Origin of the sequence: Nocardioides aromaticivorans, from assembly GCF_013408525.1 — a bacterium.
Lineage (GTDB): Bacteria > Actinomycetota > Actinomycetes > Propionibacteriales > Nocardioidaceae > Nocardioides > Nocardioides aromaticivorans.
On the sequence record NZ_JACBZM010000001.1, the window covers coordinates 4,866,979 to 4,922,889 of the forward strand.

The following is a 55,911-nucleotide window of genomic DNA, read 5'->3' on the forward strand; positions in this document are numbered from 1 at the left end:
GTCATCGCCGGGGCGACGGTGATCGAGTCACCGGTGTGCACGCCCATCGGGTCGAAGTTCTCGATCGAGCAGATGATGACGACGTTGTCGGCCTTGTCGCGCATCACCTCCAGCTCGTACTCCTTCCACCCGATGATCGACTCCTCGATCAGCACCTCGGTGGTCGGGGAGGCGGACAGACCGGCGCCGGCGATGCGGTGCATGTCCGCCTCGTCGTAGGCGATGCCCGAGCCGAGGCCGCCCATCGTGAAGGACGGGCGTACGACGATCGGGAAGCCCAGCTCGCCGGCGGCCTTCTCGACCTCCTCCATCGAGTGGCACACGAAGCTGCGGGCGACCTCGCCGCCCACCTTCTCGACGATCGCGTTGAACAGCTCGCGGTTCTCGCCGCGGTGGATCGCCTCGAAGCTGGCGCCGATCATCTCGACGCCGTACTTCTCCAGGACGCCGCTCTCGTGCGCCGCGATGGCGGCGTTGAGGGCGGTCTGGCCACCGAGGGTCGGCAGGATCGCGTCGGGGCGCTCCTTGGCGATGACCTTCTCGACGAACTCCGGGGTGATCGGCTCGACGTAGGTCGCGTCGGCGAACTCCGGGTCGGTCATGATCGTCGCCGGGTTGGAGTTGATCAGGATGACCCGCAGGCCCTCCTCCTTGAGCACCCGGCAGGCCTGGGTGCCCGAGTAGTCGAACTCGCACGCCTGGCCGATGACGATCGGCCCGGAGCCGATGACCAGGACCGACTTGATGTCTTCACGCTTCGGCATCAGGCCTTCTCCTCCAGAAGCTGCACGAACCGGTCGAAGAGGTACGCCGCGTCGTGCGGGCCGGCGGCGGCCTCGGGGTGGTACTGGACGGAGAAGCTCTTGAGCGCACCGGACCCGTCGCGGAGCTCGAGGCCCTCGACGACGTCGTCGTTCAGGCACACGTGGCTGACCGTCGCGACGCCGTACGGCGTCTCGGTCGCCGTGTCGCGCGGGGCGTCGACGGCGAAGCCGTGGTTGTGCGCGGTGACCTCCACCTTGCGGGTGGTCAGGTCCATCACCGGCTGGTTGATGCCCCGGTGGCCGTACTTCAGCTTGTAGGTGCCGAAGCCGAGCGCCCGGCCGAAGAGCTGGTTGCCGAAGCAGATGCCGAAGTACGGCAGGTCGCGGCCCAGCGCCTCCTGGAGCAGCTCGACCTGGCCGGTCGTCGCGGCCGGGTCGCCGGGGCCGTTGGAGAAGAACAGGCCGTCGGGCTGCACGGCCAGCACGTCGTCGATCGACGCCGTGGCGGGCAGCACGTGCACCTCGATGCCCCGCTCGCTCATCCGGTAGGGGGTCATGTCCTTGATGCCGAGGTCGAGGGCGGCGACGGTGAACCGCTTCTCGCCCTGGGCCTCGACGACATAGGTCTCGCTGGTGGAGACCGCCTCGGAGAGGTTGGCGCCGGTCATCTCGGCGGACGCCTTGACCTTCTCCAGCAGCTTCGCCGGGTCGGTCTCGACCGTGGAGATCCCGACGCGCATGGCGCCGCTCTCACGCAGGTGGCGGGTCAGGGCACGGGTGTCGATGCCGGAGATCCCCACCACGCCCTGGGCCCTCAGCTCGTCGTCGAGCGAGCGCTGGGAGCGCCAGTTGCTCGGGACGCGCGCAGGGTCGCGGACGACGTACCCGGCGACCCAGATGCGCTTGGACTCCGGGTCCTCGTCGTTCATGCCGGTGTTGCCGACGTGCGGGGCGGTCATCACGACCACCTGGCGGTGGTACGACGGGTCGGTGAGCGTCTCCTGGTAGCCGGTCATGCCGGTGTTGAAGACCGCCTCGCCGAAGGTCTCGCCGGCGGCACCGTAGGCCTCACCGTGGAACGTGCGGCCGTCCTCGAGGACGAGGAGGGCGGGTTGGGCTGGGGCGGTCATGCGAGGGCTCCTTCCAGCACCGTGGGCGTGCCGCGCAGCAGCGTGGCGACCACCCGTCCGGTGAGCTTGCGGTCGTGCCAGGGGTTGTTGCGGCTCAGCGAGACGCTGGCCGCGCGGTCGACCACCACCTGGGCGGCGGGGTCGACGAGGGTCAGGTTGGCGGGCTCGCCGACGGCGATCGGGCGGCCGTGCCCCTCCAGGCCGGCGATGCGCGCCGGGCTCTCGCTCATCACGCGGGCCACGCCGGCCCAGTCGAGCTGGCCGCTCTCGACCATCACGGTGGTGATGACGGACAGCGCCGTCTCCAGCCCGAGCATGCCGAACGCCGCGTCGACGAAGGCGTGCTCCTTGTCGTGTCGTGCGTGCGGCGCGTGGTCGGTGGCGACGGCGTCGATCGTGCCGTCGGCGAGTGCGGCGCGCAGCGCCTCGACGTCCTCGGCCGGGCGCAGCGGCGGGTTGACCTTGAAGGTCGGGTCGTAGCTGCTGAGCAGGTCGGTGGTGAGCAGCAGGTGGTGCGGCGTGACCTCCGCGGTCACGTCGATCCCCTGCGCCTTGGCCCACCGGACCACCTCGACGCTGCCGGCGGTCGAGACGTGGGCGACGTGGACGCGGCTGCCGGTGTGCCGGGCGAGCATCACGTCGCGGGCGACGATGACCTCCTCGGCGATCCCGGGCCAGCCGGGCAGGCCCAGGCGGCCGGAGAGCTCGCCCTCGTGGCAGCACGCCGCAGGGCCGGCGAGCGCCGGGTCCTGGCTGTGCTGGCTGACCACACCACCGAACGCCTTGACGTACTCCAGCGCCCGGCGCATGACCCGCGCGTCGTGGACGCACTTGCCGTCGTCGGAGAAGACGCGGACCTTCGCGCGGCTGCGGGCCATCAGCCCGAGCTCGGCGAGCTCCTCGCCCGCCAGCCCCTTGGTGACCGCGCCGACCGGCTGGACGTCGACCAGGCCGGCCGCGCGGCCGAGGTCGAGGACCCGCTCGGCGGCCTCCGCGGTGTCGGTGACGGGGTTGGTGTTGGCCATCGCGAGGACCGCGGTGAAGCCTCCGACGGCCGCGGCGCGGGAGCCGGTCAGCACCGTCTCGGCGTCCTCACGACCCGGCTCGCGCAGGTGCGTGTGCAGGTCGACGAGGCCCGGCAGCAGGCGCAGGCCGTCGGCGTCGATGGTCCGCTCCGCCTTCGTCGAGACCGAGCCGATCTCGGCGATCACGCGGTCGGCGACGAGGACGTCGGCCGTCGTACCGTCGGGCAGGGTGGCGCCCTTGATCAAGGTGCTCATGCAGAAGTCTCCTCGCCGGCGAGCAGGTGGTAGAGGACGGACATCCGGACCGCGACGCCCGAGGACACCTGGTCGAGGACCAGGCTGTCGGCGGCGTCGGCGGCGTCCGGGGAGATCTCGAGGCCGCGGTTCATCGGACCGGGGTGCAGGATCGGCGTGCCGGGCTTCAGGAGCGCGAGACGGTCGCGGGTGAGGCCGTAGCCGATGGTGTACTCGCGGGCCGTGGGGAAGAAGCCGCCGCTCATCCGCTCGCGCTGCACGCGCAGCATCATCACCGCGTCGACCTCGGGCAGCACCGCGTCCAGGTCGTACGACGTCGCGAAGCCGGCCTCCTTCGACCAGTCCCCCACACCGGCCGGCATCAGCGTCGGCGGAGCCACCACGGTGACGCTCGCGCCGAGCTTGACCAGGCTCTTGACGTTGCTGCGGAACACCCGGCTGTGCGTGACGTCGCCGACGATCGCGACGTGCTTGCCCTCGAGCGTGCCGAGCTTGCGGGTCAGGGCGTAGCCGTCGAGCAGCGCCTGCGTCGGGTGCTCGTGGGTGCCGTCGCCGGCGTTGATGACGGGGACGTCGACCCAGCGGCTGATCTGCTCGGCGGCGCCGCTCGCGGAGTGGCGCACGACCAGGCCGTCGATGCCCATGGCCATCACGGTCAGCGCCGTGTCGCGCAGCGACTCGCCCTTGCTGGTGCTGCTCCCCTTGGCCGACAGGTTGATCACGTCGGCGGAGAGCCACTTGCCGGCGATCTCGAAGCTCGACCGGGTGCGGGTGGAGTCCTCGAAGAAGAGGTTGATCACCGTCCGCCCGCGCAGCGCGGGCAGCTTCTTCACCTCGCGCCTCTGCACGTCGTGCATCTCCGCGGCGGTGGTGAAGATCTGGTGGATGTCGGCGACCTCCAGGTCGTCGATGCTCAGCAGGTGCCGGTTCACTGGATGGTCACCTCGTCCTCCCCGTCGATCTCGCTCAGGCGCAGGCTGACGCGCTCGCTGCGCGCCGTGGGCAGGTTCTTGCCGACGTGGTCGGCGCGGATCGGGAGCTCGCGGTGGCCGCGGTCGACCAGCACGGCCAGCCGTACGACGGCGGGCCGGCCCAGGTCCGAGAGGGCGTCGAGCGCGGCGCGGATGGTGCGCCCGGAGTAGAGCACGTCGTCGACGAGCACGACGGTCTTGCCGTCGATGCCGCCGGCGGGCAGCTCGGTGCGGTGCGGGGCACGCGTGGGGTGCGAGCGCAGGTCGTCGCGGTACATGGTGACGTCGAGCGAGCCGGTCGCGACCGTCGTACCTTCGACGGTCGCGATGTTCGCGGCGATCCGGTGGGCCAGCGGCACCCCGCGGGTGTGCAGGCCGAGAAGCAGAAGATCCTCGGCGCCCTTGTTGCGCTCGAGGATCTCGTGGGAAATGCGGACCAACGCCCGGCTGATGTCGCCGGCGTCGAGGACGACGCGCCCCTGAGCGGGGGCCTGGTCGTGGGTAGGCATCAGTGTGCCTGACCTCCTTCTCCGCCTCACGGGACGGCTCCTTAAAGGATGTCTGAACGGGCTCCACCCTAGCGGTTGGAGGCCCTTCCGGCCGAACCGGGTCCGGTGTGCCGCGGACCACGCCGGCGCGCGGTCAGGCCGAGCGCAGGCGCTCCAGCAGCGGCCCGGCCGCCTCGTCCAGGAACTGCTGCTGGAACCGGTCGCCGACCTGGACGAGCGCCACGTCGGTGAAGCCTGCCTCCGGGAACGCCAGCACCGCCTCGGCGATCGCGTCGAGGTCGGGTCCGCACGGGATCTTGTCCGCGACGTCCTCGGGGCGCACGAACTGGCTCGCCGCCTCGAAGCCGGCGGGGGTCGGCAGGTCGGCGTTCACACCCCAACCCCCGCCGAACCAGCGGAACTGCTCGTGGGCGAGCTTCACCGCCTCGTCGCGGTCGGGCGCCCAGCAGATCGGGACCTGCCCGATGGCCCGGGCGGCCCGGCCGACCTGCGGTGCCCCGTCCGTCTGGTTCCACTGCTGCACGAGTGCGGCGTCCGGCTCGACAGCGACCAGGTGGTCGGCGCTCTCGGCGAGCGCCTCGATGGCGCGCGGTCCCCCGACGGCGACCCCGATCTCGACCGGCTTGTCCGGAAGGTCCCAGACGCGGGCCGACTCGACCTCGAAGTACTCCCCCTTGTGGTCGACCAGCTCACCGGTGTGCAGCGAGCGGATCACGTCGATCGCCTCGGCCAGCATCTCCAGGCGCGTCTCCACACCGGGCCACCCGGCGCCGACGACGTGCTCGTTCAGGCTCTCGCCGCTGCCCACGCCGAGCGTGAAGCGGTTGCCCGAGAGCACCGCCAGGGTCGCGGCCTTCTGGGCGACGACGGCGGGGTGGTAGCGCATCGTCGGGCAGGTCACGTAGGTCATCAGGTCGAGGTCGGTCGTCGCCTGGGCCACGGCCCCGAGGACGGTCCACGCGTACGGCGCGTGCCCCTGCTCCACCAGCCATGGCGAGTAGTGGTCGCTGCAGACCGCGAACTCGAAGCCCTTGTCCTCGGCCGCCTGGGCGTAGGCGACCAGCTCGCGCGGCCCGCTCTGCTCGGTCATCAAGGTGTAGCCGAAGGTGGTCATGGTGGCCCCGGTACCCGGTCGGGCGTCGTACCAACGGGGCGGGACGGCCCGGGCAGGACGAAGGGGCCCCGTGTCCCCGGAGCCCCTTCGCGCATGTCCTCGTCAGGCGGTCACTTGAAGGCGTCCTTCACCTTCTCGCCCGCCTGCTTGAGGTTGCCCTTGAGCTGGTCGCCCTTGCCTTCGGCTTCCAGGTCCTCGTCGTCGGTGGCCTTGCCGACCGACTCCTTGAGCTTGCCCGTCTTCTCCTCGGCGGCGTTGCTGATCTTGTCGTCGAGACCCATCGTGGGACCCCCTTCAGTCTCGCGCGGCGGGCTCCTTGCAGCCCGCACGGCCGTACTCCTGCACTACCCGGCCGCTGCGCGACGATCCGGTGGTCGTACCGGACGCTGTGGCTGTCGGGTCGGCGATCCCACGACCATTCCGTCCGGTACGACGGCTGCCGGGCCCCTACAACGCGGCGGCCATCCCCGCGCACGCCCGCAGCCACGCCCGTCGGGTCGCCGCCGACAGCTCGCCGTACGGGACCACCGACCCGGACACGAGCGCCGGGTCGTAGGGCACCCGGTAGACGCCGCGGGTGCGCTGCTCGTAGACCTGGGTCAGGTCGCGCGCGAGGCCCTCGTCGACCTTGGGGCTGGGGTCGGAGAGCACCGTCACCGTCTTGTACTTGAGGTTCTCGTAGCCGGCGTCCTGGAGGGCGTCGAGCATCCACAGCCCGCTGTAGCCGGTGTCCTCGCGCACGGTGCTGGTGACGACCAGGAGGTCGGCCGCCTCGGCCGCGGCCAGCCAGTTCTCGGCCCTCAGGTTGTTGCCGGTGTCCACCAGGATGATCCGGTAGAACCGCTCCAGCAGCGCGTGCACCTCCGCGAAGTCCTTCGCGTGGATGACGCCGGTGACGTCGGGACGCTCGTCCGAGGCCAGGACGTCGAAGTGCGCGTCGCCCTGCGAGCGGACGAAGGCACCGAGGTCGCCGATGCGCGACTGGTAGACGTCCTTGAACCGCTCGACGTCCTCGAGCAGCTCACGGGTCGTGTTGCGGTGGGCGCTCCGGGCACCGCGGATGCCGAGGGTTCCGCGCGTCTCGTTGTTGTCCCAGCCGATCACGCCGCCGCCGCGTACGGTGCCGAAGGTGTAGCCGGCGGCGAGCACGCCGGTCGTCTTGGCCGCGCCGCCCTTCGGGTTCACGAACGCGATCGTGCGCGGGCCGTCGAAGTCCTTCTGGATGAGCGCCCGGTCGGCCTCCCAGGCCCGCTCCTTCGCGCCCATGGCCGGCTTGACCAGGCCACCCGACCAGCGGCGTACCCGGCCCCGCCATCCCCACGTCGCCGGACCGGGCTGCTTGTCGTTGTCGCGGCGGTCGAGGAAGTCGGTGGCGCTCATGAAGCGCCGCGGCTCGACGTGGGCGGGCGCGGGCGGCGCGGGAGCCGCGGCAGGCGGGGCGCTCGGCGGGGCGCTCGGCGGAGCAGGCCGGTACGACGGCGGCGGGCCGGTCGGTGGCGCGGCCGTCGGTGGTGGCGCCGTCGGGCGGGCACCCGGATCGGGTCGCATCGCCGTGTGCTCGCCGATCGGCCCGGCGTGCGGGATCGGGTCCGTCAGCGGATCCACCGGTGCCCCGGCCCGAGCGGCCTCGAGCTGCTGCTCGCTGAAGGCCTCCAGCTCCGTGGTGGTGTAGAGGCGGTCCGAGGTGTTCTGCGGATCGGGCTCCGGCTGGGCAGGGTCGACATCGGTCTGACTCACGAGAACCTCCGAGATAGGCAGTCAGTCCCGACCAAACTACCCCGGCGCCCGGCCGTCGACGGGCGTGCCGTGCACAGCCCGTCGTCTCATCCGGTCATGTCAGGAGATGTCGCCCAGCGCCGTCTCGATCGCCCGGTGGAAGGTCGGGTAGGCGAAGTGCATCCCGCGCAGGGTCGCCAGCGGCACCTCCGCGTGGATCGCGGTGACCAGCATCCCGATGATCTCCCCGCCCGAGGGTCCGACGGCGGTCGCGCCCACGAGCACGTCACGGTCGAGGTCGGCGACCACCTTGATCACGCCCTCGTTGCCGACCTTGTGCAGCCAGCCACGGCTCGACTCCTGCAGCTTCGAGATGCCGACCCCGACGTTGAGGCCGGCGTCACGCGCCTGCTTCTCGGTCATCCCGACCGAGCCGACCTCCGGATCGGTGAAGGTCGCCCGGGACACCGCGCGATAGTCGGCCCACGGGCCGTCCTCCCCGGTCAGGTCCCGGATCGCCACGTTGGCCTGGTACATCGACATGTGCGTGAACGCACCCTTGCCCGTGATGTCGCCGATCGCCCACAGGCCGTCGACGCCGGCCACCCGCATCCGCTCGTCGACGTCGATCGCCCGGGCCGACGGGTCGCCGCCGACGGTGTCGAGGCCCACGTCCCCCAGGTTGGTACGACGACCGGCGGCCACCAGCAGGGCCTGGGCCGCGAGCGTCGTACCGTCCGCGAGGCCGATCGCGAACGCACCGTCGTGGCGCACGGAGCTGACCCCGACGCCGGCGCGCACGGAGATCCCCTCGGCCTCCAGGGCGGAGGCGACCACGGCGCTCGCCTCCGGCTCCTCGGGTCCGAGGATCCGCTCGAAGGCCTCGACGACGGTCACCTCGACGCCGAACCGCGAGAACGCCTGGGCCAGCTCGCAGCCGATCGCTCCCCCGCCCAGGACGACCAGGCTGGTCGGCAGCTCACGGAGGCGGACCGCGTCGCGGTTGGTCCAGTACGGCGTGTCGGCCAGCCCGTCGATCGGCGGGACCGCGGGCTCCGTTCCGGTGTTGAGCACCACCCCGCGTCGTACCGTCAGCTCGACGTCGCCGTCGTCGGTCGTGACCACGACCCGGCCGGGACCGGCGAGCCGGCCGGTGCCGCGCAGGAACCGGGCACCGGCATCCTCGAGCCGCTTGACCGCGACCGTGTCGTCCCAGTCGTCGGTCGCCTCGTCGCGGATCCGGTCCGCGACGGGGGTCCAGTCCGCGGTGACCTCGGTGCTCCCGCCGAGCGCGGGCACGCGCCGGGCCTCGGCGAGCGCGTCGGCCGCGCGGATCATCATCTTCGACGGGACGCACCCGAAGTAGGGACACTCGCCTCCGACGAGACGGCGGTCGACCCCGACCACGGAGAGCCCGGCCCGGGCCAGCGAGGCGGCGACGTGCTCGCCCCCCGGCCCGAGTCCGATGACGACGACATCCACCTCATCAGGCTGAGACATGTCGCCAGATTGGCACATCGGGCAAGCCGGCGGCCAGCATCAGGCATCGCTCAGACGAGCGTGGACTTGCTCCTCTGGATGGCGCCGAGGACCCCGTTGACGAAGGTCGGCGACTCGTCGGTCGACAGCTCCTGGACCAGGGCCATCGCCTCGGTCACCGCGACCGTGTCCGGCACGTCGTCGGCCCAGAGCATCTCCCAGACCCCGATCCGCAGCACGTTGCGGTCGACCGCGGGCATGCGGGCGAGGCTCCAGCCGGTGGAGAACTCGGTGAGGACCTCGTCGATCCGCTCCCGCCGCTCCGTCACGCCCTCGATGAGCGTGCGGGTGTAGGGGTTGCTCGGCGCCTCGCCCTCGGCGACGACGCGCGCGAGCGCCTCGACGCCCGTCTCGCCGCGCAGGTCGGCGGCGTACAGGACGTCGAGGGCACGCTTGCGGGCCTTGGTGCGGGCTCCCATCAGGGTGGCCACTCAGCCCTTCACACGGGAGAGGTACGAGCCGCCCTCGCGGGTGTCGACCTTGATCTTCTCGCCCTGCTCGATGAACAGCGGGACCTGGATCTCGGCGCCGGTCTCGAGCGTGGCCGGCTTGGTGCGGCCCGTGGCGGAGTCGCCGACGACGCCCGGCTCGGTGTAGGAGACGAGGAGCTCGACCGAGGCCGGCATCTCGATGAAGAGGACGCGGCCCTCGTTGGTGGCGATCACGACGTCCTGGTTCTCCAGGAGGAAGCCGGCGGCGGAGCCGACGATCTCCGGGGTGACCTCGATCTGGTCGTAGGTCTGGACGTCCATGAAGACGAAGTTCGTGCCGTCGTTGTAGAGGTACTGGAACGAGCGGCGGTCGACCGTGGCGGTCTCGACCTTGGTGCCGGCGTTGAAGGTCTTGTCGACGTTCTTGCCCGACTCGACGTGCTTGAGCTTGGTGCGGACGAAGGCCGGGCCCTTGCCGGGCTTCACGTGCTGGAACTCGACCACCTGCCAGAGCTGGCCCTCCAGGTTGAGCACCATGCCGTTCTTGAGGTCGTTCGTCGTTGCCATGCGTCAGCCTTCTTCGATGCAGATGTCAATGGGGTGCGGCCACCGCCGTCGAGACGTGGCACAGCGTCCGATCCTATCGACGGGCGCCAACGGCGGGAAATCTTCGATCAGCCGCGTAACACCCGCCCGGCCCGGCGTCATGAAGGTGTGTACGGCGACAACGGGTCGCCACGAGGGAGGACACCATGCGCAAGCTCACCCCCTACCGCGCCGCCGCGGCGGCGTTCGCGATCGTGCTCGCCACGCTCGGCGGTGCCTACGCCGTGAGCGCGGCCGGCGGCTCCGACGACCAGGACCAGAGCGTCGTCGAGGACTCCACGAGCGACAGCCCGGAGACCGACGCGACCGACGACGCGTCGGAGTCGCCGGAGGCCGAGGAGACCGACGAGACCGACGCCCCCGACGAGACCGAAGCCGACGACCCGGAGACCGACGACGCCGACGAGGCCGACGACCAGGACGAGAACGAGGGTCCCGACGACCACGGCGACCACCACGGCCGTGACCACGCCGAGGACGGCGACGACCAGGGCGAGGACGCCGACGACCACGGCGACCACCACGGCGACGACGCCGACCACGACGAGGACGGCGACCACCACGGCGACGAGTCCGAGGCCCCCGAGGTCGACGACGACTCCGGCCACGACGGCTCGGGCCACGACGGGTCCGACGACGCCACCGACGACGCGACCGACGACTCGGGCCACGACGGCTCGGGCCACGACGGATCCGACGACTGACCAGGACCGCCCGGGAGCGCGACAATGGCTCCCGGGCGATCACTCCCCACCCCTGACGAGAACGAATGCGCATGGACCGCACCCCTGACCTGAGCCTGCCGATCCCGGAGACGCCGGCCGACCCGGCCTTCATGGCCCAGCTGGCGCTCGAGGCGCGCGCCTCCGTCCCCGGGTCCGGTACGACGCCGGCCGTCGCCCCGCGCGGCTGGGCCGCTGCCGTCGCCGCGGCCGCCGCGGTCGCCGTGGTCGCGGGCGGCGCCGTGGCACTGACCGGGCTGGGGCGCGACGACGACACGGAGCCGTTGCCTGCGACGTCGATCACCCCCGGCGACGACGCGTCCACCACCGGCGGTGCGACGACCGGCGACGACGGTGACACCACCCGCCCGCCCGACGACGACGCGTCCGGTGCCGGCGCCGGCACGACCGTCCCCGGCCCGGGCACGGCCGGCGGCACCGGGGGCAGCACGGAAGGCGGCACGGAGGGCGGCACGGGCGGCGGGATGGACCACGGCCGCGGCGGCGGAGGCGACGACGCCACGCAGGACGGCGACCACCGCGGCTCCGACGACACGACCGACGACAGCCACGGCGGGCGGGGCGGTTCCGACGACGGCACGGACTCGCCCGAGGGCACCGACACGCCCGACAGCCCGGACTCGACCGACGACGGCGGCCACCACAGCGGCAGCGGCGGGGGCGACGGCTCGGGCGGGGGCAGCGACGACAGCGCGGACGGTCCCACCGGGGCCGCCTCGGCGGGGGCCTGAGACGGCGCCGCACGGTGGAGGACGAACTCATCACGCGGGCTCGGGACGGGGACCCCGACGCCTGGCGCGACCTCTACGAGAGCCTGACCGGCCGACTGCTGGTCTGGCTCGAGTCGCGTCCGTCCGGTGACGTGCTGACGGCCCCGGACGACCTGGTCGCGGAGACCTGGCTGGTGGCCGCCCGTTCGATCGCCGACTTCGAGGGCGACCGCGACGCCTTCGCCGGCTGGCTGTTCGGCATCGCCCGCAACCACGTCCGGGCGGCGCGTCGTCGTACCCTGCGGCGCGCGACGGCGCCCGTCGAGCCCGCCACCCTCGCCACCGTCATCCCGTTGCGTCCGCCGACCGAGCCGGGCTTCGCCGAGGAGGTGTCGGGTGCCGACTGGACCCGGCGGGCGCTGCTGTCACTGCCCGCGCGCGAGCGGGAGGTGCTCACCTGCACCGAGGTCGCCGGGTTGAGCAACCAGCAGACGGCGATCGCGCTGGGCATGACCCCGACCGCGGTCCGGGTGGCCCGTCACCGCGGGCTGAGCCGGTTGCGGCGCACCCTCCCCGTCGCGGGCCTCACTGCGCCGCGATGAACTCCAGCGCCTGCCGGTAGCCGTCGATGCCCTCGCCCTCGATCACCTTCGCGGCGTGCGGGGTGACGACCGAGGTGTGTCGGAACTCCTCCGGCCGCTTCGACGGGGCGCTGATGTGCACCTCGACGAGCGGCGCCGTCAGCTGCGCGCAGGCGTCGAAGATCGCGTAGGAGTAGTGCGTCCACGCGGCCGCGTTGAGCACGACCGGCCAGCCCCAGTCGGCGGCGTTGTTGAGCCAGTCGATCATCTGGCCCTCGTGGTTGGTCTGCTGGAAGCGCACCTGGAGGCCGTAGTCCTTGCCCCAGCCGGTCAGCAGCTTGGCGAGGTCGGCGTGCGTGGTGTGGCCGTAGATCTCCGGCTGCCGGCGTCCCAGCCGGTTCAGGTTCGGCCCGTTGAGGACGTAGACCTCTTGCTTGCCCATGGCTCAGGATCCTGCCAGAGCCGCGTACGCCGCCCGCAGGTCCTCCTCCGAGGGCCCGGCCAGCACGACCGGCTTCGCCAGGTCCTCGAGCACGACGAACCGCAGCTGGTTGCCGCGCGACTTCTTGTCGACGCGCATGGTGGCGAGCAGGTCGTCGAACGAGGCGTCGCTCCACGACGTCGGGAGCCCGACCCTGCCGAACGCAGCACGGTGGCGGGCGACGAGCTCCGGGGAGAGCCCGCCGGCGCGGGCGGCCAGCTCGGCGACGTACACGCAGCCGATGGCGACGGCCTCGCCGTGGCGGATGCCGTAGTCGGTGGCCTTCTCGATCGCGTGGGCCAGGGTGTGGCCGTAGTTGAGCGCCTCGCGGCCCGGGTGGCCGTCGACGCCGCCCTTCTCCTTGAGGTCGCCGGCGACGACCGCCGCCTTCACCGCGACCGACCGCTCGACGAGCTCGCGCAGCACCGGCGAGTCGGCGGTCAGGTCGGTCGGCTCGGTCTCCTCGACCAGCTCCAGGATCCGGGGGTCGGCGATGAAGCCGCACTTGATGACCTCACCGAGGCCGGCGACCAGCTCCTCGCGCGGCAGGGTCGCCAGCAGGGCCAGGTCGCAGAGCACGCCGGCGGGCTCGTGGAAGGAGCCGACGAGGTTCTTGCCCGCGGGGGTGTTGATGCCGGTCTTGCCGCCGACGGCCGCGTCGACCATGGCGAGCAGGGTCGTCGGCACGTGGACGACCGCGACGCCACGCAGCCAGGTGGCAGCGACGAACCCGCCGAGGTCGGTGGTCGCACCGCCGCCGAGGGTCACGACCGCGTCGGAGCGGGTGAATCCCTCCTCGCCGAGCCCCTCCCAGCACGCGGCGGCGACCTCCCAGTCCTTGGACTCCTCGCCGTCCGGCACCTGCAGCACGACGACCTCGTAGCCGTCGAGCAGGTCCGCCAGGGGCTCGAGCAGGTCCTCGAGCGACTCCGGGCAGACGATCGCGACGCGCTGGACACCGGCCGGCAGCAGGCCCGGCAGGCGGTCGAGGACGCCGTGGCCGACCACGACGTCGTACGGCGCCGCGGTGGCCACGGGGATGACGGTGGGTGCGCTCACGGGGTCTCCTCAAGGGCGGCGAGGGCGGCGACGACCTCGGCGGCGACGTCCTCGGGCGCCCGCCCGTCGGTGTCGACGATGAACCGGGCCAGGCCCTCGTAGATCGGGGCGCGCTCGTCGAGGAGCACCTTGACGCGGGAGCGGACATTGCCGAGCAGGAGCGGCCGGCCGACGCCGAGCCCGACCCGCTTGACCGCCTCGGCGAGGCCGACCCGGAGGAAGACCACCCGGTGGGGCTCCAGCAGCGCCTGCGTGCCGGGATCGAGGACGGCGCCGCCGCCGAGCGACAGCACCCCGTCGTGGCCGGCGAGGTGCTCGGCGACGACCTCGCGCTCGAGCGCGCGGAAGGCCTGCTCGCCGTCGTCGACGAACATCTCCTGGACGGTCTTGCCGATCCGCTGCTCGATGACGGTGTCGGTGTCGGCGAAGGGGACGCCGAGCGCGCCGGCGACGAGCTGTCCGACCGTCGTCTTGCCGGCACCCATCGTGCCGATCAGGACGGCGCGGGGAGCGGTCACCGGTAGCGGAGGTTGTCGAGGTAGGTCTGCACGTTGCGCCGGGTCTCGCCGACGGAGTCGCCGCCGAACTTCTCCAGCACGGCGTCCGCCAGCACCAGCGCGACCATCGCCTCGGCGACGATGCCGGCGGCCGGGACGGCGCACACGTCGGAGCGCTGGTGGTGCGCGACGGCCTCCTCGCCGGTGGCCAGGTCGACGGTGCGCAGCGCCCGCGGGACGGTCGCGATGGGCTTCATCGCGGCGCGGACCCGGAGGATCTCGCCCGTGGTCATGCCGCCCTCGGTGCCGCCGGAGCGCCCCGAGACGCGGCGCAGGCCCTCGTCGGTGGGGACGATCTCGTCGTGGGCGAGCGAGCCGGGCGTGGCGGCGAGCTCGAAGCCGTCGCCGACCTCGACGCCCTTGATCGCCTGGATGCCCATCAGCGCGCCGGCGAGGCGCGCGTCGAGGCGGCGGTCCCAGTGCACGTGCGAGCCGAGGCCGGCCGGGAGGCCGTGGACCACGACCTCGACGACGCCCCCGAGGGTGTCGCCGTCCTTGTGGGCCTGGTCGATCCGCTCGACCATCTGCTTCGAGCCGTCCGCGTCGAGGCAGCGCACGGGGTCCTCGTCGAGACGCGCGACGTCGTCGGGCGTCGGGACCTCGCGCGACGGCGTACGGACACCACCGATCTCCAGCACGTGGCTGACGATGCGGGCGCCGGTGGCCTGCTCGAGGAAGTTGCTGGCGACGCGGCCGAGCGCGACGCGGGCCGCGGTCTCACGCGCGGAGGCGCGCTCCAGGATCGGGCGGGCGTCGTCGAAGTCGTACTTCTGCATGCCGGCGAGGTCGGCGTGGCCCGGGCGCGGGCGGGTCAGCGGGGCGTTGCGCGCCTGCTTCTCCAGCACCTCCGGGTCGACCGGGTCGGCCGACATGACCGTCTCCCACTTGGGCCACTCGGTGTTGCCCACCTCGATCGCGACCGGTCCGCCCTGGGTGCGTCCGTGGCGGACTCCGCCGGTCAGGGTGACCTCGTCGGCCTCGAACTTCATCCGCGCCCCGCGGCCGTAGCCCAGGCGGCGACGGGCGAGCGAGTCGGAGATGTCGTCGGTCGTGACCTCGACGTGGGCCGGCAGGCCCTCGAGGATCGCGACCAGGGAGGGGCCGTGGGACTCCCCCGCAGTCAGCCAGCGCAACATGGGAGCAAGTCTCCCACGGCCCTACAGGCCGGCCAGGACCCGTCCCACGACGACGGCCACGAGCGCACCCAGCAGCAGGAACGGGCCGTAGGGCAGGTTCTCCTTCAGCGGCCCCCTCACCCCTTCGCGGCGGATCGCGTTGCCGCGCAGCCTCATCGGCACGTAGGCGAGCACGGAGAGCACCGCGGCAGCCAGCACGGAGACGAGGACGGACGCCGCGCCGAGCGGGCCGAGCGCGAGGCCGATCAGCCCGCCGAGGCGGACGTCGCCGAATGCCATGATCCGCGGGCTGATGATCCACATCAGGCCGTAGTAGCCGCCGAGCACGACCATGCCCCCGACCGCGAGGACGAGCAGCGTCGGCTTGCCCAGGGCGACGGCCCCGACGACCTCGAGCACCGCCACGACGGCGTACGACGGCAGGACGAGCCGCTTCGGGAGGTACCAGGTCACGTAGTCGATCACCGCGAGCGCGATGCACGGCGCCACGACGGCGAGCAGCCACAGCAGCGCCCACCCCCAGCCGATCGACACGCCCAGCGTGGCGCCGACCAGGGCGCCGGCGAGGCCGCACCACAGGCCGAGGCGCGGGCGTGCCGCCAGCTCGGCGAACGGGACGTGGTCGGGGAAGTCGTCCGGGTTCTCGGCCGGGTCGTGCTCGGGCTCCGGGCACCACGCGACCAGCCGCGGGACGGCGAGACCGCCCAGCAGGCCCGCGAGCGCACCGACGAGGACAGGGAGCGCGAGCATGGGGTGGACGCTATCGGGCGGCCAGGGCCGCCTCGCCCGCCTTCCGCATGGTCTCCAATGGCCCGTTGTGACCAGTGAACATCGCGAACTGGAGCACGGCCTGGTGCACGAGCAGGTCGAGACCCGACACCACTGCCTGTCCGCGCTCCTGCGCTGCGGCCGCGATCGGCGAGGGCCACGGGTCGTAGACGACCTCGAAGACCACCGCGGCGCCGCACGTCGCGGCCACCAGGGCGTCGGTCTGCGCGGCGACCGGGATCGTCGAGACCACGATCTCCCCCACCACGGCTGCCCCGTCCAGCGGCAGGACGTCGACCTCGAGCCGGGTGTCCCGGGCCAGCGCCGCCGCGGTCTCCGCCGCCCGGGCGGGCTCGCGCGCCAGCAGGCGGATCGTGCGGACGCCGAGGTCGGCGAGCGCCAGGCCGGTCGAGGCGGCCGTCGCGCCGGCGCCGATGATCGTGGCCACGCCGGCCGGCCCGTCGTAGGTCTCCCGGATCGCGGCGACCGCGCCCGGCAGGTCGGTGTTGTCGGCCGCCCACCCGTCGGCGGTGCGGACCAGGGTGTTCGCGCCGCCCGCCAGGGTGGCCCGCTCGGTGACCGTCGTCGCGAGCGCGAGCGCCTCCCGCTTCAGCGGCGCCGTGACCGACAGGCCGCGCCACTCCGGCCCCAGGCCGGCGGCGTACGACGCCAGGGTGCCCTCGGGGACCCGCACGGCGTCGTACCGCGCGGAGATGCCGAGGGCGTCGTACCCGGCGCGGTGCAGGACGGGAGACAGCGAGTGGGCGATCGGGTCGCCCACGACGCCGTACCGCGGCACCGCACGGTCGACCGGCTCAGCACTCGTCATGGGTCCGGCAGTACTCCCGCAGCCGCTCGACCGCCACGTTGTGCTCGGCGAGCGTCGTGGAGAACACCGTCGTGTCGTTCTCGTAGTCGGGGACGAAGTAGAGCCACGGCCCGTCGGCGGGGCGCAGCGCGGCCTCGATCGTCGCCTGGCCGGGCGAGCCGATCGGGCCCGGCGGCAGGCCCTCGTGCTGGTAGGTGTTGTAGAGCGAGTCGTCCTGGCGCTCCTCGGCCGTGGTCCAGACGTCGCCCTTGCGCTTGCTGACGTAGGACACGGTCGAGTCGAGCTGCAGCCGCATCCCGTCGTCGAGGCGGTTGTAGATCACCCGGGCGACCTTCGGGTAGTCCGGCTCGCGGTTGGCCTCGTACTCGAGGATGCTCGCGACCGTGATCACCTCGTGCGGGGTGAGGCCGAGCTGCTTCGCCCGGCCGGCGATCCCGAGGTCCTTCTCGACGGCCGCGGTCTTGGCCACCATCTGGCTGAGCAGGCTCTTGGGCGTCGTGCTGTCGGTGATCTCGTAGGTCGCCGGGTAGAGGTAGCCCTCGGGGTTGCCGGCCGCCTCGGCCGGCAGGCCGATCGTCGCCGGGCTGGCGAGCAGCTTGGTCAGCTGCGGCTTGGTGAAGTCGGTCTTCTCGACGATGGTGGCGACGACGTCGCGCACCCGTGCGCCCTCGGGGATCGTGACCGTGTTGCCGGCGCCCGCGTTGGCCGGGTCGGCGAGATAGGCGACCGCGTCGGACGCCTTCATCTGCTTCCTCATCGTGTACGTCGCCGCCTGGATGCGCTGCGAGTCGGCATTGGCCTTCGCAGCGTCCACGAACGCCTCCGACGAGGCGACGACGTCGAGCTCCTCGAGCTCCTCACCCATCGACTGGACGCTCTGGCCCGGGTCGATGACCACGGTCACCTCGCCCTTGCCCGGGCCCGGGTAGTCCTCGGGATCGGCGAACAGGCGGTCCCAGGCCGGCCGGACGACGTACACGAAGGCGAGGGCGAGCGCCGCGGCGAAGACGGCGAAGACGAGGAGGATGCGCAGGCCGCCCGAGCGACGCTTCGGTGCGCGCCGGCGCCCTGGCTCGATGTCCGGAAGGACCGACTCAGTCATGCGTCTCCCTCGTCCCTGTCCTGCTCGTCGGGGGTCACCAGCTCGCCGGGGGGTTGGCCGGTGGCGCGCTCGGAGTCGAGCGCCTGCTGCAGGATCACGACGGCCGCCACCTGGTCCACCACGGCTCGTCGCTTCGCACCCTTGCGCTGGTCGCGCAGCATAGCCTCCGCGGTCACGGTGGTGAGCCGCTCGTCGACGAGTCGCACCGGGACGGGCGCGATCCGCCGCGCCAGCCGCACGGCGAACTCGCGGGTCTTCACCGCCGCCGGCCCCTCGGTCCCCGACAGCGAGCGGGGCAGGCCCAGGACGACCTCGACCGCCTCCTCCGCCGTCGCGATCTGGTGGATGCGGCGCAGGTCGCCCTTGCCCCGTCGTACCGTCTCGACAGGGGTGGCGAGCATGCCCGACGGGTCGCTGCGGGCGACGCCGATCCGGGCGTCACCCGGGTCGACGCCGAGCCGGACGCCGAAGCGCATCAGGCCTGTGCCACCGCCGCGGTGACCGCCGCGAGCGCCTCGTCGATGCGGGTGACGTCGGTGCCGCCGCCCTGCGCCATGTCGGCCTTGCCGCCGCCCTTGCCGTCGAGGAAGGGCGCGGCCGCCCGGACCAGGTCGCCGGCCGCGAGGCCGCGGGCCTGGGCCGCGTCGTTGAGGGCCGCCACGATGGAGGCCTTGCCGTCCGCCGCGCCGATGAGTACGACGACCGCCGGCGTGTCGCCCGCGAGGCGGCCGCGCACGTCGGTGGCGAGCGTGCGGACGTCGCCGCCGGCCGCGCCGTCGAGGCGCTGCGCCACGAGCCGGACGCCGTTGACGTCGACGGCACCCCCGGCGAGGGCCGCTCCACCGGACAGCAGCTGCGCGAGACGGATCTTCTCGATCTCCTTCTCGGTCTGCTTGAGCCGCTCCACGAGGTCGCCGACCCGGCCGACGAGGTCGCCGGGCTGCGTCTTGAGCAGGGTGGAGAGCTGGCCGACGACATCGCGCTCGCGGGCGAGATAGGAGAAGCCCTCGACACCGGTGAGCGCCTCGATGCGGCGGTTGCCGGAGCCGACACTCGCCTCGCCGGTCACGACGATCGTGCCGATCTGGCTGGAGTGGTCGACGTGGGTGCCACCGCAGAGCTCGCGGGACCAGGGGCCGCCGATCTCGACGACGCGGACCTTCGTGTCGTCGTAGGTCTCACCGAAGAGCGCCAGCGCTCCCCAGTCCTTGGCCTCGCTGAGCGTCATGTACTGCCAGTCGACGGGCAGGTCGGCGCGCAGGGCGTTGTTGGCGACCTGCTCGATGTCGTGGACCTGCTCCGGGCTGAGCGCGTTGAGCCAACCGAAGTCGAGGCGGAGGTAGCCGGGTCGGTTGTAGGAGCCGGACTGCAGCGCGGTGGGGCCGAGCACCTCGCGCAGCGCCGCGTGGATGACGTGCGTGCCGGAGTGCGCCTGGCGCGCACCGGTCCGCCAGTCCGGGTCGACCCGGGCGTGCAGCAGCGGCGCGTCGGCCGGCAGCTCGCCGTCGACGACGCGGACCTGGTGGACCACGAGGCCGCGGACCGGGCGCTGCACGTCGAGGACCTCGAGCTTGCCGCCCTCGAACTCGATGGTGCCGGCGTCGGCCACCTGGCCACCCGACTCGGCGTAGAACGGGGTGCGGTCGAGCACCAGCTCGCCGATCTCGCCGTTGCCCAGCGCCTTCACCGCCGCGCCCTCGCGCAGCAGCGCGAGCGGCTTCGACTCGGTCTCGAGCGTCTCGTAGGCGAGCCACTCCGTCGGGCCGTTGGCGTCGAGGATGCCGCGGTAGACGCCGGTGTCGGCGTGCTGGCCCTTCTTCGCGCGGGCATCGGCCTTGGCCCGCTCGCGCTGCTCGCTCATCAGCTGGCGGAAGCCCGGCTCGTCGACGCTGAGGCCGGCCTCGGCGGCCATCTCCAGGGTCAGGTCGATCGGGAAGCCGTAGGTGTCGTGGAGCGCGAACGCCTTCTCGCCCGGGATCGTGCCCGCGCCGGACTCCTTCACCTCACCCGCGGCGAGGTCGAAGATCTGCGTGCCGGCCTGGAGCGTCTTGCGGAACGCGTCCTCCTCGGCGTACGCGACCTGCGCGATGCGGTCCCAGCCGGTGACCAGCTCGGGGTAGCTCTCCCCCATCCGGTCGCGCGAGACCGGCAGCAGCTCGGGCAGCGCGGGGTCCTGGTAGCCGAGCAGGCGCATGTTGCGGACCGCGCGGCGCAGCAGCCGGCGCAGGACGTAGCCGCGACCCTCGTTGCCCGGGGTCACGCCGTCGCCGATCAGCATCAGCGAGCTGCGGACGTGGTCGGCGACGACCCGGAAGCGGACGTCGTCGAGGTGACCGTCGGAGCCGCTGGCGCCGTACTTCTTGCCGGAGAGCTCCTGGGCGCGCTCGATCACCGGGAAGACCGTGTCGATCTCGTACATGTTCTGCTTGCCCTGGAGCAGGTAGGCGACCCGCTCCAGGCCCATGCCGGTGTCGATGTTCTTGCTCGGGAGCGGGCCCGCGATGTCGAAGTCGTCCTTCGCGCGGACGGCGGAGAGCTCCTCCTGCATGAAGACGAGGTTCCAGATCTCCAAGAAGCGGTCCTCGTCGGCCTCGGGGCCACCGTCGGGGCCGTACTCGGCGCCGCGGTCGATGTAGATCTCGCTGCAGGGACCACCGGGGCCGGGCACGCCCATGTTCCAGTAGTTGTCCTTGAGGCCGCGGGGCTGGATCCGCTCGTCGGGCAGGCCGGCGATCCGCTTCCACGCGTCGCGCGCCTCGTCGTCCTCGGGGAGCACGGTGACCCAGACCTTCTCGGGGTCGAAGCCGAGGCCGCCGGAGGCCTGGTCGCCGGTGATCAGCTCCCAGGCGTACTGGACCGCGCCCTCCTTGAAGTAGTCGCCGAAGGAGAAGTTGCCGTTCATCTGGAAGAACGTGCCGTGGCGGGTGGTCTTGCCGACCTCCTCGATGTCGAGGGTGCGCACGCACTTCTGCACACTGGTCGCCCGCTTGAAGGGCGGCGTCTCCTGGCCGAGGAAGTACGGCTTGAAGGGCACCATGCCGGCGTTGACGAACAGCAGGTTCGGGTCGTCCAGCAGCAGGGATGCGGACGGCACGACCGTGTGCCCCCGCCCCTCGAAGTGGGCGAGGAACCGGTTCCGGATCTCCGCGCTGCTCAGGTACCCGTCCGTCATCGTTCCTCTTCCTTGTTGCTCAGGGCGGCCACGGAGGCCGTCATGGTGGTGCGTGCTTCGAGCTCGGTACGACGCTCCGCCCGGACTCCAGACTCCAGAGTCCGGTAGTGCTCCCGCAATCGGGTTTCCGCGTCGGCCTGCCCCTGGGCGACCTCCTCGCGGAACAGCCGCGCCCCGAGCACGGCGGCGCCGATCCGGTCGCGCATGCCGTCGGGGGTGAACGCCTCCGCGATGCGGCGTACCTTGACCACGCCGTAGACACCGGCCGCGACACCGGCGCCGAAGACGACGCCCGACTTGATCACGGGGTCACCTCCGCCCGCTGGCGCGACTCCCAGTCGCGGCGCGCGGCCCGCAGCATCAGCTTGCGCTCCTTGCGCGAGCGCTTGACCTCGCGCTTCATCTCGAAGCGGATCCGGTTGCGCACCTCCGGCGCGAGGGCGCGGCGCAGGCCCGCGGCCAGCGCCGCGGTCTTGATGACGCTCTCGCGGAGCAGGATGTCGGCGAACTGCGGCGCCGGGACGACCCGTGCCGGCACGCGCGGCCCGCGGTCCTTGCCGAGGTCGGTGATGAGGTACTCGCGGTCGTCGACCACCGCCACCGGCACCCGCTCCCGGGTCTCGACCGCGGTCGCCTGGGAGCGCAGCCTCAGCTCCAGGCCGGCCAGCTGCTCCCGCAGCGCGTCGGCGTCGCTCGCCGCGGCCGCCAGCAGCGCCTCGGTGTGCTGGCGTGACCGGCGCAGCGAGCGCTCGAGCCACACGACACCGGCGGCCAGGGCCACCACCGCGAGGAGGGTCAGCACAGCCAGCGCGTTGGGTACGACGACAAGGCTGGTCACGACGGACAAGACTACTTGCCGCGGATGATGCGGCGTACCCGCTCCCACCGCTGCTTGACGGCGGACTCCGCGCCGAGCTCGGTGGGGCGGTAGTAGGCGCGGTCGAGGACCACGTCCGGGGCGTACTGCTGCTCCGCCACGCCGTAGGGGGCGTCATGGGCGTAGACGTAGTCCACGCCGTGGCCCAGCGACTTCGCCCCGGAGTAGTGCGCGTCGCGCAGGTGCGGCGGGACGTTGCCGATCTTGCCGGCCCGGACGTCGGCGATCGCCTCGAAGATCGCGGTGGTGACGGCGTTGGACTTCGGGGCCACCGCCAGGGCGATCGTGGCGTGCGCCAGGGTCAGCTGCGCCTCGGGCATGCCGATCAGCTGCACCGTCTGGGCCGCGGCGACCGCGGTCGTCAACGCGCTCGGGTCGGCCAGCCCGATGTCCTCGCTGGCCAGGATCATCAGCCGGCGGGCGATGAACCGCGGGTCCTCCCCCGCCTCGATCATCCGCGCGAGATAGTGCAGCGCCGCGTCGGCGTCGGACCCGCGCACCGACTTGATGAAGGCGCTGACGACGTCGTAGTGCTGGTCGCCGTCGCGGTCGTAGCGGACCGCCGCCTGGTCGGCTGCCGTCTCGGCGGTCTCGACGTCGATGGTCGTGCTGCCCTTGGAGCGTGCCGCACCGGCCGCCGCCTCGAGGTAGGTCAGCGAGCGCCGAGCGTCGCCGCCGGCGAGCCGCACGATGTGGTCGCGGGCCGCCTCGTCCAGCTCCAGCTCACCCGCGAGGCCCCGCTCGTCGGCGACCGCCGCCTCGACGACCGCGGCGATGTCGTCGTCGGTGAGCGACTGCAGGCGCAGTAGCAGGCTGCGCGAGAGGAGCGGGGAGATCACGCTGAACGACGGGTTCTCCGTCGTCGCCGCCACCAGGGTCACCCACCGGTTCTCGACGCCGGGCAGCAGCGCGTCCTGCTGCGCCTTGCTGAACCGGTGCACCTCGTCGACGAAGAGGACGGTCTCCTCCCCCGTCGCGACCAGGTCGCGCCGGGCGGCGTCGATCGCGGCCCGGACCTCCTTGACGCCCGCCGACACCGCGGAGATCTCGACGAACCGGCGCCCGGTCTGCTGGCTGATGATCGACGCGATGGTCGTCTTGCCGGTGCCCGGAGGCCCCCACAGCAGCAGCGACAGCGACTGGTCGCCCTCGACCAGCTGGCGCAGCGGTGAGCCCGGGGCGCGCAGGTGGGACTGGCCCACCAGCTCGTCCAGGCCCCGCGGACGCATCCGCACCGCCAGCGGCGCCGCGGCATGGGTCGCGTCCGCCAACGAGCCCCCCGAGGTCGCCCCACGGCTCGACGGGGTGTCGAACAGCTGCGGCTCGTCATCCACGACGGGCCACCCTACTCAGCAGCGACGACAGTGGCTCAGGCGCGGCCAATGCTCTTGGCGTCGAGGTCGAACCAGGTGTCGGCGTAGCCGGGCTGCTCGACCAGGTCGTTGCTCGGGCTGGCGCCCGGGTCCGGCCGGCCCTCGCCGTCGACACCGAGCAGGCCGGTCGTCAGCGGCTCGCGGGGCGCCTCGCCGAGGCGGCCCGGGAAGTGGCAGGCGACCTTGTGGCGCCGACCGATCTGCATGAGCGGCGGCTCGTGCCGGGCGCAGATCTCCTGCGCGATCGGGCAGCGGGTGCGGAACCGGCAGCCGGACGGCGGGTCGATCGGGCTCGGCACGTCACCCTGCAGGCGGATCCGCTCCCGGCGACCGCCGATCGCGGCCTGCCGGACGTCGGGGACGGCCGACAGGAGCGCCTGGGTGTACGGGTGGTGGGCGTTGCCGTAGATCGAGTCGCGGTCGCCGATCTCGACGATCTTGCCGAGGTACATGACCGCGATCTCGGGGCAGAAGTGCCGCACGATCGCGAGGTCGTGGGCGATGAACAGGAAGGCCACGCCGAACTCGCGCTGGATGTCCTGCAGCAGGTTGATGACCTGCGCCTGGATCGACACGTCGAGGGCCGACACCGGCTCGTCGGCGACGAGGATCTTGGGCTGCAGCGTGAGCGCGCGGGCGATGCCGATGCGCTGGCGCTGGCCACCCGAGAACTCGTGCGGGTAGCGGTTGTAGTGCTCGGGGTTGAGGCCGACGATCTCGAGGAGCTCCTGGACCCGCGGGAGGACCTTGTCCTTCGGCACGACCTTGTGGATCTCGAGCGGGGCGCCGACGATCGCGCCGACCGTCTGGCGCGGGTTCAGCGAGGTGTACGGGTCCTGGAAGATCATCTGGATCTCCCGGCGCAGCGGCTTGAGCTCGCGCGGCTTCGCCTTGGCGATGTCGCGGCCGTCGAAGCGGATCGAGCCGCCGGTCGGCTCGTAGAGCCGGGTGATCAGGCGACCGGTGGTCGACTTGCCACACCCGGACTCGCCCACGAGGCCCAGCGATCCCGCCTCGGGCACCTGGAAGGACACCCCGTCGACGGCCTGGACATGACCGACCGTACGACGGACCAGCCCGGAGGACTTGACCGGGAAGTACATCCGCAGCCCGTCGACCTCGAGGATCGGCTTGGCATCGGGGTCGGCCTGGGCGGCACCGTGGCCCTCGGGCACGTCCGGCATCGAGGTCTCGGCAATCGTCTCGTTCGTCATCGCTGCTCCTCCGGGAGCTCGTCGGCCAGGTCGGGCGCGATCTCCGGGAGCACCTCGTTCTGGTAGATGGCATCGGAGTTCGCCAGGTGGCAGCGCTTCGTGTGGTGCGCGCCGCGCTGTCCCGGCACCAGGTCGGGCATCGTCGTCCGGCAAAGGTCACCGGGCACCTTGTCGCGGTGGATGCACCGCGGGTGGAAGGCGCAGCCGCTCGGGGGGTTGAGCAGGCTGGGCGGGTTGCCGGGGATCGGGATCAGGCGTGCATCCGTGTCACCGGTGACGTCCGGGACGCTGGAGAGCAGGCCCCAGGTGTACGGCATCTCCGGGTGGGTCAGGATCTCCTTGCAGGGGCCGTACTCTACGGCCCGGCCGGCGTACATGACCAGCACGTCGTCGGCCATCTCGGCCACGACGCCGAGGTCGTGGGTGATGATGATGATCGCCGAGTTGAACTCCCGCTGCAGGTCCTGCAGCAGGTCGAGGATCTGCGCCTGCACCGTCACGTCGAGCGCCGTCGTGGGCTCGTCGGCGATGAGCAGGCCGGGATTGTTGATCAGGCCCATCGCGATCATCGCGCGCTGGCGCATGCCGCCCGAGAACTGGTGCGGGTAGTCGTTGACCCGGCGGTCGGGGTTCGGGATGCCCACCCGGTCCAGCATCTCGATGGCGCGCCTCTTGGCCTCCGCCTTCGAGACGTCGTTGTGGACGCGGTAGGCCTCCATGATCTGGTTGCCGACCGTGTAGTACGGGTGCATCGCCGAGAGCGGGTCCTGGAAGATCATCGCGACGTCCTGGCCGCGCTTGCGACGCATCTCGTCCGGCGTGAGCTGCAGCAGGTCGGTGCCCTCGAGGACGATCTCACCCGAGATCTTCGCGCCCGTGCCGTAGTGCAGGCCCATGATGGCCATGCTCGACACGGACTTGCCGGATCCCGACTCGCCGACGATGCCCAGCGTCTCCCCGGCCTTGAGGTCGAAGGAGAGGCCGTTGACGGACTTCACCACGCCGTCGCTGGTCGGGAAGTGGACCATCAGGTCGCGCACCGACAGGAAGGTCTCCGCGGCGGCGGACGACGACCCGGGCGCAGGCTTGGCGAGGTTGACAGAGCTGTCCATGGTTTCGGTGTCCCTCTCAGCCCAGCCGGACGCGCGGGTCGATGACGGCGTAGAGCACGTCCACGATGATGTTCATGATGATCACGAAGGAGGCGGCCAGGATGACCACGCCGATGATCGTCGGCAGGTCATAGGTGCGGTTGGCCTCCACGACCAGCTTGCCCAGGCCGTTGAAGTTGAAGACGAACTCCGTGATGATCGCGCCGCCCATCAGGCCGGCGAAGTCGAGGCCGGCCATGGTGACCAGCGGGGTGAGTGCTGCACGCAGCGTGTGCTTGCGGAGCACCCGGCCCCTCGAGAGTCCCTTGGAGTGGGCGGTGCGGATGTAGTCCTCGCTCATCGCCTCGAGCACGAAGGCGCGCGTCATCCGGACGTAGGCGGCCATGAAGACCACGGCCAGCGTCAGGCTCGGCAGGAAGAGGTTGTAGAGCCACTTCCCCACGCCGCCCTCGGCGATCGGCGTGTACACCGGCGTGTCCCACAGGCCCCACTTGATCGAGACGAACTTGAGGAGCAACAGGCCGATGAAGAAGGTCGGGAACGCGTAGAAGACCAAGGAGATGCCGACGAGGCCTCTGTCGAGGAAGCTCCCCTTGGTCAGGGCCGCGATGGAGCCGAGGGCGACACCACCGATCAGCCAGAGGATGAGGGCGAAGACCGCCAGCGACGCGGTGATCGGCAGCGCCTCGCTGATCTCCTCGTTGACCGTCTTCAGGTTGAGCTGGGAGTAGCCGAAGCAGGGCGCCTCGCACTTGGTGACCAGCTGCGGCGCGGCCTCACGCAGCTCCGGGTCGTTGGGGTACACCCGCCCCTTGACGATGCCGCCCATGAAGTCCTTCCACTGCACGAGCGTCGGGTCGTCGTACCCGAGCGCCTTGCGGGTCTGCTCCTTGATGGCCGGGGAGCAGTTCTTGCCGCAGGCATAGGCAGCGATGTCGACCGGCGAGGCGAAGAAGAGGACGAACGTGACGAGGCTCATCACGATGACCATGACCACGCCGGCGAACACGCGGCGGACGAGGAAGGCGAACACCCAGCATCACTCCGATCGGGTGTGGACGGGACGGGAACCGGCGCGGTGGCGCCGGTGGACGTGCGGATGGCCCGGGTCCGGGCCGGAGTTGGCCGGGCCGTCGAGACGGCCCGGCCAACTCAGGTGGTGCAGTGCTGCTGGGTCAGCAGCCACCGTCCCGAAGGCCGATCAGGCCCAGGTCCGGGAAGGAGTTGGAACCCGGGGTGGTGTGGAAGTCCACCTTCGAGCCCGTCACCCAGTTGAACTTCGCGATCTCGAGCGGCATGTAGACCATGTCGTCGGCGAGGATCTGGTCCGCCTCCTGGAGCGCGGCGATCGAGTCGTCGAGCGAGGTGGCGTTCTGGGCCTCGGAGATCTTCTCGTTGAACTCCTTGCCGACGTACTTGCCGTAGTCCTGGCCGAGCGAGCCGGAGGTGATGTTGGCACGCGAGTCGAACAGCGGCGGGAGGACGGTCATCGGCGACGGCCAGTCAGCGCCCCAGCCGGCCCAGCCCACGTCGTAGTTGTGGTCGGGCTTCTGGATGTTGCTGTAGTAGACGTCACCCTCCGGCGAGAGCTTCACGTCGAAGCCGGCCTTGTCCCAGGTCTCCTTGAGAGCAGCGGCCTGCTTGTCAGCGGTGTCGGACTGCGGGTAGCGCAGCTCGATCTTGTACGGCGTCTTGATCTTCGCGTCGGTGAGGATCTTCTTGGCCGCGTCCGGGTCACCCGCGAGCGGGATGTCCTTGAAGGTCGAGACCTCCTTGTAGCCCGCCACCGACGGGTTCACGACCGAGTAGGCCGGGATGTAGGAGCGCTCGCCACCACCGGCGGCGATCCAGCCCTCACGGTTGGTCGCCGTGGCCAGGGCCTGGCGGACCTCCAGCGGGAGCTTCTCGGTGTTGAACCAGAGGTAGTCGACGTACGGGGACTCGGGGTTCTGGTAGAAGCCCTTCTCCTCGAGCGCCGGGATCTCGGAGAACTTCGAGGGAGGCAGACGACGGTCGCTGACGGTGCAGGACGCCTCGCCGGTGTCGGCCAGGATCGAGTCGTACATCGTCTCGAGCTTGGTGCCGATCTTGAACGTGATCTTGTCCGGCAGGGCCTTGCGGCTGTCGGTCTCGTCCGTCTTGGGGTCGTACTGGTCGTTGCGGACGAACGTGCCGCCCGACGCCTTGTCCCAGCTGCCCTCGAGCTTGTAGGGGCCGTTCGAGAAGATCTGGTAGTTGGACTTGTCGCCTTCGTCCAGGTCCGCACGGTACGGCGAGGCGAAGTGCAGCGCCGCGATGGCCAGGTTGAAGTCCGGCCACGGCTTGTTGAAGTTGTACGTGATCGTCTTGCCGTCACAGGTGACGGCCTTGTCGTACAGGTCCTGGCCCTTCTTGGTGTACGGACCCTTGTACTGCGGGGTGCCGTCCGCGTCCGCGGGGACGTCCAGGTAGGAGAGGGGGTAGAAGGACGGGCCGCCGACGATGACGTCGGTGGCGAAGTTGCGCGAGAAGCCGTACTTCAGGTCCTCACACGTGACGTCCTTGCCGTCCTGCCACTTCACGCCGTCACGCAGCGTGAACTGCCACACCTTGCCACCCTCGGTCGAGGTGCCGGTGTCAGTGGCCAGGTCGGGGAGCGGCGTCGCCGACTCGGCCGGGTCCTCGCTCGTGCCGAACGTCACCAGCTCGCGGTAGACCAGGCGGCTCTGCTTCGAGATGTCGGTGCCGACGTAGGTCCGCTGGGGGTCCCAGTGGTCGATGGGGGTGTCGTTGACGAAGTACAGAGTGCCGCCCTTCGCTCCGGCTTCTCCCTTCGTCCCGCCGTCGTCGTCACTGCCGCAAGCGGCCAGTGCCGTCGACGCCAGCAGCGCGCCCGCGGTCACCGCGAGCATCCGCTTCTTGTTACTGGCCATTGCCTCTCCTTCGTTTGCGGGCTGGTGCCCGTCACTTCTGGCCGCGCCCAGGAATGGCGGACGCGACCATGTCTTCAGACCGATGGGACAGGGCTCCCGAGGCCCGGCATCGGTGGGGTCATCGATGACCCTTCGGGTCGAGCGCGTCGCGCAGTCCGTCGCCCAGCAGGTTGAAGCTGACGACGATGATCATGATCAGGAACGCCGGGGTGAAGAAGAAGACGAAGTCCGACGTCGAGTAGTCGATCGAGCCGCTCAGCACGTTGCCCAGGGTGGGCGTCGGCGGCTTGATGCCGACGCCGAGGTAGTTGAGGGCCGCCTCCGCGGAGACATAGGTCGGCATCGTGATCGTCGCCGACACCAGCAGCGGGGCCCAGAGGTTCGGCAGGATCTCCTTGAAGTACAGCCGCCAGCGCGAGGCGCCCATCAGCTTGGCCGCCTCGACGAACTCACGCTCGCGGATGGACAGCACCTGGCCGCGGACCAGGCGGGCGACATAGGGCCAGCCGAAGAACCCGAGGACCAGCACGACGTAGAGACCGTTGGACATGTCGCCCTCGGGGACGTGCAGGTCGTCCTCCAGGATGTCGATGAACACGACCGAGAGGGCCAGCAGCATCAGCGTCTGCGGGAAGGACAGGATCAGGTCGATCAGCCGGCCGATCAGCGAGTCGGTCAGGCCGCCCGAGACACCCGCGATGATGCCGAACACCGTGCCCAGGCCGACCGCGATCGCCGTGGCGGCCACCGCCATCACCAGGGAGAAGGTGATGCCGTACCAGACCCGGGCGAGCACGTCACGGCCCGAGCCGGGCTCCACGCCGAGCCAGTGGTCCCCGGAGATGCCACCGAAGCTGCCCTTGGGGAGCGTGAACTCGTCCAGCAGGTTGCCCGCGCCGGTGTTGTGGAACGTGTACGGGTCCAGGACGCCGAACTTGACCAGGAAGGGCGCTGCGACCGCCGCGAGGAAGTAGACCGCGACGACGGTGAACGCCGCCATGGACAGCTTGTCCTTGCGGAAGCGCCGCATCGCCAGCTGCATCGGCGAGCGGCCGACGATCTTGGTGCCCTCCGGCTCCCCCTCCTCGACGGGAGGTGCGACATGGGTTTCCAGGTCGGTTGCCGGGAGAGTCATCATCACCTCGTTGCCGAGAAGCGGTCATGGACGTGACGCGGACAACACCTGTTGTCTGCGCCGTCCGCGACCTTAGGCGCACTCGTGGCGCCAAAGCGATAGCGACGCGGTAACGGTTTGGTCTCGACCGACCGGAATTCCTTCCGGCGTGCCCCCGTCAGGCCTTGTTTTCGTCCTCCGGGCGCGCGTCCACACCGGCTTCCTTCCGCTGCTCGGGCGTGATGGGCGCCGGAGCAGCCGTCAGCGGGTCGTAGCCGCCGCCGGTCTTGGGGAAGGCGATGACGTCGCGGATCGAGTCCGTACCGGCCAACAGGGCGACCACGCGGTCCCAGCCGAACGCGATGCCGCCGTGCGGCGGGGCGCCGTACTTGAAGGCCTCCAGGAGGAAGCCGAACTTCTCCTCGGCCTCGTCCTGGCTGATGCCCATCACCTCGAAGACCCGCTTCTGGATGTCCTCGCGGTGGATACGGATCGAGCCGCCACCGATCTCGTTGCCGTTGCAGACGATGTCGTAGGCCCACGCCAGCGCGTTGCCGGGGTCGGAGTCGAAGGTCTCGAGGTCCTGCGGGCTCGTGAAGGCGTGGTGGACCGCGGTCCACGCTCCCCCACCCACGGCGACGTCGCCGGCGGCGGTGGCCTCGTCGGCGGGCTCGAAGAGCGGCGCGTCGACGACCCACAGGAAGCTCCACGCGCTCTCGTCGAGCAGGCCGGTACGACGCCCGATCTCCAGGCGCGCAGCGCCGAGCAGCGCCCGGCTGGACTTCACCGCACCGGCGGCGAAGAAGATGCAGTCACCCGGCGCCGCGCCCACGTGGGCGGCGATGCCGGTGCGCTCCTCCTCGGAGAGGTTCTTGGCGACCGGCCCGGCCAGCTCGCCGTCCTCACCGACCAGGATGTAGGCGAGGCCGCGCGCACCGCGCTGCTTGGCCCACTCCTGCCAGGCGTCGAGCTGCTTGCGGGGCTGGCTCGCGCCGCCCGGCATGACGACGGCGCCGACGTAGGCCGAGTTCTCCGGCGAGAAGACCCGGAACGGGGTGTCCTTGAAGTACTCGGTGCAGTCGACGAGCTCCTGGCCCATCCGCAGGTCCGGCTTGTCCGAGCCGAAGCGGGCCATCGCCTCGGCGTAGGTCATCCGCGGCAGCGGCAGCGCGAGGTCGTACCCGATCAGCTTCCAGAGGGCGGCGACGATCTCCTCGCCGAGGGCGATCACGTCGTCCTGGGTCACGAAGCTCATCTCGATGTCGAGCTGGGTGAACTCGGGCTGGCGGTCGGCGCGGAAGTCCTCGTCGCGGTAGCAGCGCGCGATCTGGTAGTAGCGCTCCATGCCGGCGACCATCAGCAGCTGCTTGAACAGCTGCGGGCTCTGCGGCAGGGCGTACCAGCTGCCCGGCTGCAGCCGCGCGGGCACGAGGAAGTCGCGGGCGCCCTCGGGCGTGCTGCGGGTCAGCGTCGGCGTCTCGATCTCCACGAAGTCGTGGGCGTCGAGCACGCCGCGCGCCGCCTTGTTGACGTCGCTGCGCAGGCGGATGGCGCTACCCGGGGCGGTACGACGGAGGTCGAGGTAGCGGTGCTTGAGCCGCACCTCCTCCCCCACGTCGACGTGGTCGCTGATCGGGAACGGCAGCGGAGCCGCGGCGCTGAGCACCTCGACGCCCTCGGTGCCCGGGGCGGCGACGACCTCGATGGCGCCGGTCGGCAGGTTCGGGTTCTCGCGACCCTCGCCGCGGCCGGTGACCTCACCGGTGACCTTGAGGCAGTACTCGGAGCGGAGGCTGTGCGCGACCTCCTCGTCGCGGATCACGACCTGGACGACACCGCTGGCGTCGCGCAGGTCGATGAAGGCCACCCCACCGTGATCGCGTCGGTTGGCCACCCACCCGGCGAGGGTGACGGTCTGGCCGACGTGCTCGGCGCGCAGCGCGCCGGCGTCCTGGTTGCGGATCACGAGGGGTTCCCTTCGGTGTTGCTGTCAGATGCGGTGGTGGTGAGGACCTGCGGGCGCAGGTCCTGGTTCGGAGGCTCCCACGTCGCCGGGTCGGCGGCGACCTGGTTTCCGGAGCGGATGTCCTTGACCTCGCTGCCGAACCAGACGTACGGGATGCCCCGGCGCTCGGCGTGGCGGATCTGCTTGCCGAACTTCGCGGCGCTCGGCGCGACCTCGCACGGGATGTCGCGGGCCCGCAGGACCGTGGCGATCGCGTCGGCCTCGGAGCGCGACTCCTCGTCGGTGACCGCGACGAGCACGACGCTGGGCACCGAGCGATCGGCGGTCAGCACCCCGCGCTGGACCAGCGGGACCAGCACGCGGCTGACGCCGAGCGAGATGCCGACGCCGGGGTACGTCGTACGTCCGTCGGAGGCGAGGGCGTCGTACCGGCCGCCGGAGCAGATGGAGCCGAGGGACTCGTAGCCGTCGAGCCGGGTCTCGAAGACGGTGCCCGTGTAGTAGTCGAGGCCGCGGGCGATCGAGAGGTCGGCCTCGATCCGGACCGTGTCCGTCGCCAGCGGGGCGCAGGCCCGGACAAGGGTGGCCAGCTCGTCGAGGCCCTCGTCGAGCAGCTCGTGCTTCACGTCGAGCTCCCGCACGCGGTCGACGAAGGAGTCGTCCGTGCTCCGGATCGTCGCGAGGGCGAGCGCCTTGTCGGCCTGCTCCTCGCTGATGCCGGCCTCGTCGAGCAGCAGCTCACGCACCTTCGCCGGGTCGAGCTTGTCGAGCTTGTCGACCAGGCGCATGACCTCGTCGATGCCGTCGCCCGTGACGCCGAGGCCGGCGTAGAAGCCCTGGATCAGCTTGCGGTTGTTGACCTGCAGTCGGAAGCCGGGCAGGAAGGTCAGCCGGCTCAGCGCCTCGAGCATGACCCGGGCGACCTCGACGTCGTGGTGGAACGGCAGGTCGTCGCGGCCGACGATGTCGATGTCGGCCTGGGTGAACTCGCGGAAGCGGCCCTCCTGCGGCCGCTCCCCGCGCCAGACCTTCTGCACCTGGTAGCGGCGGAACGGGAACTCCAGCTTGCCGGCGTTCTCCAGGACGTAGCGCGCGAACGGCACGGTGAGGTCGAAGTGGAGGCCGATCCCCTTGTCCTTCGCGGAGTCGTCCTCCTGGAGGCGCCGGAGGACGTAGACCTCCTTGGACGTGTCGCCCTTGCGCAGCAGCTGGTCCATCGGCTCGACGGCGCGCGTCTCCACGTTGGCGAAGCCGTGCAGCTCGAAGGTGCGCGCGAGTGTCGCGATGACCTCCTGCTCGACGAAGCGCTGGGCAGGCAGGAACTCGGGGAATCCGCTGAGCGGAGTGGGCTTGGCCATCGGTGGTGTCACAGTCCTCGGGTGACCCGGCCAGCGGAGCCGGAGTCGAGCAGGTCGAGCAGGAACGGGTTGGTCGCGCGCTCGCGGCCGATGGAGGTCTGCTCCCCGTGCCCCGGCAGTACGACGATGTTGTCGGCCAGCGGCAGCACCTTGGTCTCCAGCGAGCGGAGCATCGTGGCGTGGTCGCCGCCCGGCAGGTCGGTGCGTCCGATGGAACCCTGGAAGAGCAGGTCGCCGGAGAACATCACCTCGGAGATGTCCGGTCCGTCGGGCTGGTCCCACGGCGTGCGGAAGGTGACCGAGCCGGCCGTGTGGCCCGGCGTGTGGTCGACGACGAACCGCAGGCCCGCCAGCTCGAGGTCGGCGCCGTCGGCGAGCTCGGCGACGTCGTCGGGCTCGGTGAACTCGTAGTCGCCGCCCAGCAGCATCGCCGCGCTCTCACGCGAGATGCCGGCCATCGGGTCGGCGAGCAGGTGCCGGTCGCCCGGATGGATCCACGCCGTCGCGTCGTACGTGCCGGCCACGGGCGTCACGGACCACATGTGGTCGATGTGGCCATGGGTCAGCAGCACGGCGACCGGCTTCAGCCGGTGCTCCCGGACGACGTCGGCGACGCCTGCCGCAGCGTCCTTGCCGGGGTCGATCACGACGCACTCCGCGCCCGGGCCGGTTGCCGCTACATAGCAATTGGTGCCCCACGGTCCGGCGGGGAAGGCGGCGATCAGCACCGACCCAGCCTAGTGGTTGCCGCCCGACGATCGTCGAGGTGGCCCGTGCCCCGGGTGCGTGCATGGCAAGGCGGCGGAGCGAAGGCAGACTGGACGTCCGTCGAGCGACGCCAACGCAGCCAGGTGCGTGCCCGGGGTGCGGGCCGGCCGGCGATCTTCGGGCGGCAGCCACAAGGGTGGCGGAGGCTTTGATTAGCATGGGCCACTGTGACTACCTCTGACTGGGGCCGCGTCGGCGACGACGGCACCGTCTACGTGAAGACATCCGACGGCGAGCGGGCGGTCGGGCAGATGCCCGACGCGTCCCCCGAGGAGGCTCTGGCGTTCTACACGAAGCGCTACGACAACCTCGCCCTGGAGGTGGACCTGCTGCACAAGCGGGTCCTCACCGGGGTGCTCTCACCCGAGGAGGCGGTCGCCTCCGTGAAGCTGGTGCGCGACCAGCTCAACGACATCCACGCCGTCGGGGACCTCGCCGCGCTCGGCCGCAAGCTCGACGAGCTCGGCCCCGTCATCGCCACCCAGCGCGACGCGCGCCGCGCCGCCAAGGCGCAGCGGGTCGCCGACGCACGCGAGCAGAAGGACAAGCTGGCGGCGGAGGCGGAGAGGATCGCCACCGGTCGCGACTGGCGCAACGGCGCCAACCGGCTGCGCGAGCTGCTCGACCAGTGGAAGCAGCTCCCCCGCATCGACAAGGCCGCCGACGACGAGCTGTGGAAGCGCTTCTCGTCCGCGCGGTCGGCGTACACGAAGGCGCGCAAGGCGCACTTCGCCGAGCAGGACGAGCGCCGCGAGGGTGCGCGCGTCATCAAGGAGCGCCTGGTCAAGGAGGCCGAGGCGCTCGCGTCCTCGACCGACTGGGGCCCGACCTCGGGCCGCTACCGCGACCTGATGCGCGACTGGAAGGCCGCCGGCCCGGCCCCCAAGGCCGTCGACGACGCCCTCTGGCAGCGCTTCCGGGGCGCCCAGGACACCTTCTTCGGCGCCCGCGACGCCGCCAACGCGGCGCTCGACAGCGAGTTCGCCGCCAACGCGGAGGTCAAGGAGGGCCTGCTGGTCGAGGCCGAGGCCATCCTCGGCCCGCTGGCCGAGACCGGCGACGTCGCCGCCGCCAAGGCCGCCTTCCGCGAGGTCGCGGAGAAGTGGGACGAGGCCGGGAAGGTCCCCCGCGACCGGATCAAGGACCTTGAGGGCCGGATGCGCGCCGTCGAGCAGACGATCCGCAAGGCCGAGGACGAGCAGTGGCGCAAGTCCGACCCCGAGAAGTCCGCGCGCGCGGACGACATGGTCTCCAAGCTGGAGGCCGCGATCGCCGAGGCCGAGGCCAAGCTCGAGGCCGCGCGCTCGCGTGGTGACGAGAAGAAGGTCCGTGAGCTCGAGGAGAACCTCGAGGGGCGCCGGTCGTTCCTGGAGATGGCGAAGAAGGCGTCTGCCGACTACCGCTGAGGCGGGGGCGGCGGCGCCGCAGGAATCCCCGGCTAGCCGGGGATTCCTGCGCAGGTTGACGGTTGCAACGGTCAGCAAGCGCTGGCAGGCAACGACAAGCTCCGCCGTAGACACCTCGTCACGACGCTACGCGACGCGCCCGCTCCGCAGCGACCGACGCCATGAAGCCGCGCAGCCTGCGCTCGAGCCGGGCCGGATCGGCGAGGTCAGACCAAGCGATGCGGAAGCACCGCCAGCCCGTGAGTTCGGCGACGTGCTGCTCGCGCGCCTTCTCGCGGACGACAGCATCGGCAGGTGACTCACCGGGGCGGAGGTGCCTCTCGTACTTCACCCGGCCGTCGAACTCGATCCAGATGCCGAGTTCCGGGAGCGCGAAGTCGAGGCGCGCGACCAGCCTCCCCGCGTGCCGGATCTCGTATTGCGGGACCGGCTTCGGGAAGTGGTGGCGGTAGAGGAAGTACATCGTCCTCGACTCGCCGACGGACTCGACACGTGGATCAGCGAGGCGAATCAGCAGGTCAGTCGCTGCCGAGCCCGGCCAGTTCGCCATCGACTGCTCATACCGCTCCCTGAGTTCGGCCGGGGTGAAGTCGCCACGATTGAGGAAGTGATTCGCCACGGCGATCGCGGACTCCGTGGAAGCGAGCGTCGAGAGCTCGAGTGTTGCACGAACCGGCGACGTGACGAGGACTCCGTGGACGTCGACGACGTCTCCCTCCGCCAACTCACCTCGATGACGGCAGATGCCTGCTTCGCGCCGTCCCGAGAATCTGTCGACGCGAGTGAGATGAACGTCGGCCAGGTCGAGGCCCCACAAGGGCGCGTCGTGGAACGGCAGCGCCGAAGAATGGCTCAGAACGACGTCCGTGCAGGACTGCTGGTATGCCGCGCGACATCGGACGGCGTACCTCTGCTCGTCCGACATGGTGCGCCATGTCGGACCATCGACGTACGCACCTCGTCGTGGTCGCTCCAGCCGTCCCGTCCTGAGGGCCGCAGCCAGCGTTCGGTCGCTCTCGCCATACGCGATGAGCTCTCGCCGTAAGTGAAGCGGCGTCAGCCTCGGATCGTCGGGTGGTATCTGCATGCGGCGACGTTGCCCGGCGGCACCGCGGCCTGAACCGGCACCTGACGGCCTGTGGAGAAGCAGCATCGCGTCGCCAGGCTTGTTGGCGGTTGTTGACGGTTGATGACGCCTGCAACCGTCAACAACCGCAGGAATCCCCGGCTAGGCGGTGATTCCTGCAGCAGCAGCGCAGCGAGTCACTGGGTGACGCGGTACGCGTCGAAGACCCCCGGCACGGACCGGACGGCGTTCAGCACGGTGTCGAGGTGCTTGGCGTCCGCCATCTCGAAGGTGAACCGCGACTTCGCCACGCGGTCGCGCGATGTGGTGAGGTTGGCGGACAGGATGTTCACGTGGGCGTCGGACAGCACCATGGTGATGTCCGAGAGCAGGCGGGAGCGGTCCAGCGCCTCGACCTGGATGTTGACCAGGAAGGTCGACTGGCCGGTCGGCGCCCACTCGACGTCGACGAGCTTCTCGGGCTGGGACAGCAGGTTCTCGGCGTTGGTGCAGTCCTTGCGGTGGACCGAGACTCCCCCGCCCTTCGTCACGAAGCCCAGGATCGAGTCCGGCGGCACCGGGGTGCAGCACTTGGCCAGCTTGACCCACACGTCGGGAGAGCCGGTCACGATCACACCGGCGTCGCCGCCGCTGGGACGCCGCGGGCGACCGCGGCGGCCGGTGATCGTCACGGCCTCGGCGAGGTCCTCCTGGGCCCCCTCGTCGCCACCGTGCAGCTCGATGACCTTGCGTACGACGGTCTGCGCACCGAGGTTGCCCTCACCGACGGCGGCGTACAGGGCGGAGACGTCGGTGAGGCGGAACGCGCCGGCAGCGAGGGTGAGCGAGTCGTGGGACAGCAGGCGCTTGAGGGGCAGCCCCTCCTTGCGCATCAGCTTGGCGATCTCGTCCTTGCCGCGCTCGATCGCCTCCTCGCGCCGCTCCTTGGTGAACCACTGGCGGATCTTGGAGCGCGCCCGCTGCGACTTCACGAAGTTGAGCCAGTCGCGCGACGGGCCGGCGCCCTCGGCCTTGGAGGTGAAGACCTCGACGACGTCGCCGTTCTCCAGCGTCGACTCGAGCGGGACGAGGCGGCCGTTGACCCGGGCGCCGATGGTGCGGTTGCCGACCTCGGTGTGCACGGCGTAGGCGAAGTCCACCGGGGTCGATCCCGACGGGAGCGCGATGACGTCACCGCGCGGCGTGAAGACGTAGGTCTCGGCCTGGTTGATCTCGAAGCGCAGCGACTCCAGGAACTCGCCCGGATCCTCGACCTCGCTCTGCCAGTCGAGGAGCTGGCGCACCCAGCTCATGTCGTCGAGGTCGCCCGGCTTGTCGGTGTCGTTGCCGGCGCGGCCGTCCTCCTTGTACTTCCAGTGCGCCGCGACGCCGTACTCGGCTCGCCGGTGCTGGGCGAAGGTGCGGATCTGCATCTCGACCGGCTTGCCCTGCGGGCCGATCACCGTCGTGTGCAGTGACTGGTACATGTTGAACTTCGGCATCGCGACGTAGTCCTTGAACCGGCCCAGGACCGGGTTCCAGCGCGAGTGCAGGACGCCGAGGACGCCGTAGCAGTCACGGTCCTCCTCGACGAGGATGCGGATGCCGACCAGGTCGTAGATGTCGGAGAAGTCGCGGCCGCCGACGATCATCTTCTGGTAGATCGAGTAGTAGTGCTTCGGCCGGCCGGTGACGGTCGCCTTGATCTTCGCCTCGCGCAGGTCCTTCTCGACCTGGGAGATCACCTCGGCGAGGAACTGGTCGCGCGAGGGCGCCCGTTCGGCGACCATCCGCACGATCTCGTCGTAGATCTTCGGGTGGAGCGTCGAGAAGGCGAGGTCCTCGAGCTCCCACTTGATGGTGTTCATGCCGAGCCGGTGGGCCAGCGGGGCGTAGATGTCGAGGGTCTCGCGGGCCTTGCGCTCCTGCGTCGACTGCTTGACGAAGCGCAGGGTCCGCATGTTGTGCAGCCGGTCGGCGAGCTTGATGACGAGGACCCGGATGTCGCGCGACATCGCGACGATCATCTTGCGGATCGTCTCGGCGTTGGCGGACTCGCCGTAGACGACCTTGTCGAGCTTGGTCACCCCGTCGACCAGCTGGGCGACCTCGTCACCGAAGTCGCGGCGACACTCCTCCAGCGTGTACGGCGTGTCCTCGACCGTGTCGTGCAGGAGGGCGGCGACCAGCGTCGGCTCCGTCATGCCGATGCCGGCGAGGATCGTGGTCACCGCGAGCGGGTGGGTGATGTAGGGGTCGCCGCTCTTGCGCTTCTGGTCGGCGTGCAGCCGCTCGGCGGTCACGTAGGCCCGCTCCAGCAGCGCGAGGTCGGCCTTCGGGTGGTTGGCCCGCACCGCGCGGAACAGCGGCTCGAGGACCGGGTTGGACGCCTGGCTGCGGCTGCCCATCCGGGCCAGCCGGGCCCGCATGCTGCGACCGGCCGGCGCCTCCGGCGTGACCGGGACGGACGCAGGCTCCACCCGCGGAACCACGCGGGGTGGGGTGCGCTCCTCGGTCATTGCCCCAGTCTAGTGGCGGCCCCGAGCGTCGTGGGCCGGGGACTCACACGGTCAGCAGCGCGGTGGACGGTACGTCGCCGAGCGCGGCCCGTCCGTCGAGGAAGCCGAGCTCCATCAGGAAGGCGAAGCTCGCCGTCGTCGCGCCGCAGGCGGTGACGAGGTCGTACGTCGCGCGCGCCGTGCCGCCGGTCGCGAGCACGTCGTCGACGACCAGCACGCGCTCGCCCGGCGCGACGGCGTCCCGGTGCAGCTCGAGCACCGCCTCGCCGTACTCGAGCGCGTAGGCGACGCTGTGCGTGTCGTGCGGCAGCTTGCCCGCCTTGCGCACCGGCACGAAGCCCACGCCCAGCGACAGCGCCACCGGCGCGGCGAGGATGAACCCGCGTGCCTCCATGCCGAGCACCTTGTCGACCCGGGTCGCGCCCGACGCGTCCCGGCCGGCAGCGGCCAGCCCCTCGACGACGGCCGAGAAGCCGGCGGCGTCGGCCAGCAGCGGGGTGATGTCCTTGAACAGCACCCCCGGCTCCGGGAAGTCCGGGACGTCCCGGACGAGCCGGGTGAGCGCCTCGACCGCCCGATCGGTGACCGACCCGTGAGCCACGGCGCCCTACTTCTTGGGTCGCTTGGAGCGGGACTGGCGCTGCGGCTGCTTGCGCCCGGAGCTCCCGCTCTCGTTGACCGGGCGGTTCGGCGCCGGCACGTTGCGGCCCTTGCCGACCGCGCCCTGCTGGACGGCCGGTCGCGTGCGCTCGGCGGGAGCGTCCTCGACCTCGTCGGCCAGCTCCGCGGGGTCGTCGACGTCGATGCCGCCACCCACGGGCGACTCGTCGACCGCGGCCGGCACGGACGCGTAGCGGTCGGCGAGCGCACGCTGCTTCGCCTTCGCGCGGCGCGCCTGGATCTGGACCTCGGTCTCCTGCATCTTCAGGTGGACCAGCACGCGCGGCGCCAGCATCACCGAGGAGTAGACACCCACGCCCATGCCGACGAACTGCGCGAGCGCGAGGTCCTGCAGCGAGCTCGCACCCAGTTGGACCGCGCTGACGTAGAGGATCGCGCCGATCGGGATGAGCGCCACGATCGAGGTGTTGATCGAGCGGACCAGGGTCTGGTTGACAGCCAGGTTGGCCGCGTCGGCGTACGACTGCGTGTTCTTGCGCAGCTGGTGGGTGTTCTCCTTGATCTTGTCGAACACGACCACCGTGTCGTAGAGCGAGAAGCCGAGGATCGCGAGCAGGCCGGTGACCGCCGCGGGCGTCACCTGGAAGCCCGACAGGGCGTAGACGCCGACGGTCAGCATCACGTCGTGGATCAGCGCGATGAGCGCCGCGACGGACATCCGCCACTCGCGGAAGTAGCCCCAGATGAAGAGCACGACCAGCACCAGGAAGATGCCGACGCCGATGGCGGCCTTCTTGGCCACCTCCTGGCCCCAGCTCGGTCCGATGTCCTGGATGGTGATGTCACCCTCGTCGACCTGCGGGAACTCCTCGTGGATCAGCGCGCTCATCTCCGCACGCTGGTCCTTGGTGAGGTTCTCGACCTGGACGGTCAGCGACTCGTTGCCCTCGGTGGTGACGACGGGGTTCTCCGCGTTCGCGATGCCGGAGTCGGCCACCTTCTCCCGAAGGTCGTCGGCGTTGCCCTGGGTCGCGTTGCCGTCGCCCACGGGGACCGACAGCGTCGTACCGCCGGTGAACTCGACGCCCATGTTGAGCGGCTTGGCGAACAGTACGACGACGGCCAGGCCGACGAGCAGTGCGGAGATGCCGTAGAACAGCCACGGCTTCCCGACGAAGTTGATCGACTTGCGGCCCTGGTAGAGCTCGTTGCCCAGGCGCGACATCCTGCCCATCAGCGGCCACCTCCCGTGCTCGCGGTGCGCGGCTTCGCCACGTCCATGCCGAGTGTCTCCTTGCTGAGGCCGGACAGCTTGTGCCCGGAGTTGAAGGCGTGGAACTGAGCCAGCCACGAGACCATCGGCTTCGTGAACCAGAAGAGCACCGCGAGGTCGATGAGCGTGGTGAGGCCCAGCGCGAAGCCGAAGCCCTTCACCGCGCCCGTGGCGAAGATGTAGAGCACCAGCGCCGAGAGGATCTGGACCGTGTTGGCCGCGACCCGGGTGACCCGGGCGCGGGCCCATCCGGTCTCGACCGCGACCCGCATCGACTTGCCCTCGCGCATCTCGTCCCGGATGCGCTCGAAGAAGATGACGAACGAGTCGGCCGTGATGCCGACCGCGATGATCAGGCCGGCGATGCCGGGCAGGGTCAGCGTGAAGCCGGCGGTCTCGCTCAGCAGCAGCACCATCGCGTAGGTGATGGCCGCCGCCACGAAGAGCGAGCTGACGACCACGAGGCCCAGACCGCGGTAGTAGAACAGGCAGTAGAGCATCACCAGGACGAGGCCGATGGCCCCGGCGGTGAGGCCGGCGTTGAGCTGGTTGCCGGCGAGCGAGGGGCCGATCTCCTCGACGGAGGTCTGCTTGTCGTCGAACTTGATCGGCAGCGCACCGAACTTGAGGCTGTTGGCCAGGTCGAGCGCCTCCTGCTCGGTGAAGTCACCGGTGATGCTGGAGCGGCCGTCGGTGATGACGGCGGTCATCACCGGGTCGGAGATGACCACGGCGTCGAGGACGATCGCGAACTGCTCCTGGGTGCCCTGGAAGGCCCGGGAGACCGTCTCGAAGTCCGAGGCCGCGCCGGCCGAGCCCTTCGGGTTGGCCCGCTTCTTGTCGTTGCCCATCTCGATGTTGACCTGCCAGCCGACGCCGTTCTGCGGCGTACCGGCGGACGCGCCGTCGAGCTCGGTGCCCTCGATGATCGAGCGGCTGAGGAGGTACTTGCCCGAGGGGCGGTCCTTCTGCGGCGCCGAGCAGGCGACGAGCGGCTTGTCGGGGTCGTCCTCGAGGTCGGCCGGCTTGCCGTCGGTCGCGTTGAGGAGCACGCCCTTCTCGTCGCAGGTGTACTTGCCGAACTCGGCGATCGAGGCCTCGTCGGGGCTGCGCGCCCAGGCGATCGCGTCCTCGGCGGTGAAGGCCTTGCCGTCGCCGTCCGCCGCCCCGTCCGCGGGGGCCTCGGACGACGCGCCATCCTCGGGCGTCCCGCTCGGGTCCGCCGTGCCGGTGGCGGCATCCGTGGCCTTGGTGCTGGGGTCGTCGGTCGGCTCGCCGTCGGCGCTCAGGTCGAGACCCGGACGGCCGAGGCCGCCGGGCAGGCCTCCGGTGGACTGGGCGCACGGGCCCTGGGAGAAGTCCGAGCAGGCGACCAGGCGGAAGCGCAGCTGCGCCTGCCGCTTGACGGTCTCCTCGAGCTGGTCACGGTCGGCGCCCTTGCCCGGCACCTCGACGACGATGTTGCGCCCGCCCTGGGTGGTGACCGCCGCCTCGGCGACACCGGAGCCGTTGACGCGCTGGTCGATGATCCGGCGCGCCTCCTCGAGGTTCTCCTTGCTGGGGGTCCCGTCGGTGGTCAGCGTGATCCGGGTGCCGCCCTGGAGGTCGAGGCCGAGGGCTGGACGCCACGGCTTCTCCGGCGGCTTGACGCCGGCCTGCGACAGCGCGGTGAGTCCGTAGACCACGGCGAGGCCGAGGAAGAAGATGATCAGGTTGCGCCCGGGGCGCGGACGGCGCGCGGCCATGCTCAGCGCTCCTCTTCGGGGTCGGTGGAGTCGTCGTCGGGGGCGTCGGCGGCCGCGGTCTCGGCGAGGTCGCGGCGTACGGACGCCACGGCGCCGCGCACGACCTCGACCACCACGCCGGGCGCGATCTCGAGCTCGAGGTTGTCACCGGTCGTGGCGACGATGGTGCCGAAGATGCCGGACGTCAGCATCACGTCGTCGCCGACGGACAGCTGCGACTGGAGCTCGGCAGCCTGCTTGCGCTGGCGGGACGCCGGCCGGATGATCAGCAGCCAGAAGATGACGGCGATCGCGACGATCGGCAGCAGTTGTGCAGCGTCTTTCACAGACGAACCTCTCCAGCGGGGCAGGGATGAGCACCGCTCCTGCGTGGCAGGGGCGGGCCGACAGGGAAGTGTAGCCACGGACCCCAGCCGCCGCGGGATCGGCGGGGTCAGTCCTCGAAGAGGGTCGGCGTCGCCTCGTCCGTCGGGTACGACGGCGCCGGCATCCCGAGGTGCGCCCAGGCCGCCGGCGTGGCGATCCGGCCCCGTGGGGTGCGGGCGAGGAAGCCGTTGCGCACGAGGAACGGCTCGGCGACCTCCTCGACGGTCTCCCGCTCCTCGCCGACGGCGACCGCGAGCGTGGAGACGCCCACCGGTCCCCCGCCGAAGCGGCGGCACAGGACGTCGAGGACGGCGCGGTCGAGCCGGTCGAGGCCGAGCCCGTCGACCTCGTACAGGTCGAGGGCGGCCTCGGCGACGCTGCGCGTCACGGTGCCGTCGGCGCGGACCTGGGCGTAGTCGCGCACCCGGCGCAGCAGGCGGTTGGCGATGCGTGGCGTGCCACGCGAGCGGCCGGCGATCTCGGCCGAGCCCTCAGCGGTGAGCTCGACGCCGAGCAGCCCCGCCGAGCGGCCGACGATCAGGTCGAGCTCGGCGGGCTCGTAGAACTCGAGGTGAGCGGTGAAGCCGAACCGGTCGCGCAGCGGACCCGGCAGCAGGCCCGCCCGGGTGGTCGCGCCGACGAGGGTGAAGGGCGGGATCTCCAGCGGGATCGCCGTCGCTCCCGGTCCCTTGCCGATGACGACGTCGACGCGGAAGTCCTCCATCGCGAGGTAGAGCATCTCCTCCGCGGGTCGCGACATCCGGTGGATCTCGTCGACGAAGAGGACCTCGCCCTCGTTGAGCCCGGACAGGATCGCCGCCAGGTCGCCCGCGTGGGTGATGGCGGGCCCGCTCGTGATGCGCAGGGGCGCGGACATCTCGTGGGCGATGATCATCGCCAGCGTCGTCTTGCCCAGCCCGGGCGGACCGGAGAGCAGCACGTGGTCGGGCGCCCTCCCCCGCTGCCGAGCGGCCTCGAGGACCAGGCCCAGCTGGTCGCGCACGCGCACCTGGCCGACGACCTCGTCGAGGCTGCGCGGGCGCAGGGCCGCCTCGACGGCCCGCTCGTCGCCCTCCGCCTCGGCAGCGGTGAGCGAGCGGAGGTGGACCTCCTCAGCGGCGGCGAGCTCGTCCTCGTGGAAGGGCACGACCGATCACGCCTTCGAGAGCGAGCGCAGCGCCGCGCGCAGCAGCGCGCCGACGTCCGGCGAGCCCGCATCGGCCTGGTCGGCGACCGCGTCGACGGCCTTCTCGGCGTCCTTGGCGTTGTAGCCGAGGCCGACCAGTCCCTGGTGGACCTGGTCGCGCCAGGCAGCGGCCGCCACCGGAGCACCGCCGCCCGTCGCGCCGATGGGGGCGCCGATCCGGTCCTTGAGCTCCAGGATGATCCGCTGGGCGCCCTTCTGGCCGATGCCGGGCACCTTGGTGAGGGTCTTGACGTCCTCGGTGGCGATGGCCGTGCGGACCCCGTCGGGCGAGAGCACGGCGATGATCGACTGGGCGACCTTCGGACCGACGCCCGAGGCGGTCTGGACGAGCTCGAAGATCGCCTTCTCCTCCTCGTCGGCGAAGCCGTAGAGGGTGAGGGAGTCCTCGCGCACGACCATGCTCGTGGGCAGCGTCGCCTGACGGCCGGTGCGGAGCTGGGCGATGGTGCCCGGCGTGCACATCAGCTCGAGGCCGACACCACCGACCTCGACGATGGCGCTGGACAGGGTGACGGCAGCGACGTTGCCGCGCACGAATGCGATCATCGGACTCCTCCGGGCAGACGGGAACGGGTGGCGCGCGATGCGGCCAGCGCGGCGTCGATGCGCGCCTGCGAGCCGCCGCGCCAGATGTGGGTGATCGCGAGCGCCAGCGCGTCGGCGGCATCAGCCGGCTTGGGCATCGCGTCGAGGCGGAGGATGCGCGTGACCATCGCCCCGACCTGCGCCTTGTCCGCGCGTCCGTTGCCGGACACGGCGGCCTTCACCTCGCTCGGGGTGTGCAGGGCCACGGGCAGCCCGCGCCGCGCGGCGCACACCATCGCGATGCCGGCGGCCTGGGCGGTGCCCATGATCGTGCTGACGTCGGAGCGGGCGAAGATCCGCTCGATGGCCACGGCGTCGGGCCGGAACTCGTCGAGCCGGGCGTCGATGCCCTTCTCGATCGTGACCAGCCGCTCCGGGACCGAGAGCTCGGCGGACGTGCGTACGACGCCCACGTCGACCAGCGTCAGCGGCCGGCCGATCGAGCCGTCGACCACACCGAGGCCGCACCGGGTCAGTCCCGGGTCGATCCCGAGCACGCGCACGTCGTCACCTTCCGTCCGAACATGTGTTCGGAGACCAAGGTAGACGAAAGGACGTGCGATCCGGCCGGGACACGCCCGGCCGGCGCCCCGTCACTCCTCGATCTGGTCGAGGACCTCGTCCGGGATGTCGGCGTTGGAGAAGACGTTCTGGACGTCGTCGAGGTCGTCGACCGCGTCGACGAGCTTGAAGACCTTCCCGGCCGCCGTCGGGTCGGCGACGGGGATGTCCATCGAGGCGACGAACTGGACCTCGGCGGAGTCGTAGTCGATGCCGGCCTCCTGCAGCGCCGAGCGGACCGCGACGACGTCGGTCGCCTCGGACTGGACCTCGAAGCTGTCGCCGAGGTCGTTGACCTCCTCCGCTCCCGCGTCGAGGGTGGCCTCGAGGATGTCGTCCTCGGAGATCTCCTTGCCCTCCTGGGCCTTGGCGACGACGACGACGCCCTTGCGCGTGAACAGGCGCGAGACCGAGCCGGGGTCGGCCATGGTGCCGCCGTTGCGGGTGACCGCGGTGCGGACCTCCATCGCGGCGCGGTTGCGGTTGTCGGTGAGGCACTCGACGAGGAGCGCGACGCCCTGCGGGCCGTAGACCTCGTACATGATCGTCTCGTAGTCGACGCCGCCACCCTCGAGGCCGCCGCCGCGCTTCACGGCCGAGTCGATGTTCTTGTTGGGGACCGACTGCTTCTTCGCCTTCTGGATGGCGTCGAACAGGGTCGGGTTGCCGGACGGGTCGGGGCCACCCATCTTCGCGGCGATCTCGATGTTCTTGATCAGCTTCGCGAAGAGCTTGCCGCGCTTGGCGTCGATCGCGGCCTTCTTGTGCTTCGTGGTTGCCCACTTGGAGTGGCCAGACATTTCCGTCCCTCTTCTACCTCGACGACTTCCCTGCTGCCCGGCACCGCCGGAACAGCCGTGCGAGTCTATCCGGCGACCATCTCCAGGAAGACGCGGTGCACCCGGCCGTCCCCGTCCACCTCGGGGTGGAAGGACGTGGCGAGCAGGTGCCCCTGGCGTACGGCGACCGGGTGCCCGTGCGCCTCGGCGAGCACCTCGACGGCCGGTCCGGCCGCCTCCACCCACGGCGCACGGATGAACACGGCGTGCACCGGCGCGTCGAGGCCGGTGAAGTCGAGGTCGGCCTCGAACGAGTCGACCTGGCGCCCGAAGGCGTTGCGCCGGACGGTCACGTCGAGGCCGCCGATCGTCTCCTGCCCGACCGTCCCGCCCTCGATGCGGTCGGCGAGCAGGATCATCCCCGCGCAGGTGCCGAAGGTCGGCATGCCGCCCGCGACGCGCTCGCGGAGCGGGTCGAGCAGCTCGAACGTGCGGGCCAGCTTGGCCATCGTCGTCGACTCGCCGCCCGGGAGGACCAGCCCGTCACAACGCTCGAGCTCGGCGGGGCGGCGTACGGGGAAGGCGTCGGCGCCCAACGCGGTCAGGGCGTGCAGGTGTTCGCGGACGTCGCCCTGCAGGGCGAAGACTCCGATCGACGGCATGGGCACCGATCCTAGGGCGGTGGTCGTCGCGTCCCGGCGGCGGCCGTCCGGCCGGTCCCGCCACCACGCTCCAGAGCGCGGGCAGGAAGCAGGCGAGCACCAGCAGGGCCCACCACCACAGCGGCACGCGCGGGTGCATCGTGATGCCGTATCGGCCGTCGTCGTCGCGGTGGGTGATCAGCACCGAGCCGACCTCGCCGTCCGTCAGGTCGACGTGCGCGCCGCGGTGCGCCTGGAGTCGGACGGGGGCCAGCCCGGTCGAGACGTACGTCGCCCGCGCCCCGCCGTCGACCTCGGCGAACCCGAGCTCCTGGGCCCGCATGAAGGGCCGGTGGACGACGATCGCCACGCAGAGCAGCACCGCTCCCCCGACGACCAGGACGGGCGTGCGCCAGGTCGGCGACCGGACCAGCCACGCGACGGCGGCCAGGACGAGGCCGCCGACGAGCAGCAGGGGCGCCGCGACGACGAGCCAGCCGACGCCCGGCCACGTCCACACCACCTCGCCGACGAGGTCCGCCTGGGTGATCCGCCACGGGTCGGGTGCGGTGATCGCCCCCTGGGTGCCGATGCTGCCGTCCGCGTGGATGACGGCGACCCGGTGGCTGTAGGTGACGTCGCCGCCCGGCGGGTGGAAGGTCACGAAGTCGCCGACGTGCAGGGAGCCGATGTCCACGGGCTCGACCCACAGCAGCGAGTTCACCGGCGCGACGGTCCCCATCGAGGCCGTCTCCACCCGCTCCCAGTGCCCACCGCCCGCCCGCCACGCGCCCGCGGCGGCGGTGGCCGCGACCAGCACGGCGAGGAGGGTCCACTGCAGGGCGACCACGGCCCGGCGCCGGCTCATGCGAGGAACACCATGGCCGGGTCGGAGGTCCACTGCATCGCCATGGTCCAGCTCGTCGCCGGGCTGGTGCCGTAGGTGAAGGTCAGCGGGACCAGCAGGCGCAGGCCGGTGATGTCGGTGCTGTAGCCCGGCCCGCGCGCGGAGCTCGTGGTCAGGGACTGCGCCTGCCCCGCCGCCGGCGCCGCGACCGTGCGGGGGTTCGACGCGGGCGCCACGAGCGCGGTCAGGGTCATCGGCCCGACAGTGGCTGCCGGGTTGGTGAAGGCCAGGGTCGCCAGCACCTGGCTGCACGGGTCGGCCATCGCTCCCGGCAGCGTCCCCGTGTACGTCGTCAGGCCGTCGTCGCCCAGCATCCAGATCGACGCCGTCCCGCCCGTGCCGGCCAGGGACGTGCGGTAGGCAGTGGCGCTGGCGGCGGCGTACAGCGTGCCGACGGTGCCGGCCGACAGCGCGGTCGACTGGTTGACGAACGCGCCGGACAGGCGCCCGTGGAAGGACGACGACGGAGGCGCGGTCAGGCCGGTGAAGTCCGACCAGCCGAGGTGCCAGTAGCCGCTGGTGCCGGTCAGCAGGGCCAGCACGGTGCTCGACGCCTGGACGTTGCCGTCGACGTACAGGGTGATCGTCATGGTCACGCCGAGGACCGCCTTGGAGACGGTGAGGACCGCGAGGTGCCAGCCCGACGAGTACGACGACGAGCTGGCCCCCTGGGTGGTGCCGAGCGTGCTCGACACCGCGTAGCGGACCTTGCCGTTCTGGTCGAGCCAGAGCGCCGGGTTGGCCGCGCCGCTGCCGTTGGACAGGCTGCTGCTGAGGCTGAGCAGCCCACCGCCCTGGGCGTCGGACGCGTTGAACCAGACGCCCAGCGAGTAGTTGTTGGACAGCAGGCCGAGCAGGCCCGAGCCGTTGGTGCCGACGATGTCGGTGGCGTAGCCCGATCCGGAGAACTGTGCCGAGGACGTGCTGCCCCACGGGTCGGCCCGCTGTAAGGCGACCGCGTTGCGCGCCAGGAGCGGGTCGCCCGCCTGCTGGGTGTTGGCGAAGCGGACCGGGCCGCACGAGGCGGTGGCCAGGCTCTGGGTGATCGCACGGCCGCTGTCGTTGGTGATCGTGTCCCCCGCGCTCGCGGGCGCTCCGGACGAGGGCGCCAGGGAGCCCGGACACGCGACCGTGGCCGTGCGCGGCCCGCCGACGCAGGGCCCACCGGTGTGGGCATGCGTCACGGCGAGGGTTCCGGAGGCGGCGGTGTCCGTGCTGTTGGCGACCACCGCCGACGTCCAGCCGGACAGGGTCCCGGACGTCCCCGTGGCGAGGCCGAGCAGCGCCAGCGCCGCCACCGCGACGGTCCAGCGGCCCGGCCGCGTCATTTGTTCAGCGTCCAGCTCAGCGGCTGGCTGACCGTGACGCCCTGGTCGAGCACGGATGCGCCCCCGGGCAGCGCGACCGTGATCCGGCAGGTCGCCGAGGCGCCGGACGCCAGGCCCGGCGTGTGGGTCAGCGTCGGCATGCTGGCTGCCGAGCCGGCGGCGTACACGAGGTCGGTCCAGGCCGCGCCCGCCGAGTACGACGACCCGCTCGAGCAGCTGACCGCCACCGTGAGGTCGGTGGTGCACAGGTTGTTGGGTGTCGGCGTGCCGCTCGACGGGCTGGACGCGCACGTGCCCGGGGTCAGCACGAAGCTCGACGCGTTGGCCGCGCCGAGGTTGGTGAACACCACGTCGCTCACCTGACTGCCGCCGGGCGCGAGGGGCGAGGTCGTGCCGCCGTACTTGTTGATCGTCGTGCAGGTCGCCGAGTTGGCCGCGCCGTCGCTGGACCGGCAGGTCTGCGTGACGTGACCCGCGGTGCCGTCGGGGCCGACCTCCTGGAGGATCACCGCGGTCGTGGTCGCGACCGTGTTGGTGCCATTGGTCAGCACCGCGCTCGTCCAGTCCGAGAGGGTGCCGTTGACGCCGAGGGTCAGCAGCGCGGCCGCGGTCGCGCAGGCGCCGGCGAGGAGGCCACGCGGGCCCGGGCGCGGCCACCGGCGCCGTGCGGCGTGGCGGTGCGTCGGCGCCACGGCGCCATCACCCCAGCGTCCAGACCAGCGGCTGCGTCGCGGTCTGCCCCGAGACCTGCGGCGACGCGGACGCGGGCAGCGAGACGTCGAAGGTGCAGTCCGTCGAGTCCCCCGCGTCGAGGCTGGCGACGACGGCCTGGTCGCCGAAGGCCGAGAGCACGACGGGGGCCCCGGTGGTGTCGAGCGCGCTGGGTGCCGTGCAGACGACCGTGACGAGCGCGACGTCGCAGATGCTCGCCGTCGCGGTCGGGCTCCCCCCGGACGTCGCGCAGGCGCCGGGTCCCAGCGCGAGCGGGCCGCTGCCCGTGCCGGTGTTCGTGAGCGTGACGGTCACCGACTGGTGGTCGCCCGGCTCCAGCGGCGTCGCGGTGCCGCCGTACTTGTCGATGGTCGAGCAGGTGTACGTGTTGGCGGACCCACCGCCGTCGGTGGACGTGCACACCGCGCTGTTGGGTCCGGTCTCCTCGAGGACCAGCGCCTGCGCCGCCTCGAGGGTGTTGGTGTCGTTGGTGATGATCGCGCGGGTCCAACTGGCCAGCGTGCCGCTCACGCCGAGGACCAGGAGGACCGCGGCGATCGCGCCGGCACCGACGAGCGCGAGGCTGCGGCGACGGTCGCGGGAACGGGCAGTGGTCATGCCCCTTCATCGGCCGCGCCGCCGCCCGGCTGAGGACTCAGGACACCGAGCAGTTCTTGTTGCCGTTGCCGGAGTAGTTGGCGGCGTTCGACAGCGTCGACTCCACGCCCCCGGTGACGGCGACCAGTCGGAAGGTCCCGGCCTCGTTGTTGATCGACTGCGTCTGGCCGCTGCGCGCCGTCCCCGCGAAGGTGGTCGGGGTGCGGAAGCTGCCACCACCGCCGTAGTAGAGCTTGAACGAGTCGGGGTTGCCCGAGCCGGACCAGGTCCACGTCAGGTTGTAGGGGTTGTTGCCGTTGATGGTCGTGCAGCCGGTGATGACCGGCGTCACCGGCACCGGCGCCGCCACCGTGAACGTGGTGACCAGCGGCGTGGCCGTGTTGCCGGCGACGTCGGAGGCCGAGTACGTCGCCTGGTAGGTCCCGTTGACCATGAGCGCCGCCGTGAGCCCGCTGGAGCGGTACTGCGCTCCCGACACGACGGTCATCGGCTGGGCCGCGCACGCGGTGCCGTTGACGAAGGCCGAGCCGTCCCAGCACTGGACGGTGCCGCTGGTGCGTACCAGCTTCACCGCCACGGCGCTCACGCCGGAGCCGGCCGTGTCGGTCGCGTTGACGCAGACCTGGTTGGCGCTCGACGAGCACGAGAGCGCTGCCCAGTTCGTACCCGTCGCGCCGTTGCTGGGCGCCGGGCTCGTCAGCACCGGGGGCGTCGTGTCAGGCGTCGTGATCGTCGCGGTCGCTGTCGCGGTGTCCGTCCACACCGCCGACGTGAAGGCCCACGGACCACCGCCGGTCACACCGACGACGCCGCCGACGGCGAGGACCGAAGCGAGACCGGCGGGCACGACCAGCCGCCTGGCGCCCGTCGTACGACGCCGGGCGCCGCCGCCGCGGTGGCCGAACCCGAGGAGGGCGGCAGCCGCCACGAGCAGCCCCGCGGCCAGCAGCCCGGCAGGGCTGGAGGCGGCGCTGAGCACGCGGCCGGCGTACGGGATCCCGAAGGCGACGCGATCGGCCGCGTCCACGACGTAGGTCTCGGCGTCCGGCACGTTGTTGGTGTCGCCCTGCAGGGTCAGCGCGACGCCGTCGCCCGACGGCACCGCCGCCACGACCCGGTGGGTGACCCGGTGGCCCTGGGCGTCCACCACGCTGACGACGTCCCCGACCGAGATGTCCGCGGCAGGGACCTCCCGGGCGACGCCCAGCGCACCGGCCTCGTAGGAGGGGCTCATCGACCCGGAGACGAAGACGAGCGGAGTGACGTGGAAGAGCCACCCGGCGACGAAGCCGGCCAGGCAGAGGGCGCCCAGCACGCCGCCCGTCCACAGCACGGCCTCCCGGCCCCAGCGCGCCACCCGGGTCATGCGATCACCTGCGTCGCCGCGAAGGTGAACGCGACATTGGACGACTGGAAGCCGCCGACGCCGGAACCGGACGGGAGCGTCACCTGCACGCAAAGGTCGTGGTACGGGGTCACGGACGTCGCGGCGAGGTTGCCACCGGGGGCGCTGTAGCCGTTGAGGTTCGCGTTGGCGGTGCCGACGACGGTCCCGCCGGTGCACGTCGAGCCGCTCACGGTTCCTCCCTTGCGCACGGTGACCTTGAGCGCGGCACCGAGCGTGCCCGTGGCGGTCGCCGAGACGGTGTACCCGAAGGTGAGCCGCCCGGTGCTGTTGTTGCGGACCCGGAGGACCTTGGCCACCGAGCCGCCAGAGGCCGGGATGCTGCCGGAGAGGTCGCTCCACACGTAGGTCTCGGGCTTCACCTTGTTGTTCGTGGCGAGGTCGATGTGGACGGCGCCGGCCTGCACGGCCACGCCCTCCACCGTCGCCGCGTTGTGCCAGTACGCCGAGGTGGCGACGGCACCCGCGCCGAGCAGCAGGCCCGCCGACAGCAGGGCCCGGGTGCGACCGCGGCCGAACCAGCGGGCGCGCTGCGCACGGTGCCGGGGATCAGGCCTGTCCATCGGTGACCACCTCCTCGTCACGGTCGCGGCGGTCGCGGCGTCGGACCAGTGCGAGACCGGTGCCGACGAGCGCGGCCGCGAGCCACAGGAGGCCGGGCGCGACGGCGGAACCGGTGCCCGGCAGGCCGTCCTGCACGCCGCCCACCTGGCCGTCGTCACCGTCACCGGAGCCGGACCCGTCGCCGTCGCCCTCGTCGACACCTCCGACGTCGCCGTCCTCGGAGAGGGTGAGCCTGATCCGGAACGGGACGGAGTCGACCTGGCGGGTGGAGTCCCAGTCGAAGGTCGCACGCACGGAGACTCGCGTCTGGGCGCCCTCGGCCACCTCGAGCTCGGTCGCGGCCCGCGTCGTGCCGGCCTCGACCGGGAGCCAGGCACCGTTGCCGATCCGTGCCTCGAGCGTGAAGTCGTCGTCGGCGAGCAGCAGGTCGGGGTCGTTCGCGACCACGTCGACCGTGAGCACGCCGGCGGAGGGGCCGTCGTTGCGGACCCGGAACGAGCGGACCTCCTGGTCGCCCGGGACGAACCGGAACGACGGCTCGAAGAGCGGCGCGGTGAGCTCGGTGCTCCAGCTGACGCCGTCGCGGCTCAACCCGATCTCGTCGTCGGCGTGCGCCGGCGCGGCAGCCAGCGTGACCGTCGCGATGGCGACGGACACGATCGGTGCGACGAGACGCCGGATCACGATGAAGCCCTTCCTGTTGCTCTTCTGCGGGTCCCGGTGCGGACCAGGACCACGACGGCCAGCAGGAGGATTCCTGCCGCCAACGCCGGCGCGGGCCGGCGGTTCTTCCCAGGTGGTGCGAGTGCTGCGGGTCGTGCTGGTGCTGCTGACGTTGCTGGTGCTGCCGGATCCGTCGACCCCTCAGTGACCGGCTCCGGCGACTCCCTCTTCACCCGCCGGCGGTCACGGAGTGCCGTGACGAACATGAAGGCTGCGTAGCCGATGAGCGCCGCCGAGACGCCGAAGACGGCCCACTGACGCTCCTGGCCCGACAGCACGTTGTTGAGTCGTCCGAGGTACGGCGCCGAGTACCACAGCCGGCCCCTGACCTGGACCTCGGCGACCGGGAGCGGGTCCGGGTCGTCGTTGGCGTCGCCCTGCGTGATCAGCTGCGTCGTTCCGTCGAACCGGTTGCTGACCCCGACCACCCGGTGGGTGACGACGGTCGCCTTGCCGGACTCGAGCTGGTAGGTGATCACGTCGCCGACGGCGATCTCGTCCATGTCGACGGGCTTGACCACCACCAGCGTGCCCGGCGGGTAGGTCGGCTCCATCGAGCCGGTGAGCACCGTGTACGGCGTCGCCCCGGCGAGCCGCGGCACGAGGACCGCGGCCGCCAGGATGACGACCACACCGAGGATCACCACCCACAGCACGACCTGCCAGAGCCAACCGAGCGTCGCTCGTGCCGTGGGTGCCACCCGTCAGACGCCGTGATCGCCGGGAGCGATCAGCTGTGGACCTGGGTCAGCGAGAAGCCGAAGTCGCTCAGCGTCACGTTCTGGGTCTGCGTGCCGTTGCCCGCGGTGCCCAGGAAGGTGATGGTGATCGACGCGTCGACGACGTCGCCGTCGTTGGCCTCGGTGATGACGCCGTCGGCCACGTCGGTCCCGTCGATCTGGAACGAGTCGTCGATGGTCAGGTTCGTGCCCGTCAGCGAACCGCCACGGGTCGGGTCCGTGACGTCGAGGTTGGCGCGCAGGTGCTCACCGGTCGCCTGGACCTCGAACGAGCAGGTCTTCGTGAGGGTGTCGCCGGGGACGATGAGGTCGCCGGCCTCCCAGACCTTGCTGGCCTCGTCCTCGCCGCTGTCGAACACCCAGTCGGCGTCCGCGCACGTGTCGTTGATGATCTTGAGCTCGCCCGCGGTCGCAGCGATGCCCTCGACGTCAGCGTCGGCGGTCCAGAACGCGAGCGTCCCGGCGCCACCCATGAGCAGCACGGCCGCGCCGCCGGCGGCGAGTGCGCCCTTCGTCGTCTTCTTCATTGGTTCTCCAGTCCCCATGCCTGCGTTGTCCCCAGGTCTGGCTCTCAGTTGTGAGGGATTGACTTTTTCCGACGCGGGAGCGCCTCGGAATCCGAAACGAAGGCAATCACGGACGGTCATGCAGGCGCGGGGAAACCGGGACATTGGCCCGGTAAATAAATCGGAGCCATGGTCCTGACGTGTCAGGACCATGGCTCCGATGGGTCATGCGGGTGGTTGCCCGCGTGGTTCAGCGAGGAGTCACCAGCCGCGCTCGGCGAGGCGGTGGGGCTGGGGCAGCTCGTCGACGTTGATCCCGACCATCGCCTCACCCAGACCACGCGAGACCTTCGCGACCACGTCCGGGTCGTCGAAGAAGGTCGTCGCCTTCACGATCGCCTCGGCGCGCTGCGCCGGGTTGCCCGACTTGAAGATCCCCGAGCCGACGAACACACCCTCGGCACCCAGCTGCATCATCATCGCCGCATCCGCCGGCGTCGCGATCCCACCAGCGGTGAACAGCACCACCGGCAGCTTCCCGCTCCGGGCCACCTCCACGACCAGCTCGTACGGCGCCTGCAGCTCCTTCGCCGCGACGTACAGCTCGTCGTCGGACAGCACCGTCAGCCGGCGCAGCTCCGCACGGATCGTGCGCATGTGCGTCACCGCGTTGGAGACGTCACCGGTGCCGGCCTCGCCCTTCGACCGGATCATCGCCGCACCCTCGGTGATCCGCCGCAGCGCCTCACCCAGGTTGGTCGCACCACACACGAACGGGACCGTGAAGGCCCACTTGTCGATGTGGTTGGCATAGTCGGCCGGGGTCAGCACCTCGGACTCGTCGATGTAGTCCACACCCAGCGACTGCAGCACCTGCGCCTCGGCGAAGTGACCGATCCGGGCCTTGGCCATCACCGGGATCGAGACCGCCTCGATGATCCCGTCGATCATGTCGGGGTCGCTCATCCGGGACACCCCACCCTGGGCGCGGATGTCGGCGGGCACACGCTCGAGCGCCATCACCGCGACCGCGCCGGCGTCCTCCGCGATCTTCGCCTGCTCCGGGGTGACGACGTCCATGATGACCCCACCCTTGAGCATCTCGGCCATGCCGCGCTTGACCCGGGTGGTGCCCTGCCCAGAAGTGGGCTCTGCCTGCTCGCTCATGGCACCAATCGTACGGCCGCGGGCCGCCGGGACTACGCCTGGGGCTCCCCCGTGGGCGGCTCGGTCGCCGCCTCCGCCGCGAGGGCCTGGCGGCGCACCTTCAGGACCCGGAAGACCACCGTGTAGGTGCTGGCCGCGGCGAGCGCCCAGAGGGTGACGTACATGAGGATCGGCAGGTCGAGGAGGGCGCCGAGGCCGGTCATCACCAGGATCGAGACGAGGCGGTCGGCGCGCTCGGCGATGCCACCCTTGGCGTCCATGCCGAGCGACTCGGCGCGAGCCCGGGCGTACGACGTCACCGAGCCCATGACCAGGCACCACAGGGTCACGCAGAGGTAGAGGTAGCTGTCGCCCTGGTCCTTGCCCGTGCCGGCGAAGTAGAGCGCGAGACCACCGAAGATCGCGCCGTCGCCGATCCGGTCGAGGGTCGAGTCCCAGAAGGCGCCGAACTTCGACACCCGGCCCATCTCGCGGGCCATCCGCCCGTCGATCAGGTCGCTGAACACGAACGCCGTGATGAACAGGACGCCGATGAGCAGCTCACCCTGCGGGAAGAAGATCAGCGCGCCGGCGCTGACGCC

The 55,911-nt window shown here is 71.3% G+C and carries 57 protein-coding genes (2 of these 57 cut by a window edge); 4 read left to right on the top strand and 53 right to left on the bottom strand.

Translation table 11 applies throughout. The features are described from left to right. The 11 genes from carB to efp form a co-directional block, all read right to left on the bottom strand. Positions 1 to 764, bottom strand: partial view of a carbamoyl-phosphate synthase large subunit gene (gene carB / locus BJ993_RS23375; protein WP_179651587.1) — the 5' end (the start) only. Its footprint begins 2,527 nt before the window's first position; 764 of the gene's 3,291 nt are visible here — the first part of the coding sequence; its start codon is at positions 762 to 764; its stop codon lies off the left edge, out of view. After that, complete coding sequence (gene carA / locus BJ993_RS23380) at positions 764 to 1,894, bottom strand: glutamine-hydrolyzing carbamoyl-phosphate synthase small subunit (protein WP_179651589.1); 1,131 nt, start codon at positions 1,892 to 1,894, stop codon at positions 764 to 766. The genes carB and carA overlap by 1 nt, the downstream gene beginning before the upstream one ends. Next, positions 1,891 to 3,174 carry a dihydroorotase gene (locus BJ993_RS23385; protein ID WP_179651592.1) on the bottom strand — a complete coding sequence of 428 codons (1,284 nt, stop codon included), beginning with the start codon at positions 3,172 to 3,174 and terminating at the stop codon, positions 1,891 to 1,893. The genes carA and BJ993_RS23385 overlap by 4 nt, the downstream gene beginning before the upstream one ends. Continuing rightward, entirely contained in the window at positions 3,171 to 4,106 is a 936-nt protein-coding gene (locus BJ993_RS23390; protein WP_179651594.1) for an aspartate carbamoyltransferase catalytic subunit, read from the bottom strand. Before BJ993_RS23390 ends, BJ993_RS23385 begins: the two co-directional genes overlap by 4 nt. After that, positions 4,103 to 4,654, bottom strand: coding sequence for a bifunctional pyr operon transcriptional regulator/uracil phosphoribosyltransferase PyrR (gene pyrR / locus BJ993_RS23395; RefSeq protein ID WP_036545025.1), 552 nt, complete (start codon positions 4,652 to 4,654; stop codon positions 4,103 to 4,105). The genes BJ993_RS23390 and pyrR overlap by 4 nt, the downstream gene beginning before the upstream one ends. A gap of 133 nt (positions 4,655 to 4,787) precedes the next feature. Further along, on the bottom strand, positions 4,788 to 5,768 hold the full coding sequence (locus BJ993_RS23400; RefSeq protein WP_179651596.1) for a TIGR03557 family F420-dependent LLM class oxidoreductase: 981 nt from the start codon (positions 5,766 to 5,768) through the stop codon (positions 4,788 to 4,790). 110 nt (positions 5,769 to 5,878) lie between these two features. Further along, positions 5,879 to 6,049, bottom strand: a complete 171-nt coding sequence (locus tag BJ993_RS23405; protein ID WP_036545021.1) for a CsbD family protein — start codon at positions 6,047 to 6,049, stop codon at positions 5,879 to 5,881. Between the two features lie 166 nt (positions 6,050 to 6,215). Next, complete coding sequence (locus BJ993_RS23410; RefSeq protein ID WP_051932222.1) at positions 6,216 to 7,505, bottom strand: MinD/ParA family ATP-binding protein; 1,290 nt, start codon at positions 7,503 to 7,505, stop codon at positions 6,216 to 6,218. Positions 7,506 to 7,604: 99 nt separating this feature from the next. Continuing rightward, positions 7,605 to 8,984, bottom strand: a complete 1,380-nt coding sequence (locus BJ993_RS23415; protein WP_179651598.1) for a dihydrolipoyl dehydrogenase family protein — start codon at positions 8,982 to 8,984, stop codon at positions 7,605 to 7,607. Positions 8,985 to 9,034: 50 nt separating this feature from the next. Then, positions 9,035 to 9,454, bottom strand: coding sequence for a transcription antitermination factor NusB (gene nusB / locus BJ993_RS23420; RefSeq protein WP_308645694.1), 420 nt, complete (start codon positions 9,452 to 9,454; stop codon positions 9,035 to 9,037). Then, positions 9,455 to 10,021 (bottom strand): elongation factor P, encoded by a 567-nt coding sequence (efp, locus tag BJ993_RS23425; protein ID WP_036545015.1) that lies wholly within the window; start codon positions 10,019 to 10,021, stop codon positions 9,455 to 9,457. Positions 10,022 to 10,206: 185 nt separating this feature from the next. On the opposite strand from efp, the gene BJ993_RS23430 reads away from it, so the two are divergent. From BJ993_RS23430 to BJ993_RS23440, 3 genes are all read left to right on the top strand, one after another. Next, positions 10,207 to 10,764: a hypothetical protein gene (locus BJ993_RS23430; protein ID WP_179651599.1), complete on the top strand. Its 558-nt coding sequence runs from the start codon at positions 10,207 to 10,209 to the stop codon at positions 10,762 to 10,764. Between the two features lie 71 nt (positions 10,765 to 10,835). Continuing rightward, positions 10,836 to 11,534 (top strand): hypothetical protein, encoded by a 699-nt coding sequence (locus tag BJ993_RS23435; RefSeq protein WP_179651600.1) that lies wholly within the window; start codon positions 10,836 to 10,838, stop codon positions 11,532 to 11,534. A 14-nt stretch (positions 11,535 to 11,548) separates the two neighbouring features. Beyond that, the gene (locus BJ993_RS23440; RefSeq protein WP_179651601.1) at positions 11,549 to 12,115 is read left to right on the top strand and encodes an RNA polymerase sigma factor; all 567 of its coding nucleotides are present in this window, start codon (positions 11,549 to 11,551) and stop codon (positions 12,113 to 12,115) included. On the opposite strand, the gene BJ993_RS23445 is transcribed toward BJ993_RS23440, so the two are convergent. From BJ993_RS23445 to BJ993_RS23540, 20 genes are all read right to left on the bottom strand, one after another. Further along, entirely contained in the window at positions 12,099 to 12,536 is a 438-nt protein-coding gene (locus BJ993_RS23445) for a type II 3-dehydroquinate dehydratase (RefSeq protein WP_036545012.1), read from the bottom strand. The genes BJ993_RS23440 and BJ993_RS23445 overlap by 17 nt on opposite strands. A 3-nt stretch (positions 12,537 to 12,539) precedes the next feature. Continuing rightward, positions 12,540 to 13,634 carry a 3-dehydroquinate synthase gene (gene aroB, locus BJ993_RS23450; RefSeq protein WP_179651602.1) on the bottom strand — a complete coding sequence of 365 codons (1,095 nt, stop codon included), beginning with the start codon at positions 13,632 to 13,634 and terminating at the stop codon, positions 12,540 to 12,542. After that, on the bottom strand, positions 13,631 to 14,152 hold the full coding sequence (locus BJ993_RS23455) for a shikimate kinase (protein ID WP_308645695.1): 522 nt from the start codon (positions 14,150 to 14,152) through the stop codon (positions 13,631 to 13,633). Before BJ993_RS23455 ends, aroB begins: the two co-directional genes overlap by 4 nt. After that, positions 14,149 to 15,327 carry a chorismate synthase gene (aroC, locus tag BJ993_RS23460; RefSeq protein ID WP_179651603.1) on the bottom strand — a complete coding sequence of 393 codons (1,179 nt, stop codon included), beginning with the start codon at positions 15,325 to 15,327 and terminating at the stop codon, positions 14,149 to 14,151. The genes BJ993_RS23455 and aroC overlap by 4 nt, the downstream gene beginning before the upstream one ends. A 21-nt stretch (positions 15,328 to 15,348) precedes the next feature. Continuing rightward, a complete protein-coding gene (locus tag BJ993_RS23465) occupies positions 15,349 to 16,077 on the bottom strand; it encodes an A24 family peptidase (protein ID WP_179651604.1) in 729 nt (242 codons plus the stop codon). 10 nt (positions 16,078 to 16,087) lie between these two features. Further along, positions 16,088 to 16,924, bottom strand: a complete 837-nt coding sequence (locus tag BJ993_RS23470) for a shikimate dehydrogenase (protein ID WP_179651606.1) — start codon at positions 16,922 to 16,924, stop codon at positions 16,088 to 16,090. Further along, the gene (gene mltG, locus BJ993_RS23475) at positions 16,911 to 18,026 is read right to left on the bottom strand and encodes an endolytic transglycosylase MltG (protein WP_179651608.1); all 1,116 of its coding nucleotides are present in this window, start codon (positions 18,024 to 18,026) and stop codon (positions 16,911 to 16,913) included. Before mltG ends, BJ993_RS23470 begins: the two co-directional genes overlap by 14 nt. Beyond that, positions 18,023 to 18,502: a Holliday junction resolvase RuvX gene (ruvX, locus tag BJ993_RS23480; protein WP_179651610.1), complete on the bottom strand. Its 480-nt coding sequence runs from the start codon at positions 18,500 to 18,502 to the stop codon at positions 18,023 to 18,025. The genes mltG and ruvX overlap by 4 nt, the downstream gene beginning before the upstream one ends. After that, positions 18,502 to 21,198: an alanine--tRNA ligase gene (alaS, locus tag BJ993_RS23485; protein WP_242530234.1), complete on the bottom strand. Its 2,697-nt coding sequence runs from the start codon at positions 21,196 to 21,198 to the stop codon at positions 18,502 to 18,504. Before alaS ends, ruvX begins: the two co-directional genes overlap by 1 nt. Beyond that, positions 21,195 to 21,503 (bottom strand): DUF6167 family protein, encoded by a 309-nt coding sequence (locus tag BJ993_RS23490; RefSeq protein WP_051932216.1) that lies wholly within the window; start codon positions 21,501 to 21,503, stop codon positions 21,195 to 21,197. The genes alaS and BJ993_RS23490 overlap by 4 nt, the downstream gene beginning before the upstream one ends. Continuing rightward, positions 21,500 to 22,036: a hypothetical protein gene (locus tag BJ993_RS23495; protein ID WP_179651612.1), complete on the bottom strand. Its 537-nt coding sequence runs from the start codon at positions 22,034 to 22,036 to the stop codon at positions 21,500 to 21,502. The genes BJ993_RS23490 and BJ993_RS23495 overlap by 4 nt, the downstream gene beginning before the upstream one ends. Before the next feature lie 11 nt (positions 22,037 to 22,047). Continuing rightward, a complete protein-coding gene (locus tag BJ993_RS23500; RefSeq protein ID WP_308645696.1) occupies positions 22,048 to 23,409 on the bottom strand; it encodes a replication-associated recombination protein A in 1,362 nt (453 codons plus the stop codon). A gap of 35 nt (positions 23,410 to 23,444) precedes the next feature. After that, positions 23,445 to 24,662 carry an ABC transporter ATP-binding protein gene (locus tag BJ993_RS23505; protein ID WP_179651614.1) on the bottom strand — a complete coding sequence of 406 codons (1,218 nt, stop codon included), beginning with the start codon at positions 24,660 to 24,662 and terminating at the stop codon, positions 23,445 to 23,447. Beyond that, positions 24,659 to 25,774 carry an ABC transporter ATP-binding protein gene (locus BJ993_RS23510; protein ID WP_179651616.1) on the bottom strand — a complete coding sequence of 372 codons (1,116 nt, stop codon included), beginning with the start codon at positions 25,772 to 25,774 and terminating at the stop codon, positions 24,659 to 24,661. The genes BJ993_RS23505 and BJ993_RS23510 overlap by 4 nt, the downstream gene beginning before the upstream one ends. A gap of 16 nt (positions 25,775 to 25,790) precedes the next feature. After that, entirely contained in the window at positions 25,791 to 26,807 is a 1,017-nt protein-coding gene (locus tag BJ993_RS23515; protein ID WP_179651618.1) for an ABC transporter permease, read from the bottom strand. A gap of 142 nt (positions 26,808 to 26,949) precedes the next feature. Then, positions 26,950 to 28,686, bottom strand: coding sequence for an ABC transporter substrate-binding protein (locus BJ993_RS23520; protein ID WP_036544999.1), 1,737 nt, complete (start codon positions 28,684 to 28,686; stop codon positions 26,950 to 26,952). A gap of 118 nt (positions 28,687 to 28,804) precedes the next feature. After that, a complete protein-coding gene (locus tag BJ993_RS23525) occupies positions 28,805 to 29,821 on the bottom strand; it encodes an ABC transporter permease (RefSeq protein WP_179651620.1) in 1,017 nt (338 codons plus the stop codon). Between the two features lie 157 nt (positions 29,822 to 29,978). Next, complete coding sequence (gene aspS, locus BJ993_RS23530) at positions 29,979 to 31,766, bottom strand: aspartate--tRNA ligase (RefSeq protein WP_179651622.1); 1,788 nt, start codon at positions 31,764 to 31,766, stop codon at positions 29,979 to 29,981. Next, a complete protein-coding gene (hisS, locus tag BJ993_RS23535) occupies positions 31,763 to 33,124 on the bottom strand; it encodes a histidine--tRNA ligase (RefSeq protein ID WP_179651624.1) in 1,362 nt (453 codons plus the stop codon). Before hisS ends, aspS begins: the two co-directional genes overlap by 4 nt. Positions 33,125 to 33,132: 8 nt before the next feature. Further along, entirely contained in the window at positions 33,133 to 33,852 is a 720-nt protein-coding gene (locus tag BJ993_RS23540) for an MBL fold metallo-hydrolase (protein ID WP_036544992.1), read from the bottom strand. A 207-nt stretch (positions 33,853 to 34,059) separates the two neighbouring features. Here BJ993_RS23540 and BJ993_RS23545 point away from each other — a divergent pair, with 207 nt between their 5' ends. Next, on the top strand, positions 34,060 to 35,298 hold the full coding sequence (locus tag BJ993_RS23545; RefSeq protein WP_308645697.1) for a DUF349 domain-containing protein: 1,239 nt from the start codon (positions 34,060 to 34,062) through the stop codon (positions 35,296 to 35,298). A gap of 118 nt (positions 35,299 to 35,416) precedes the next feature. On the opposite strand, the gene BJ993_RS23550 is transcribed toward BJ993_RS23545, so the two are convergent. The 22 genes from BJ993_RS23550 to pgsA form a co-directional block, all read right to left on the bottom strand. After that, the gene (locus tag BJ993_RS23550; protein WP_179651626.1) at positions 35,417 to 36,223 is read right to left on the bottom strand and encodes a hypothetical protein; all 807 of its coding nucleotides are present in this window, start codon (positions 36,221 to 36,223) and stop codon (positions 35,417 to 35,419) included. Positions 36,224 to 36,561: 338 nt separating this feature from the next. After that, positions 36,562 to 38,793, bottom strand: coding sequence for a RelA/SpoT family protein (locus BJ993_RS23555; protein ID WP_036545374.1), 2,232 nt, complete (start codon positions 38,791 to 38,793; stop codon positions 36,562 to 36,564). Between the two features lie 133 nt (positions 38,794 to 38,926). Then, positions 38,927 to 39,484: an adenine phosphoribosyltransferase gene (locus BJ993_RS23560; RefSeq protein ID WP_179651628.1), complete on the bottom strand. Its 558-nt coding sequence runs from the start codon at positions 39,482 to 39,484 to the stop codon at positions 38,927 to 38,929. Positions 39,485 to 39,490: 6 nt separating this feature from the next. Beyond that, on the bottom strand, positions 39,491 to 40,738 hold the full coding sequence (gene secF / locus BJ993_RS23565) for a protein translocase subunit SecF (protein ID WP_179651630.1): 1,248 nt from the start codon (positions 40,736 to 40,738) through the stop codon (positions 39,491 to 39,493). Then, positions 40,738 to 42,522, bottom strand: coding sequence for a protein translocase subunit SecD (gene secD, locus BJ993_RS23570; RefSeq protein ID WP_179651632.1), 1,785 nt, complete (start codon positions 42,520 to 42,522; stop codon positions 40,738 to 40,740). Before secD ends, secF begins: the two co-directional genes overlap by 1 nt. 2 nt (positions 42,523 to 42,524) lie before the next feature. Beyond that, positions 42,525 to 42,848 carry a preprotein translocase subunit YajC gene (gene yajC, locus BJ993_RS26700; protein ID WP_179651634.1) on the bottom strand — a complete coding sequence of 108 codons (324 nt, stop codon included), beginning with the start codon at positions 42,846 to 42,848 and terminating at the stop codon, positions 42,525 to 42,527. A gap of 107 nt (positions 42,849 to 42,955) precedes the next feature. Then, entirely contained in the window at positions 42,956 to 44,035 is a 1,080-nt protein-coding gene (gene ruvB, locus BJ993_RS23580) for a Holliday junction branch migration DNA helicase RuvB (protein ID WP_179651636.1), read from the bottom strand. A 6-nt stretch (positions 44,036 to 44,041) separates the two neighbouring features. After that, positions 44,042 to 44,641 carry a Holliday junction branch migration protein RuvA gene (ruvA, locus tag BJ993_RS23585; RefSeq protein WP_179651638.1) on the bottom strand — a complete coding sequence of 200 codons (600 nt, stop codon included), beginning with the start codon at positions 44,639 to 44,641 and terminating at the stop codon, positions 44,042 to 44,044. Further along, a complete protein-coding gene (gene ruvC, locus BJ993_RS23590; protein ID WP_036544977.1) occupies positions 44,638 to 45,183 on the bottom strand; it encodes a crossover junction endodeoxyribonuclease RuvC in 546 nt (181 codons plus the stop codon). Before ruvC ends, ruvA begins: the two co-directional genes overlap by 4 nt. 90 nt (positions 45,184 to 45,273) lie before the next feature. Beyond that, the gene (locus BJ993_RS23595) at positions 45,274 to 46,041 is read right to left on the bottom strand and encodes a YebC/PmpR family DNA-binding transcriptional regulator (protein WP_036544974.1); all 768 of its coding nucleotides are present in this window, start codon (positions 46,039 to 46,041) and stop codon (positions 45,274 to 45,276) included. A gap of 65 nt (positions 46,042 to 46,106) precedes the next feature. Further along, a complete protein-coding gene (pdxT, locus tag BJ993_RS23600) occupies positions 46,107 to 46,682 on the bottom strand; it encodes a pyridoxal 5'-phosphate synthase glutaminase subunit PdxT (protein ID WP_179651640.1) in 576 nt (191 codons plus the stop codon). Next, complete coding sequence (locus tag BJ993_RS23605) at positions 46,564 to 47,529, bottom strand: S24/S26 family peptidase (RefSeq protein ID WP_179651642.1); 966 nt, start codon at positions 47,527 to 47,529, stop codon at positions 46,564 to 46,566. The genes pdxT and BJ993_RS23605 overlap by 119 nt, the downstream gene beginning before the upstream one ends. Then, positions 47,526 to 48,896: a LamG-like jellyroll fold domain-containing protein gene (locus tag BJ993_RS23610; protein ID WP_179651644.1), complete on the bottom strand. Its 1,371-nt coding sequence runs from the start codon at positions 48,894 to 48,896 to the stop codon at positions 47,526 to 47,528. The genes BJ993_RS23605 and BJ993_RS23610 overlap by 4 nt, the downstream gene beginning before the upstream one ends. Then, complete coding sequence (locus BJ993_RS23615; RefSeq protein ID WP_179651646.1) at positions 48,893 to 49,588, bottom strand: hypothetical protein; 696 nt, start codon at positions 49,586 to 49,588, stop codon at positions 48,893 to 48,895. Before BJ993_RS23615 ends, BJ993_RS23610 begins: the two co-directional genes overlap by 4 nt. A gap of 7 nt (positions 49,589 to 49,595) precedes the next feature. Next, positions 49,596 to 50,225, bottom strand: coding sequence for a hypothetical protein (locus tag BJ993_RS23620; protein WP_179651648.1), 630 nt, complete (start codon positions 50,223 to 50,225; stop codon positions 49,596 to 49,598). 37 nt (positions 50,226 to 50,262) lie between these two features. Beyond that, complete coding sequence (locus tag BJ993_RS23625; RefSeq protein WP_179651650.1) at positions 50,263 to 51,591, bottom strand: signal peptidase I; 1,329 nt, start codon at positions 51,589 to 51,591, stop codon at positions 50,263 to 50,265. Next, positions 51,588 to 52,193 (bottom strand): SipW-dependent-type signal peptide-containing protein, encoded by a 606-nt coding sequence (locus BJ993_RS23630; RefSeq protein WP_179651652.1) that lies wholly within the window; start codon positions 52,191 to 52,193, stop codon positions 51,588 to 51,590. The genes BJ993_RS23625 and BJ993_RS23630 overlap by 4 nt, the downstream gene beginning before the upstream one ends. After that, positions 52,180 to 52,878 (bottom strand): hypothetical protein, encoded by a 699-nt coding sequence (locus BJ993_RS23635; RefSeq protein ID WP_179651654.1) that lies wholly within the window; start codon positions 52,876 to 52,878, stop codon positions 52,180 to 52,182. Before BJ993_RS23635 ends, BJ993_RS23630 begins: the two co-directional genes overlap by 14 nt. After that, the gene (locus tag BJ993_RS23640; protein WP_179651656.1) at positions 52,875 to 53,618 is read right to left on the bottom strand and encodes a signal peptidase I; all 744 of its coding nucleotides are present in this window, start codon (positions 53,616 to 53,618) and stop codon (positions 52,875 to 52,877) included. Before BJ993_RS23640 ends, BJ993_RS23635 begins: the two co-directional genes overlap by 4 nt. A gap of 29 nt (positions 53,619 to 53,647) precedes the next feature. Continuing rightward, positions 53,648 to 54,184: an alternate-type signal peptide domain-containing protein gene (locus tag BJ993_RS23645; protein WP_179651658.1), complete on the bottom strand. Its 537-nt coding sequence runs from the start codon at positions 54,182 to 54,184 to the stop codon at positions 53,648 to 53,650. A 240-nt stretch (positions 54,185 to 54,424) separates the two neighbouring features. Further along, a complete protein-coding gene (gene pdxS, locus BJ993_RS23650) occupies positions 54,425 to 55,330 on the bottom strand; it encodes a pyridoxal 5'-phosphate synthase lyase subunit PdxS (RefSeq protein ID WP_179651660.1) in 906 nt (301 codons plus the stop codon). 32 nt (positions 55,331 to 55,362) lie between these two features. Then, a protein-coding gene (pgsA, locus tag BJ993_RS23655; RefSeq protein ID WP_036544961.1) for a phosphatidylinositol phosphate synthase crosses the window boundary here: on the bottom strand, positions 55,363 to 55,911 show its 3' portion. It continues 111 nt past the right edge of the window; 549 of the gene's 660 nt are visible here — the last part of the coding sequence; the start codon falls outside the window, past its right edge; it ends in the stop codon at positions 55,363 to 55,365.

What these genes read in the sequence shown, in the direction of transcription:
- BJ993_RS23435 (WP_179651600.1), top strand. Translation starts at nt 10,836, where the DNA reads ATGGACCGCACCCCTGACCTGAGCCTGCCGATCCCGGAGACGCCGGCC.
- BJ993_RS23430 (WP_179651599.1), top strand. Translation starts at nt 10,207, where the DNA reads ATGCGCAAGCTCACCCCCTACCGCGCCGCCGCGGCGGCGTTCGCGATC.
- ruvA (WP_179651638.1), bottom strand. Translation starts at nt 44,641, where the DNA reads ATGATCGCATTCGTGCGCGGCAACGTCGCTGCCGTCACCCTGTCCAGC.
- BJ993_RS23445 (WP_036545012.1), bottom strand. Translation starts at nt 12,536, where the DNA reads ATGGGCAAGCAAGAGGTCTACGTCCTCAACGGGCCGAACCTGAACCGG.
- BJ993_RS23625 (WP_179651650.1), bottom strand. Translation starts at nt 51,591, where the DNA reads ATGACCCGGGTGGCGCGCTGGGGCCGGGAGGCCGTGCTGTGGACGGGC.
- aroC (WP_179651603.1), bottom strand. Translation starts at nt 15,327, where the DNA reads ATGTTGCGCTGGCTGACTGCGGGGGAGTCCCACGGCCCCTCCCTGGTC.
- BJ993_RS23510 (WP_179651616.1), bottom strand. Translation starts at nt 25,774, where the DNA reads ATGGACAGCTCTGTCAACCTCGCCAAGCCTGCGCCCGGGTCGTCGTCC.
- BJ993_RS23415 (WP_179651598.1), bottom strand. Translation starts at nt 8,984, where the DNA reads ATGTCTCAGCCTGATGAGGTGGATGTCGTCGTCATCGGACTCGGGCCG.
- secF (WP_179651630.1), bottom strand. Translation starts at nt 40,738, where the DNA reads ATGGGCAGGATGTCGCGCCTGGGCAACGAGCTCTACCAGGGCCGCAAG.
- BJ993_RS23645 (WP_179651658.1), bottom strand. Translation starts at nt 54,184, where the DNA reads ATGAAGAAGACGACGAAGGGCGCACTCGCCGCCGGCGGCGCGGCCGTG.
- pdxT (WP_179651640.1), bottom strand. Translation starts at nt 46,682, where the DNA reads ATGCCGTCGATCGGAGTCTTCGCCCTGCAGGGCGACGTCCGCGAACAC.
- BJ993_RS23470 (WP_179651606.1), bottom strand. Translation starts at nt 16,924, where the DNA reads ATGACGAGTGCTGAGCCGGTCGACCGTGCGGTGCCGCGGTACGGCGTC.
- alaS (WP_242530234.1), bottom strand. Translation starts at nt 21,198, where the DNA reads ATGACGGACGGGTACCTGAGCAGCGCGGAGATCCGGAACCGGTTCCTC.
- hisS (WP_179651624.1), bottom strand. Translation starts at nt 33,124, where the DNA reads ATGGCCAAGCCCACTCCGCTCAGCGGATTCCCCGAGTTCCTGCCTGCC.
- ruvX (WP_179651610.1), bottom strand. Translation starts at nt 18,502, where the DNA reads ATGCGCTTCGGCGTCCGGCTCGGCGTCGACCCGGGTGACGCCCGGATC.
- pyrR (WP_036545025.1), bottom strand. Translation starts at nt 4,654, where the DNA reads ATGCCTACCCACGACCAGGCCCCCGCTCAGGGGCGCGTCGTCCTCGAC.
- BJ993_RS23465 (WP_179651604.1), bottom strand. Translation starts at nt 16,077, where the DNA reads ATGCTCGCGCTCCCTGTCCTCGTCGGTGCGCTCGCGGGCCTGCTGGGC.
- BJ993_RS23385 (WP_179651592.1), bottom strand. Translation starts at nt 3,174, where the DNA reads ATGAGCACCTTGATCAAGGGCGCCACCCTGCCCGACGGTACGACGGCC.
- BJ993_RS23630 (WP_179651652.1), bottom strand. Translation starts at nt 52,193, where the DNA reads ATGGACAGGCCTGATCCCCGGCACCGTGCGCAGCGCGCCCGCTGGTTC.
- secD (WP_179651632.1), bottom strand. Translation starts at nt 42,522, where the DNA reads ATGGCCGCGCGCCGTCCGCGCCCCGGGCGCAACCTGATCATCTTCTTC.
- BJ993_RS23605 (WP_179651642.1), bottom strand. Translation starts at nt 47,529, where the DNA reads ATGAGCCGGCGCCGGGCCGTGGTCGCCCTGCAGTGGACCCTCCTCGCC.
- BJ993_RS23555 (WP_036545374.1), bottom strand. Translation starts at nt 38,793, where the DNA reads ATGCGGGCCCGGCTGGCCCGGATGGGCAGCCGCAGCCAGGCGTCCAAC.
- BJ993_RS23405 (WP_036545021.1), bottom strand. Translation starts at nt 6,049, where the DNA reads ATGGGTCTCGACGACAAGATCAGCAACGCCGCCGAGGAGAAGACGGGC.
- carA (WP_179651589.1), bottom strand. Translation starts at nt 1,894, where the DNA reads ATGACCGCCCCAGCCCAACCCGCCCTCCTCGTCCTCGAGGACGGCCGC.
- BJ993_RS23595 (WP_036544974.1), bottom strand. Translation starts at nt 46,041, where the DNA reads ATGTCTGGCCACTCCAAGTGGGCAACCACGAAGCACAAGAAGGCCGCG.
- mltG (WP_179651608.1), bottom strand. Translation starts at nt 18,026, where the DNA reads ATGACTGAGTCGGTCCTTCCGGACATCGAGCCAGGGCGCCGGCGCGCA.
- pdxS (WP_179651660.1), bottom strand. Translation starts at nt 55,330, where the DNA reads ATGAGCGAGCAGGCAGAGCCCACTTCTGGGCAGGGCACCACCCGGGTC.
- BJ993_RS23620 (WP_179651648.1), bottom strand. Translation starts at nt 50,225, where the DNA reads ATGACCACTGCCCGTTCCCGCGACCGTCGCCGCAGCCTCGCGCTCGTC.
- BJ993_RS23525 (WP_179651620.1), bottom strand. Translation starts at nt 29,821, where the DNA reads ATGACTCTCCCGGCAACCGACCTGGAAACCCATGTCGCACCTCCCGTC.
- BJ993_RS23400 (WP_179651596.1), bottom strand. Translation starts at nt 5,768, where the DNA reads ATGACCACCTTCGGCTACACCTTGATGACCGAGCAGAGCGGGCCGCGC.
- BJ993_RS23550 (WP_179651626.1), bottom strand. Translation starts at nt 36,223, where the DNA reads ATGTCGGACGAGCAGAGGTACGCCGTCCGATGTCGCGCGGCATACCAG.
- BJ993_RS23520 (WP_036544999.1), bottom strand. Translation starts at nt 28,686, where the DNA reads ATGGCCAGTAACAAGAAGCGGATGCTCGCGGTGACCGCGGGCGCGCTG.
- BJ993_RS23610 (WP_179651644.1), bottom strand. Translation starts at nt 48,896, where the DNA reads ATGACGCGGCCGGGCCGCTGGACCGTCGCGGTGGCGGCGCTGGCGCTG.
- BJ993_RS23505 (WP_179651614.1), bottom strand. Translation starts at nt 24,662, where the DNA reads ATGACGAACGAGACGATTGCCGAGACCTCGATGCCGGACGTGCCCGAG.
- efp (WP_036545015.1), bottom strand. Translation starts at nt 10,021, where the DNA reads ATGGCAACGACGAACGACCTCAAGAACGGCATGGTGCTCAACCTGGAG.